This window comes from Rhodococcus sp. B50, assembly GCF_013602415.1.
Lineage (GTDB): Bacteria > Actinomycetota > Actinomycetes > Mycobacteriales > Mycobacteriaceae > Rhodococcus.
In genome coordinates, this window is record NZ_WPAG02000002.1 from 2,243,852 (window position 1) to 2,301,522 (window position 57,671).

The 57,671-nt window shown below is 66.7% G+C and carries 46 protein-coding genes, 1 pseudogene and 1 riboswitch (1 of these 48 cut by a window edge); of the genes and pseudogenes, 21 read left to right on the forward strand and 26 right to left on the reverse strand.

Annotation, left to right across the window (positions count from 1 at the left end; genetic code table 11):
• Window positions 1-16 precede the first annotated feature (16 nt).
• Window positions 17-2,812, reverse strand: coding sequence for an aconitate hydratase (locus GON09_RS10560; protein ID WP_213931752.1), 2,796 nt, complete (start codon window positions 2,810-2,812; stop codon window positions 17-19).
• A 555-nt stretch (window positions 2,813-3,367) separates the two neighbouring features.
• On the opposite strand from GON09_RS10560, the gene GON09_RS10565 reads away from it, so the two are divergent.
• The 5 genes and pseudogenes from GON09_RS10565 (at window position 3,368) to GON09_RS10585 (ending at window position 6,179) form a co-directional block, all read left to right on the forward strand.
• Complete coding sequence (locus GON09_RS10565; protein ID WP_213931753.1) at window positions 3,368-3,799, forward strand: hypothetical protein; 432 nt, start codon at window positions 3,368-3,370, stop codon at window positions 3,797-3,799.
• Between the two features lie 161 nt (window positions 3,800-3,960).
• Window positions 3,961-4,548: a DUF3558 domain-containing protein gene (locus GON09_RS10570; RefSeq protein ID WP_213931754.1), complete on the forward strand. Its 588-nt coding sequence runs from the start codon at window positions 3,961-3,963 to the stop codon at window positions 4,546-4,548.
• A gap of 14 nt (window positions 4,549-4,562) precedes the next feature.
• Window positions 4,563-4,921: pseudogene (locus GON09_RS10575) on the forward strand (hypothetical protein).
• Between the two features lie 283 nt (window positions 4,922-5,204).
• Entirely contained in the window at window positions 5,205-5,792 is a 588-nt protein-coding gene (locus tag GON09_RS10580) for a DUF3558 domain-containing protein (protein ID WP_213931756.1), read from the forward strand.
• Window positions 5,793-5,882: 90 nt separating this feature from the next.
• Window positions 5,883-6,179, forward strand: a complete 297-nt coding sequence (locus GON09_RS10585) for a hypothetical protein (RefSeq protein ID WP_244865481.1) — start codon at window positions 5,883-5,885, stop codon at window positions 6,177-6,179.
• A 68-nt stretch (window positions 6,180-6,247) separates the two neighbouring features.
• Here GON09_RS10585 and GON09_RS10590 read toward each other — a convergent pair whose 3' ends face one another.
• Window positions 6,248-8,101, reverse strand: coding sequence for a TerD family protein (locus GON09_RS10590; RefSeq protein ID WP_213931758.1), 1,854 nt, complete (start codon window positions 8,099-8,101; stop codon window positions 6,248-6,250).
• Between the two features lie 126 nt (window positions 8,102-8,227).
• Between GON09_RS10590 and GON09_RS10595 the strand changes: the two genes are divergently transcribed.
• Window positions 8,228-10,450 (forward strand): glycoside hydrolase family 3 C-terminal domain-containing protein, encoded by a 2,223-nt coding sequence (locus GON09_RS10595; RefSeq protein WP_213931759.1) that lies wholly within the window; start codon window positions 8,228-8,230, stop codon window positions 10,448-10,450.
• A gap of 18 nt (window positions 10,451-10,468) precedes the next feature.
• Here the strand turns inward: GON09_RS10595 and GON09_RS10600 are convergent, their stop codons facing one another.
• Window positions 10,469-11,515, reverse strand: a complete 1,047-nt coding sequence (locus GON09_RS10600) for a zinc-dependent alcohol dehydrogenase family protein (RefSeq protein WP_064063243.1) — start codon at window positions 11,513-11,515, stop codon at window positions 10,469-10,471.
• A gap of 179 nt (window positions 11,516-11,694) precedes the next feature.
• Here GON09_RS10600 and GON09_RS10605 point away from each other — a divergent pair, with 179 nt between their 5' ends.
• Window positions 11,695-12,975 carry a serine hydrolase domain-containing protein gene (locus GON09_RS10605; protein ID WP_213931760.1) on the forward strand — a complete coding sequence of 427 codons (1,281 nt, stop codon included), beginning with the start codon at window positions 11,695-11,697 and terminating at the stop codon, window positions 12,973-12,975.
• A 133-nt stretch (window positions 12,976-13,108) separates the two neighbouring features.
• A complete protein-coding gene (locus GON09_RS10610) occupies window positions 13,109-14,053 on the forward strand; it encodes a type IV toxin-antitoxin system AbiEi family antitoxin domain-containing protein (protein WP_213931761.1) in 945 nt (314 codons plus the stop codon).
• A 20-nt stretch (window positions 14,054-14,073) separates the two neighbouring features.
• Here GON09_RS10610 and GON09_RS10615 read toward each other — a convergent pair whose 3' ends face one another.
• Together GON09_RS10615 and GON09_RS10620 are read right to left on the reverse strand one after the other, a co-directional pair.
• Window positions 14,074-15,378, reverse strand: a complete 1,305-nt coding sequence (locus GON09_RS10615) for an LLM class flavin-dependent oxidoreductase (protein WP_213931762.1) — start codon at window positions 15,376-15,378, stop codon at window positions 14,074-14,076.
• A complete protein-coding gene (locus GON09_RS10620) occupies window positions 15,378-16,142 on the reverse strand; it encodes a 3-oxoacyl-ACP reductase (protein WP_213931763.1) in 765 nt (254 codons plus the stop codon). The genes GON09_RS10615 and GON09_RS10620 overlap by 1 nt, the downstream gene beginning before the upstream one ends.
• Before the next feature lie 53 nt (window positions 16,143-16,195).
• Window positions 16,196-16,287, reverse strand: a riboswitch (TPP riboswitch).
• A 262-nt stretch (window positions 16,288-16,549) separates the two neighbouring features.
• On the opposite strand from GON09_RS10620, the gene GON09_RS10625 reads away from it, so the two are divergent.
• Window positions 16,550-18,031: a stealth family protein gene (locus GON09_RS10625; protein WP_213931764.1), complete on the forward strand. Its 1,482-nt coding sequence runs from the start codon at window positions 16,550-16,552 to the stop codon at window positions 18,029-18,031.
• A 42-nt stretch (window positions 18,032-18,073) separates the two neighbouring features.
• Here the strand turns inward: GON09_RS10625 and GON09_RS10630 are convergent, their stop codons facing one another.
• Both GON09_RS10630 and GON09_RS10635 read right to left on the reverse strand, forming a co-directional pair.
• Window positions 18,074-18,994, reverse strand: a complete 921-nt coding sequence (locus tag GON09_RS10630; RefSeq protein WP_213931765.1) for a phosphodiesterase — start codon at window positions 18,992-18,994, stop codon at window positions 18,074-18,076.
• A 178-nt stretch (window positions 18,995-19,172) separates the two neighbouring features.
• Complete coding sequence (locus GON09_RS10635; RefSeq protein WP_213931766.1) at window positions 19,173-20,075, reverse strand: alpha/beta fold hydrolase; 903 nt, start codon at window positions 20,073-20,075, stop codon at window positions 19,173-19,175.
• Between the two features lie 78 nt (window positions 20,076-20,153).
• Between GON09_RS10635 and GON09_RS10640 the strand changes: the two genes are divergently transcribed.
• From GON09_RS10640 to GON09_RS10655, 4 genes are all read left to right on the forward strand, one after another.
• A complete protein-coding gene (locus GON09_RS10640; protein WP_213931767.1) occupies window positions 20,154-20,621 on the forward strand; it encodes a MarR family winged helix-turn-helix transcriptional regulator in 468 nt (155 codons plus the stop codon).
• Window positions 20,622-20,712: 91 nt separating this feature from the next.
• Complete coding sequence (locus tag GON09_RS10645) at window positions 20,713-21,735, forward strand: esterase/lipase family protein (RefSeq protein WP_307854352.1); 1,023 nt, start codon at window positions 20,713-20,715, stop codon at window positions 21,733-21,735.
• 183 nt (window positions 21,736-21,918) lie between these two features.
• The gene (locus GON09_RS10650; RefSeq protein WP_213931769.1) at window positions 21,919-22,230 is read left to right on the forward strand and encodes an antibiotic biosynthesis monooxygenase family protein; all 312 of its coding nucleotides are present in this window, start codon (window positions 21,919-21,921) and stop codon (window positions 22,228-22,230) included.
• Between the two features lie 188 nt (window positions 22,231-22,418).
• Window positions 22,419-23,315, forward strand: a complete 897-nt coding sequence (locus GON09_RS10655; protein WP_213931770.1) for a type IV toxin-antitoxin system AbiEi family antitoxin domain-containing protein — start codon at window positions 22,419-22,421, stop codon at window positions 23,313-23,315.
• A 52-nt stretch (window positions 23,316-23,367) separates the two neighbouring features.
• On the opposite strand, the gene GON09_RS10660 is transcribed toward GON09_RS10655, so the two are convergent.
• The 6 genes from GON09_RS10660 to GON09_RS10685 are packed head-to-tail and all read right to left on the reverse strand — an operon-like array spanning window position 23,368 to window position 30,136.
• On the reverse strand, window positions 23,368-24,849 hold the full coding sequence (locus GON09_RS10660) for a sodium:solute symporter family protein (RefSeq protein ID WP_213931771.1): 1,482 nt from the start codon (window positions 24,847-24,849) through the stop codon (window positions 23,368-23,370).
• A 21-nt stretch (window positions 24,850-24,870) separates the two neighbouring features.
• Complete coding sequence (locus tag GON09_RS10665; RefSeq protein WP_213931772.1) at window positions 24,871-25,902, reverse strand: isopenicillin N synthase family dioxygenase; 1,032 nt, start codon at window positions 25,900-25,902, stop codon at window positions 24,871-24,873.
• Window positions 25,899-26,666, reverse strand: coding sequence for a hypothetical protein (locus tag GON09_RS10670; protein ID WP_213931773.1), 768 nt, complete (start codon window positions 26,664-26,666; stop codon window positions 25,899-25,901). Before GON09_RS10670 ends, GON09_RS10665 begins: the two co-directional genes overlap by 4 nt.
• The gene (locus tag GON09_RS10675) at window positions 26,663-28,633 is read right to left on the reverse strand and encodes a 5-oxoprolinase/urea amidolyase family protein (RefSeq protein ID WP_213931774.1); all 1,971 of its coding nucleotides are present in this window, start codon (window positions 28,631-28,633) and stop codon (window positions 26,663-26,665) included. The genes GON09_RS10670 and GON09_RS10675 overlap by 4 nt, the downstream gene beginning before the upstream one ends.
• Before the next feature lie 7 nt (window positions 28,634-28,640).
• A complete protein-coding gene (locus tag GON09_RS10680; RefSeq protein ID WP_213931775.1) occupies window positions 28,641-29,291 on the reverse strand; it encodes an urea amidolyase associated protein UAAP2 in 651 nt (216 codons plus the stop codon).
• Window positions 29,288-30,136: an urea amidolyase associated protein UAAP1 gene (locus tag GON09_RS10685; protein WP_213931776.1), complete on the reverse strand. Its 849-nt coding sequence runs from the start codon at window positions 30,134-30,136 to the stop codon at window positions 29,288-29,290. The genes GON09_RS10680 and GON09_RS10685 overlap by 4 nt, the downstream gene beginning before the upstream one ends.
• 174 nt (window positions 30,137-30,310) lie before the next feature.
• Between GON09_RS10685 and GON09_RS10690 the strand changes: the two genes are divergently transcribed.
• The gene (locus GON09_RS10690) at window positions 30,311-30,997 is read left to right on the forward strand and encodes a TetR/AcrR family transcriptional regulator (RefSeq protein WP_213931777.1); all 687 of its coding nucleotides are present in this window, start codon (window positions 30,311-30,313) and stop codon (window positions 30,995-30,997) included.
• Here the strand turns inward: GON09_RS10690 and GON09_RS10695 are convergent.
• Window positions 30,894-32,465, reverse strand: a complete 1,572-nt coding sequence (locus GON09_RS10695) for a flavin-containing monooxygenase (RefSeq protein ID WP_213931778.1) — start codon at window positions 32,463-32,465, stop codon at window positions 30,894-30,896. The genes GON09_RS10690 and GON09_RS10695 overlap by 104 nt on opposite strands.
• A gap of 58 nt (window positions 32,466-32,523) precedes the next feature.
• Window positions 32,524-34,272: an aa3-type cytochrome oxidase subunit I gene (gene ctaD, locus GON09_RS10700; RefSeq protein WP_213931779.1), complete on the reverse strand. Its 1,749-nt coding sequence runs from the start codon at window positions 34,270-34,272 to the stop codon at window positions 32,524-32,526.
• Window positions 34,273-34,550: 278 nt separating this feature from the next.
• Here ctaD and GON09_RS10705 point away from each other — a divergent pair, with 278 nt between their 5' ends.
• Genes GON09_RS10705 through fadD1 form a run of 3 tightly spaced genes read left to right on the forward strand, consistent with a single transcriptional unit; the run spans window position 34,551 to window position 38,483 of the window.
• Window positions 34,551-35,903 carry a flavin-containing monooxygenase gene (locus tag GON09_RS10705; protein ID WP_213931780.1) on the forward strand — a complete coding sequence of 451 codons (1,353 nt, stop codon included), beginning with the start codon at window positions 34,551-34,553 and terminating at the stop codon, window positions 35,901-35,903.
• Window positions 35,885-36,793 (forward strand): alpha/beta hydrolase, encoded by a 909-nt coding sequence (locus GON09_RS10710; RefSeq protein WP_213931781.1) that lies wholly within the window; start codon window positions 35,885-35,887, stop codon window positions 36,791-36,793. The genes GON09_RS10705 and GON09_RS10710 overlap by 19 nt, the downstream gene beginning before the upstream one ends.
• Before the next feature lie 52 nt (window positions 36,794-36,845).
• A complete protein-coding gene (gene fadD1, locus GON09_RS10715) occupies window positions 36,846-38,483 on the forward strand; it encodes a fatty-acid--CoA ligase FadD1 (RefSeq protein ID WP_244865482.1) in 1,638 nt (545 codons plus the stop codon).
• Between the two features lie 20 nt (window positions 38,484-38,503).
• Here the strand turns inward: fadD1 and GON09_RS10720 are convergent, their stop codons facing one another.
• The 6 genes from GON09_RS10720 to GON09_RS10745 form a co-directional block, all read right to left on the reverse strand.
• On the reverse strand, window positions 38,504-39,487 hold the full coding sequence (locus tag GON09_RS10720; protein WP_244865483.1) for a TauD/TfdA dioxygenase family protein: 984 nt from the start codon (window positions 39,485-39,487) through the stop codon (window positions 38,504-38,506).
• 130 nt (window positions 39,488-39,617) lie between these two features.
• Window positions 39,618-40,343, reverse strand: coding sequence for a hypothetical protein (locus GON09_RS10725; protein WP_213931782.1), 726 nt, complete (start codon window positions 40,341-40,343; stop codon window positions 39,618-39,620).
• 145 nt (window positions 40,344-40,488) lie between these two features.
• Window positions 40,489-41,019, reverse strand: a complete 531-nt coding sequence (locus GON09_RS10730; protein WP_213931783.1) for a hypothetical protein — start codon at window positions 41,017-41,019, stop codon at window positions 40,489-40,491.
• The gene (locus GON09_RS10735) at window positions 41,016-41,873 is read right to left on the reverse strand and encodes a ParA family protein (RefSeq protein WP_213931784.1); all 858 of its coding nucleotides are present in this window, start codon (window positions 41,871-41,873) and stop codon (window positions 41,016-41,018) included. Before GON09_RS10735 ends, GON09_RS10730 begins: the two co-directional genes overlap by 4 nt.
• A gap of 96 nt (window positions 41,874-41,969) precedes the next feature.
• Entirely contained in the window at window positions 41,970-42,428 is a 459-nt protein-coding gene (locus GON09_RS10740; RefSeq protein ID WP_307854353.1) for a hypothetical protein, read from the reverse strand.
• A 153-nt stretch (window positions 42,429-42,581) separates the two neighbouring features.
• Window positions 42,582-43,778: a hypothetical protein gene (locus GON09_RS10745; RefSeq protein WP_213931785.1), complete on the reverse strand. Its 1,197-nt coding sequence runs from the start codon at window positions 43,776-43,778 to the stop codon at window positions 42,582-42,584.
• A gap of 817 nt (window positions 43,779-44,595) precedes the next feature.
• On the opposite strand from GON09_RS10745, the gene GON09_RS10750 reads away from it, so the two are divergent.
• Window positions 44,596-50,073, forward strand: a complete 5,478-nt coding sequence (locus GON09_RS10750; protein WP_213934400.1) for an ATP-binding protein — start codon at window positions 44,596-44,598, stop codon at window positions 50,071-50,073.
• Between the two features lie 66 nt (window positions 50,074-50,139).
• Here GON09_RS10750 and GON09_RS10755 read toward each other — a convergent pair whose 3' ends face one another.
• Complete coding sequence (locus GON09_RS10755) at window positions 50,140-50,499, reverse strand: hypothetical protein (protein WP_213931786.1); 360 nt, start codon at window positions 50,497-50,499, stop codon at window positions 50,140-50,142.
• A gap of 98 nt (window positions 50,500-50,597) precedes the next feature.
• On the reverse strand, window positions 50,598-51,377 hold the full coding sequence (locus GON09_RS10760; protein ID WP_213931787.1) for an alpha/beta fold hydrolase: 780 nt from the start codon (window positions 51,375-51,377) through the stop codon (window positions 50,598-50,600).
• A gap of 666 nt (window positions 51,378-52,043) precedes the next feature.
• Between GON09_RS10760 and GON09_RS10765 the strand changes: the two genes are divergently transcribed.
• The 3 genes from GON09_RS10765 (at window position 52,044) to GON09_RS10775 (ending at window position 55,399) form a co-directional block, all read left to right on the forward strand.
• Window positions 52,044-52,877, forward strand: coding sequence for a 3-oxoacyl-ACP reductase family protein (locus GON09_RS10765; RefSeq protein ID WP_213931788.1), 834 nt, complete (start codon window positions 52,044-52,046; stop codon window positions 52,875-52,877).
• 45 nt (window positions 52,878-52,922) lie between these two features.
• Complete coding sequence (locus GON09_RS10770; protein WP_213931789.1) at window positions 52,923-54,806, forward strand: ketoacyl-ACP synthase III; 1,884 nt, start codon at window positions 52,923-52,925, stop codon at window positions 54,804-54,806.
• A gap of 191 nt (window positions 54,807-54,997) precedes the next feature.
• Window positions 54,998-55,399, forward strand: coding sequence for an excalibur calcium-binding domain-containing protein (locus tag GON09_RS10775; RefSeq protein ID WP_213931790.1), 402 nt, complete (start codon window positions 54,998-55,000; stop codon window positions 55,397-55,399).
• 117 nt (window positions 55,400-55,516) lie between these two features.
• Here the strand turns inward: GON09_RS10775 and GON09_RS10780 are convergent, their stop codons facing one another.
• The 3 genes in view from GON09_RS10780 to GON09_RS10790 are tightly spaced (at most 13 nt apart) and all read right to left on the reverse strand, a layout consistent with a single transcriptional unit that may run on beyond the window.
• On the reverse strand, window positions 55,517-56,230 hold the full coding sequence (locus GON09_RS10780) for a maleylpyruvate isomerase family mycothiol-dependent enzyme (protein WP_213931791.1): 714 nt from the start codon (window positions 56,228-56,230) through the stop codon (window positions 55,517-55,519).
• Between the two features lie 13 nt (window positions 56,231-56,243).
• Complete coding sequence (locus GON09_RS10785; protein ID WP_213931792.1) at window positions 56,244-57,065, reverse strand: fumarylacetoacetate hydrolase family protein; 822 nt, start codon at window positions 57,063-57,065, stop codon at window positions 56,244-56,246.
• Between the two features lie 5 nt (window positions 57,066-57,070).
• Window positions 57,071-57,671 carry the 3' portion of a cupin domain-containing protein gene (locus tag GON09_RS10790; protein WP_213931793.1) on the reverse strand. The gene runs 470 nt beyond the window's last position, so the window shows 601 of its 1,071 coding nt (coding positions 471-1,071); the start codon falls outside the window, past its right edge; it ends in the stop codon at window positions 57,071-57,073.

Consider the following 57,671-nt stretch of genomic DNA (forward strand, 5'->3'; position numbering starts at 1 on the left):
GCCCCCGCTTCTGTTGTCACTGCGCGAGCTGACGCAGCACGTACTTCAAGATTCCGCCGTGTCGGAAGTACTCGGCCTCGGCGGGGGTGTCGATGCGCACCGTCGCGTCGAACTCCGTGTCCCCCGCCTTCACGTGCACGGTCTCGGGAATCTCGTTGCCGCCCTCCAGACCGGTGATGGTGAACTCCTCCTCCCCCGTCAGGCCGAGACTCTGCGCCGATTCGCCCTCCGGGAACTGCAGCGGCAGCACGCCCATGCCGATGAGATTGGAGCGGTGGATACGCTCGTACGACTGCGCGATCACCGCGCGCACACCCAGCAGCAGCGTGCCCTTCGCCGCCCAGTCACGCGACGAACCCGACCCGTACTCCGCGCCCGCGAGCACGACCAGCGGAGTGCCGTCCTCCGCGTACTTCTGCGCGGCGTCGTAGATGCTCATCTGCTCGCCGGTCGGCAGATACCGGGTGACACCACCCTCGACGTCCGGCACGAGCTGGTTGCGCAGCCGGATGTTGGCGAAGGTGCCGCGGATCATCACCTCGTGGTTGCCCCGTCGCGAACCGTAGGAGTTGAAGTCGGCCTGGTCGACGCCGTGCTCCTGCAGGTAGCGACCGGCGGGGCTGTCCCGTCGGATCGACCCGGCCGGCGAGATGTGGTCGGTGGTCACCGAATCGCCGAGCAGCGCGAGCACCCGCGCGCCCTCGATGTCGTGCAGCGGGTCGGGCTCCGACGACATGCCCTCGAAATACGGAGGTCGCCGCACGTACGTCGACTCGTCCTTCCACTCGAACACCTCACTGTCGGGCACGTCGAGATTCCGCCACGTCTCGTCGCCCGTGTAGACGTCCTGGTAGCCGGTCTCGAACATCTCCGCACGCACCGCGTCGTCGATGACCTCCTGGATCTCCTGCGTGGTGGGCCAGATGTCGCGCAGGTAGACCTCGTTGCCCTCGGTGTCGGTGCCGAGCGGGTCGTTGAAGAGGTCGACGAGCATCGAGCCGGCCAGCGCATACGCGATCACCAACGGCGGCGACGCGAGGAAATTCATCTTCGTCTGCGGATGGATGCGTCCCTCGAAGTTGCGGTTGCCCGACAGCACGGCCGAGACGTTGACGTCGTGCTCGTCGATCGCGGCGGCAATCTCGTCGGGAAGCGGGCCGGAATTGCCGATGCAGGTCGTGCAGCCGTAGCCGACGAGATTGAAGCCGAGCTTGTCGAGATACGGTGTCAGACCCGAACGTTCGTAGTAGTCGGTGACGATCCGCGACCCCGGAGCCAGCGTGGTCTTCACCCACGGCTTGCTCCGCAGCCCCTTCTCGACGGCCTTCTTCGCGAGCAGCGCCGCGCCGATCATCACCGACGGGTTCGACGTGTTCGTGCACGACGTGATCGCCGCGATCACCACGTGGCCGTTGTCGAGTTCGAACTCGTCGCCGTCGCCGATCCGCACCGGGACCTTCTTCGACGGCGGCGCCGAGGTATCGGCATCGTCGGGTACGGGCTCGCGCGGCTCGTCGCGGGAGTCCTCGCTGCGCACCGACACCGGGTCGCTGGCGGGGAACGATTCGAGCACGCCCTCGTCGACACCCGAATCCTGGACGCGGGAGACGACGTCGGGCACCTCCTCACCGTTGAGCAGCGAGGTCACCGCCTTGGGTGTGAGCGCGACGGGAATGCGGTCCTGCGGTCGCTTCGGGCCGGCGACGGACGGGCGGACCTTCGCCAGATCGAGTTCGACGACCTCGCTGTACTCGGGCTCGCGATCCGGGTCGTGCCACAGACCCTGTTCCTTCGCATACGCCTCGACGAGACGGATCTGCCGGTCGTCGCGGCCGGTGAGGCGCAGGTAGTCGAGGGTGACGTCGTCGATCGGGAAGATCGAGATCGTCGAGCCGTACTCGGGGCTCATGTTGCCGATGGTCGCGCGGTTGGCGAGCGGCACGTTGGCCACGCCGGGACCGAAGAACTCGACGAACTTACCGACCACGCCTGTCTTGCGGAGCATCTCGGCGACGGTGAGCACGAGGTCGGTCGCCGTCGTGCCTTCCGTCAGCTCGCCGGTGAGCTTGAAGCCGACGACCTGCGGGATCAACATCGACGCGGGCTGGCCCAGCATCGCCGCTTCGGCTTCGATACCACCTACACCCCAGCCGACCACGCCGAGGCCGTTGACCATGGGGGTGTGCGAGTCGGTGCCGACGAGCGAATCGGGATAGGCGACGAGCCCGCCGTCCCCGTCCTCCCGCGTGAAGACCACGCGGGCCAGGTACTCGAGGTTCACCTGATGGCAGATGCCGGTGCCGGGCGGAACCACCTTGAAATCGTCGAAGGCACCCTGCGCCCAGCGCAGCAGCTCGTAGCGTTCACGATTGCGCTGGAACTCGAGATCGGTGTTGACCCGGAAGGCGTCCTCGGTGCCGAAGACATCGGCGATCACCGAATGGTCGATGACGAGTTCGGTAGGAATCAGAGGGTTGATGCGCTTCGGGTCGCCGCCCTGCTGCGTCATGGCGTCGCGCATCGCGACGAGGTCCACGACGCACGGCACGCCGGTGAAGTCCTGCATGAGGACGCGCGCCGGGGAGAACTGGATCTCCGGGTTGTGCGTCGACTTCGGATCCCATCCCGCGACCGCTTCGATCTGCTCCCGGGTGACGAGACGCCCGTCCTCGGTGCGCAGCAGATTCTCCAGCAGGACCTTGAGGCTGTACGGCAGTCGCTCCGAGCCCGGGACCTTGTCGATGCGATAGATCCGATAGTCGGTGTCGTCGACCTTCAGGGTGTCGCGTGCGCCGAAACTGTCGTCACTCATGAACGTGCCTCCCGACTGCGATGTTTCCGGTGGTTACCCAGGTGGGTAGCCCATTCCGCCGCGCGGCAATCACGGGGCGGGCTCAGATGGTCGTTCGGACCGGGCGACTCGCTGATGCTGCGGTCGAGTTCCGGCGCAGGACGGGAGCAGGACTGACTCAACGCTACGGCGCCAGCAGCGGCGCGCGAAATGGTCATCAGTGCGCGTTGTTGCGCGCTCCGATGACCATTTCGCGCTCTCGGTCCGGGGTGCTGTGTGTAACGCAGGTGGCGGCAGGCACGACACCCATACGGTCATTCCATACAGAACGGACATCGCATTGAACCTGCCCGCCGACTCGCGGCCGCGTCATCCTCGGCCTGCCCGGAGTCGACGAGGACGGATTTCACTGCGCAGGCCCCTGTGTCGGAATGCGCGATCTGGTGGAGGCGTCGACGACCCGCGGCCATAAGCCGCCGGGTCCCACACTCTCCCGCCCCGTCCTCATACGGACTGCAGCCCACATCCAGGGCGGGGTGCGCTCGACCGACAGCATTCACACAAGGATTGGATTCAATGAAGAAGTTCATCGGAACGCTCGCTGCTGCGGCAACTCTCGCTACGGGCACCGCCGTGCTCACTGCCCCTGCAGCACAGGCAGCGACGGTTTCCGGCAGCGCGGTGAAGTACGTGTTCTGCAGCTCCAACCAGCACAACAACCAGATCTCGTACGACGACCGGTACGGCGAGGTCAGCAAGATCGTCAGCCTGCCCGCCAAGGCGCAGGACGGCAATTACTGCGGCGTCATCGAGGTCGGCATCGAGTCCGATTCGTATGTGTCTGCTCTGATCAAGAACGAGCGTGCGCACTACGTCTACGCCGCCGTCTACTCGGTCTCCTACCCGCTGTTCTCGGGTAGCACCGGTGCGCCGCCGAACTACACCCTGGTTGCACGGGACGAAAGCCATAGCAGCTACGGCGGATACAACTACGCCTTTGCGTACTGACCGTCAGCATTGACCCTCGCGAACCGATAGTCGGGTCGAGGAGGTAACCGAACGCTCTCGGCTTCCTGGAAGCCGAGAGCGTTCGTGTACGACGAATCAGCCCTCATCACCCCTCGCCTGCTTTGTGTTAGCGTCTGCCCGACAATCGATCGGGGGGTCGCATGGGTAAGTGGGGAATCATCGCGCTCGCAGCAGTGGCGGCAGTGATGACGGCGTGCAGTCCGAGCGCCGCGGATGACCTCACAAACGACGAGGCAACCACGTCGACGACCCGCACCCCCCGCATCACCGACGACTCCGGCCGTCCGCCCGTCACCTTCGACCCCTGCTACGACATACCCGACGACGTCATGAACGCGGCCGGGTACGACGCGGCGAAGAAGGAAGTCGCGGACATGCCGATGGGGACGTACACGTTCCTCGGATGCACGTATCGGAAGGATGATCTCGTCCCCGGTGTCAGGCGAGGATATGGGTTGAATATCTTGTCGGGGAACGTCAGCCTCGACGAAGAGTTGAAGAAGAACGGGCATGTAGCAACTCACACGAGCATCAACGGCCGACCTGCGCTCCGGCAATTGGATCCCGACACCAAGGATTCATGTAAGTACACACTCCAGACCGAATTTGGAGTCATATTCCTTATCCGGCTCTACTACAAGGATCGCCCTGGCCCTGTCCCGCAGGAGGAATGGTGCGTAGGGATGGAGGAGTTCGTCGCCTCGATCGAACCATACGTTCGCAACTGATCAGAAGGGAAGCCATGTCGGACTTCAGCAGGCTCGAACCTTATGTCATCAATGAAATTCTGAGGATCTGCGACACCATGCTTGCCGAGTTCGAAAACTCGCGGTTGACAACCACAAGACTGACCGAAGCACGCGGCTTCGGCGACTTCGACTCCGCTCAGCAACTCGCCGCTGGCTACCGTCGCAAAGCCGCAGGAACGCCCGAGTCAGCCAGAGAGCGCGTCGAACAATTCATCGACGCCCTCACCCAACTCCGCGACGCCTTCGCCACCGGCGGAGAAGCCTTCCTCGACACCGAATCCGACTGGGCACGTCAACTCGCCTCCACCGACCCGACAACGGAGCGGGAAACCGTCATCAGAGCGCGCAATAACGCGCACCGATGACCGCTTCGCGCGTCTGAGCGTTTGGGTTGGCGTCCGGCGGACCATCGGCGGGGCCGAATGAACAAGGGGAACAAGGGATGTGACCTCCATCCGCTCGCCGGTTCGCCATCCGCTGCGGCTGCGGCGCGTGCACATAGCAATTTCGCGAGCGGATGCGGGAAGCGGTCGTAGGGAGCGCACAACAACGCGTTCTTGTGACCACTTCGCGCGACGGAGCGCCCGGCCGGACCGCTGTGCTAGCGTCTGCCGACAAATCGAACCGGGGGTCGCATGGGTAAGTGGGGAATCGTCGCGCTCGCAGCACTCGCGGTAGTGGCGCCGGCGTGCAGTCCGGGTTCGGCAGAGCCGACCACGAGCGACGCAGCGTCCCCTCCGACTACCCGCACCCCACGCATCACCGACGACTCGGGCAGACCACCGGTCACCTTCGATCCCTGCTACGACATCCCCGACGACGTCATGAACGCGGCCGGGTACGACGCGGCGAAGAAGAAGTTCGCGGACATACCGATGGGGACGTACACCTACTTGGGGTGCCGATACAAAGGCACTATCAAGATCCCGGGAGTGCTGGCTCGCTACGACCTCACTTTGTTGTCGGGAAACGTTTCTCTCGACGAGCAGCTTGCGGAGAATCCGGCCGGAGCGACGCCGACGACCGTCAATGGTCGTCCTGCTGCGGTGAGGGTCGATCCCGATCGAACCCTCACGTGCAGCTACCTGTTGCAGACGAACTTCGGGGCCGTCATCTTGAACAGGCTTTACCACCCGGATTACCCCGGGGGCCCGCCGATCAAAGAGTGGTGCACCGACTTCGAGGAATTGGTGTCTTCGATCGAGCCATACGTCACTGATTGAACTGTCGAATCGTCAGGAGACATCATGTCGTCGCCATTCGTACGGCTGGAACCGGCTGTGGTCGCGGAGATACTTCGAATCTGCGAGGTGATGCTGGACGAACTCCGAGAATCCAAGACGCTCGCCGACGGCCTCTACGATGTGCGTGGATTCGGAGATTTCGAGTCCGCCAAACAGCTTGCTGCGGGATTTCGCCGCAAGGGTGCTGGAACGCCACAATCAGCGAGCGAACGCATGCAGCAGTTCATCGATGCCCTAACCCAACTCCGCGACGCCTTCGCCACCGGTGGAGAAGCCTTCCTCGACACCGAATCCGACTGGGCCCGCCAACTCGCCACCACCGACCCCGACAACGGAGCGGGAAATGGTCATCAGAGCGCGCAATAACGCGCACCGATGACCATTTCGCGCTCCGCAGCGTTCGGTTGATCTTCGCCCGAACTACGGTTCAGAGATCAGTCATCGACATCCACCCCGTACCGGCGTGCGAGGGCCGCGAGGTCGTCGTCGTACCCCTGCCCCACCGCGCGCAGCCGCCACTTGCCGGCTCGGCGGTAGATCTCGGCGAGCACCATGGTGCGTTCGGTGGTGCCGGCGTCGAGCACGAAGGTCGCGGCGGTGCCGGTCTCACTGTCGACCGCGACCGATACCGCGCCGAGTTCGCCGAAGGTGCGGTTGCCGTCGATGGCCGCCGCGATGGCGATGCGTTCGCATTCGGCGGGAAGTTCCGCGAGGTCGACGCGGATGCAGTGCTCACTCGAACCATCGATGGTCAGTTCGACGACGCCGTCGTCGTAGAGCGGATTGTTGTAGAAGACGAAGTCGTCGTCGGTGTCGACCTTCTCGTCGGCGCCGAGCAGGAAGGCGACGATGTCGAGGTCGAATTCGTCGCCGACAGCTTCGGCCTTCCAGGCGACGTTCACGGCCCAGCGGTGACTGTCGGACGGCAGGTCGATCACTTCACCGCGGGACAGCACCGGCGCGGTGAGCCGTGACTCCACCCGCATATGCGGGGGCACCACTCCGTTCTCCACTGCGGCATCGACGTCGTCGGGTCGCAGGACGGGCAGCTCACGTGCCGCGACCCGTGTCATCCGCTTGTCGGCCTCTCCCCCGTCGAGGACCAGCACGTCCGTGACGGCGGCCGTGAAGTTGAGGGCCGGACGGGCACCGAGCTGGGTGAGGCGCGAGCGCATCATGACGGCCTGCAGATGCGTGCCGCCGAGCAACAGCACCTTGCGTCCGGTCCACAGCTTGGGCTTCCGCCCGGTCGGCGGCCGGACCTGAGGCACCACCGCGACCTGCGGTTCCGGTGGCGGGATGATGTCGACGACGGTCGCGACCTTCGGTTCGCCCGGCCTCACCCGCGTCAACAGCTCCTCGAGCTGTTGTTCGCTGATCACCGGAATGCCTTCGGCCATCGCCTTGCGGACCTTGGCGGTCTGCACGGCCGGGTCGTTGCACACCACGACGCTGGTCTGCCTGCTCGCGTTGTTCATCACGTCGAGTCCGGCGTCGGTCAGCCGGTTCGCGAGTGCGACACGCGGAGTGACGGTGGAGCCGCTGATCACGACCTTCATGCCTTGGACGAGCCCGTCGTCGCCGAGGCGACCCGGGTTCTTCCACTGGCACGCGACCCGCGGAACGGATGCGGGATACACCGATTTGCGGCTGCGGCAGTTGACGACGGGCAACGGCAACTGCAGGTTGTCGGCCATGGCCGCGCTGCGCAGGAAGATCTCGGACAGGACGCGCGCGTCGTCGTACGCGTCGTGCTCTTGGAGTTGCTGGACCTGCCAGTGCTGTGCGAGGGTCGCCAATCGGAAGTCGGGGACGTCGAGTTCGAGCCGGCGCGACAACGCGAGCGTGCACAGACGGTGCTCCGCCGGCAGCGAGGTGCCGGCCCGACGGAACTCGGCGTCGAGGAATCCGTAGTCGAACGACGCGTTGTGGGCGACGATCGTGGCGCCGTCGAGAATCCCGGCGAGTTCACCGGCGATGTCCTCGAAGCGCGGCGACCCGGCGAGGCGCTCCCGCGTGAGGTTGTGGACGTGCACCGGCCCCGGGTTGCAGCCGGGGCCGACGAGGGTCGAGAACTCCTGCTCGACAGAGCCGTCCTCGCGCAACACGAGGGCAGCCACGCTCAGGACCCGATGGGCGTTGGACCGCACACCCGAGGTCTCGACGTCGACCACCACCCATCGATGGTCGCGGGGCAACGTCACGACTCCCTCCGCGGGTGCGTGCACTTCGATCACGTACTCCTCCGATCGCTTCGTCCCCCGACGAGAACCACCACAATCGGACATTCTTAACCCGTCTACCGACAGGATCGAAACCGCCCTCCCGCTGTAACACGACGTCCGGTTCCACCGATATCGTCCGTCTCTCCTACGGGTTATGGTGCAGCGGACCGACCCGGCCGAAGGAGCAGCATGACCGACCGCTCACCCATCGAGATCGTGGCGCGACTGACTGTCGAGGAGAAGGCGTCGCTCATGAGCGGCCTCGACTTCTGGCACACCGAACCTGTTGCGCGCGAGAACATCCCTTCGATCATGCTCACCGACGGGCCGCACGGTGTGCGGAAGCAGACCGCGGAGGGCGACCATCTCGGCCTGCACTCGTCCGTGCCCGCGACCTGTTTCCCGCCGGCCGTCGCGTTGGGGTGTTCCTTCGACCCGGAGTTGCTCGAGCGCGTCGGCGCGGCATTGGGCGCGGAAGCCCACGCGCTGCAGGTCGGTGTCCTGCTCGGACCCGGCATCAACATCAAGCGCTCCCCGCTGTGCGGCCGGAACTTCGAGTACCTGTCGGAGGATCCGCTGCTCTCGGGCGTTCTGGGCGCTGCGCTCGTGCGTGGCATGCAGTCGCAGGGCGTCGGTGCGTCGCTCAAACACTTCGCGGCGAACAATCAGGAGACCGATCGGATGCGGGTTTCCGCCGACGTCGACCCGCGGCCCCTGCGGGAGATCTACCTGCGCGCCTTCGAGCGGGTCGTGCGGGACGCGCAGCCGTGGACGGTGATGTGCTCGTACAACCGCATCAACGGGGTGTACTCGTCCCGCAATCCGTGGCTGCTCACCGACGTCCTGCGCGGTGAGTGGGGTTTCGAGGGTCTGGTCGTGAGCGATTGGGGCGCGGTCGACGACCGCGTGGCGTCCCTCCTCGCAGGTCTGGATCTCGAGATGCCGTCCACGGGAGGTCGTACCGACGCGGAGATCGTCGCGGCGGTGCGAGCGGGCACGGTCGACGAGTCGGTGCTCGATACGGCAGCCACGCGGGTGGTCGAGCTGGTACAGAAGGCCGTCGCTGCGTCCGATCCCGACGCGACGTTGGACACCGATGCCCATCACGCGCTCGCACGCGAGGCGGCCGGACAGAGCATCGTCCTGCTCCGCAACGAGAACGACCTGCTCCCCCTCGCCACCGACGCGAACATCGCGGTGATCGGCGAACTGGCCCGCACGCCGCGCTACCAGGGCGCCGGATCGTCCCGGATCGAACCGACGCGCCTCGACAATGCGCTCGACGAGATCCGGTCACTGTCCGGCCGGGAAGTTCCCTTCGCCGCCGGTTACGCGCTCGACGGATCGGACTCGGCCGAACTCGTCGACGAAGCGGTGACGCTTGCCGCAGCTGCCGATATCGCGATCGTGTTCCTCGGTGTGCCCGCCGAACTCGAATCCGAAGGCTTCGACCGCGACGATCTCGAGCTTCCGCAGAGTCAGACCGCGTTGCTCGATGCGGTGCTGACGACGAACCCGAACGTCGTCGTCGTGTTGTCGAACGGCGGTGTCGTGCGGATGAGCGGCTTCGCCGACCGTGTTCCGGCGCTCGTCGAGGGATGGTTGCTCGGGCAGGCCGGTGGTGGCGCCGTCGCCGACGTGCTCTACGGGCAGGTGAATCCGAGCGGCCGCCTCGCGGAGACCGTCCCGGTACGCCTCGAGGACACCCCGGCCCACACGAACTTCCCGGGCGAGCACGGTCATGTGCGGTACGGCGAAGGACTGTTCGTCGGATACCGCTCGTACGACGCGCGTCGACTCGACGTGTCCTTCCCGTTCGGTCACGGCCTGTCGTACACGACGTTCGAATACGCCGACGCCGCAGTGGAATCCGACGGTGACATCACCGTGCACGTCACCGTCACCAACACCGGTGACCGTGCGGGCGCCGAGGTCGTGCAGGTGTACGTCGGTGTCCCGGGCTCGTCGGTTGCGCGGGCGCCGCGAGAGTTGAAGGGCTTCACCAAGGTCCGTCTGGCTCCCGGCGAATCGCAACGGGTCGCCGTGAGCGTGCGGCGCGACGACCTCGCCTACTGGGACACCCGGGTCGATTCCTGGGTGGTCGAAGGCGGTACGTACAGCATCGGGATCGGCGCATCGAGCCGCGACATCCGGCAGACGCTCACCGTCGACGTGACGGGCGACGCGGTGCGGGTTCCGTTGACGATGGAGTCGTCTCTCGGAGAGCTGTTCCAGAACCCTGCGGCCGCCGAGATCGTCCTGCAGGCGTTCGGTTCGCTCGGCGGCGACGTGGGAGTCGACGAGAGCGTTCTGAAGATGGCGGCGTCGATGCCGCTCGGTCGTCTCGCCGGGTTCGCTCCGGGGGTCGAGCCGGAGCAGATCCAGGAACTCCTCGATGTCGCCAATCAGTAGGAATGAGCGTCGTACAGCTCACGACCCGGCAGTGAGGAGAACTTTCAGCGCGCCGGTCTCGCCGGCACGGGAGAACACGTCGTAGGCCTGTTCGAACTCGTCGAGCGCGAACCGGTGCGTGATCATGGGCGACGTGTCGAGCTGACCGCTGCTCACGAGACCGATCAGGGTGGGCGTCGAGTAGGTGTCGACCAGCCCTGTGGTGATCGTCAGGTTCTTGATCCAGATATCTTCGAGGTGCAGGGTCGCGGGCTTGCCGTGCACGCCGATGTTCGCGACGTGTCCGCACGGCCTGACGAGCGCGACCGCCTGTTCGAACGTTTCGGGATAACCGACGGCCTCCACGGTGACGTCGGCACCGAGACCGCCGGTGAGATCCCGGACGACGGCCGCCGCGTCCTCGCGACCGCTGTTGACCACGACGTTCGCCCCGAACGCCTTCGCCGCGTCGAGGCGACTGTCGGCGAGGTCGACGGCCACGATGCGACTCGGGCTGAACAGTCGGGCGGCAAGGATCGCGGCGAGTCCGATGGGTCCGGCTCCGATGACGACGACGACGTCGGCCGGCCGGAGACAGCCGTTGAGTACGCCGACCTCGTAGGAGGTGGGCAGGATGTCGGCGAGCATGAGCATCTGCTCGTCGCTCACGCCATCGGGAATGCGATGGGTCGAATTGTCGGCGTAAGGAACTCGGACCAGCTCGGCCTGGGTGCCGTCGATCAGGTGCCCGAGAATCCAGCCGCCGCCTCCGAGACACTGCCCGTACCGGCTCTCGCGACAGAACCGGCACGTGCCGCACGCGGTGATACACGAGACGAGCACTCGGTCACCGGGGGCGAGTGTCTGCACTCCGTCCCCCACCTCGACCACGGTGCCCACGGCCTCGTGGCCGAGGATCCGGCCGTCGGTCACCTCGGGTACATCCCCTCCGAGGATGTGCAGGTCGGTGCCGCAGATGGTGACCGCGTCGACCCGCACCACCGCATCGGTACTGTCCTGGATCGTTGCGTCGGGGACGTCCTCCCAGGATCGCTTCCCCGGCCCGTGGAACACCAGTGCCTTCATGATCTGACCTCCGTACACGGATTCGGTCCTGTTCCAGGATGACATGAGGGACACTGCGATCGGAATCGTTCGGAGGGGGTGAAAAATTCACCTCGACAGCGGGAAATGTCCGAATTCGTGACACCATCACAGAGTCCCCTGTTCTTTCGGGGACCACCGATCCCGAAAGCAGACGATTGATGAAGACACTCGCAGCCTCACTCGTGGCGGTGGCCGTACTGGCCGTCTCGGCGTGCAGTTCCGACACCACCGAGCCCGAGTCCGCGCCGTCCCCTACCTCCTCCGAGGAGGCTCAACCCGAGTATGCGGCGGAGGTGGAATCGACCGTCGACCGGTTGATGCGCGACAACGCCATTCCCGGCGCGGTGATACAGATCAGCTCCCCCGACCGCGGCGACTGGACCGGCGTCTTCGGCACGTCCACCATCGACACCGACGACCCGATCTCCGCCGACGACCATTTCCGCATCGGCAGCAACACGAAGACGATGACCGTCACCGCCATCCTGCAATTGGTGCAGGAAGGTCGCCTGTCGCTCGACGACCCGATTTCGAAGTACATCGACGGTGTCCCGAACGGCGACACGATCACGATCGCGCAGCTCGCCGAGATGCGGAGTGGCCTGTACAGCTACACCTTCGACCCGGAGTTCAATTCGACGCTGGACCGCGAACCCGAGAAGGCGTGGACGCAGGAGGAGTTGCTGCAGATCGCGTTCTCCCAGCCGGTGAACTTCCCGCCCGGCGAACAGTTCGAATACAGCAACACGAATACGGTGCTGCTCGGACTCGTCGTGGAAGAACTGACCGGCATGCCCGTCGCCGAAGCGTTCGACGAGCGCATCTTTGCCCCGCTCGGGTTGGCGGAGACCTCGTTCCCGGCAATCGACGACGCCGCGATTCCCGATCCGCACCCACAGGGCTACATGTTCGGCACCAATGTCTCCACCATCGACACCTTCGAACTGCCGGACGACCAGCAGGCCGCAGCGGTCGCAGGGACACTGAAGCCGAACGACGTGACCGACGACAATCCCTCCTGGGCGTGGACTGCGGGCGCTGCGATCTCCACCGTCGACGACATGACCACCTATGTGAAGGCGCTGGTCGGCGGCGGGCTGCTCGACGAACAGATGCAGCAGACCCGGCTCGACAGCGTGCAGTCGGTGGGCGGAGGAACCGCCGGATACGGCCTCGGCATGGCCCAGTTCGGTCCGCTGCTCGGTCACGACGGTCAGCTTCCCGGCTTCATGACCTTCATGGGCCACGACCCGAAGACAGATCTGACGATCGTCATCGCGACGAATCTGTCGACGGTGCCGTCCGGTGAAGGTTCGGCGCTGACCCTCGTCAAGGGCATCCTGCCGATCTTCTACGGCTCCGACTACCAGGCACCGGGCGACCCGGCGCGAGCCCCCGGAGCTGAAGAGAGCACACCGGCACCGACACCGGGCGGCTGATCGTACCGGCAGCCGGTGAGCGAGCACGGCCGGATCCCGTGGCTGTCCACAGGGATTCGTGTTCTCCACAGATCGAGACGATCGGAGTGCGACTGCCCTGGAACGGGTCCGGCCGTGCCCGATGATCGGTTCCATGACACGACAGGTGTGGACGAGGGCGATGCTCGCCGAAGCCGGCATATCGGATCGTGCGGTGCGCACACGGCTCAGGCACGGCGAGCTCGTCAGGATCGCTCGCGGCACGTACATGACACGAGAGGACGTCGGCGCCCTCGGCCCCGTCGGAGTTCACCGCGCCCGGGCACGCCTCGTCGGCTCGCGTCTCGACGCCGACGAGGTGCTCAGTCATGTGACGGCCGCGGTCGTCCACGGCCTCGACGTCTGGGACGCGCCGTTGGGACGGATCCACTTCACGCGCCCGTCGACGCGCAGCTGCCGGGTGAGCGACGACCTGCACATCCATACCGCCGACCTGGACGGCGACGTCGTCGACGTGGACGGTCTGCGCGTCACGTCGCTCGCTCGTACCGTCGTCGATGTCGCGCGCACGCTGTCGCGTCCGCGCGCTCTCGTCATCGGCGATTCGGCGTTGCGAGCGGATCCGACAGCGCGCCTCGACCTGCCCCGAATCGTTGCTGCGTGTCGCGGCAGAACCGGGATCGTGGCGGCGGAGTCGGTGGCGCGCCTCGTCGACGGCCGGAGCGAGAGTGTCGGCGAGTCGCTGTCGCGGCTGCACATGATCGAGGCGGGACTGCCGAGGCCCGACCTGCAGCACGAGATCGTGGTCCGCGACGGGCGCCGCTACCGGGTGGACTTCCTGTGGCGTGAACTCGGCATCGTCGGTGAATTCGATGGCACCGGAAAGTACACCGAACGCCACCACCTGCTCGCAGAGAAGGCGCGCGAGGATGCGTTGCGGGATCTCGGGCTGGAGGTGATCCGCTGGAACTGGGCGGAGCTGTCGCGATTCCACGTCGTCGTCGATCGGTTCGAGCGTGCACGCCACCGGCAGCAGGCACGTCGGGAAGCTCAGCAGCGCGAAACGGTCATCGGCGCGCGCTACAACCCGCTCCGATGACCGTTTTGCGCTCTTCTCCGCTACAGCGCCTTCAGACCGAGCGAGTCGCGCAGGGTCGACCCGGGGTATTCGGTCCGGAACAGGCCGCGGCGCTGCAGTTCCGGCACCACGAGGTCGACGAAGTCGTCGAGGGAATCCGGATAGGCGGGGCACATCAGGTTGAAACCGTCGCAGGCGCCTGCGGTGAACCATTCCTCGATGCTGTCGGCGACGGACTCGGGGGTGCCGATCATCGTCGCGTGACCACCACCCGCTGCGAGGTAACCGAGCAGCTCGCGCAGCGTGGGACGACGGGTCTCGATGATGCGCTGCACCGTCGCATAGCGGCCCTGCGGACCGGTGAACTCCTCGATGGGCGGCAGGTCGTCGACGGGAGCGTCGAGATCGTGGCTCGTGTAGTCCTGACCGGTGAAGACTCCGAGTTGGGCGAGGGCGGCGTCGATGTCGAGCAGAGCGTCGAGTTCCGCTTTCTTCGCCCATGCCTCGTTCTCGGTGCGACCGACATAGGTCACGAGCCCCGGCAGGATGGCGACCGAACCGGCGTCCCTGCCGACGGAGGCGATGCGTGCACGCAGGTCGGTGGCGTAGTCGAGCGCCGCCGTCATGTCCCACGCGACGGAGTAGACGGCCTCGGCGTGGCGGGCCGCGAGGTTGCGTCCGGTCTCCGAGGCGCCCGCCTGGAACAGCACGGGACGGCCCTGCGGGCACCGCGGCACGGTCAGGGGACCGTCGACGCGGAAGTGCTTGCCCCGGTGATGGATCGGACGGATCGCGTCGGAGTCCAGGAATGCGCCGCCGGCCCGGTCGACGAGGACACCGCCGTCGTCCCACGAATCCCACAGTGCGCACAGCACGTCGATGAACTCCTCCGCCCGCGCATACCGCTCCGCGTGCGGCGGGAGCGCGTCGAATCCGTGGTTGCGCGCTTCGTCGTCGAACATCGAGGTGACGATATTGGCTCCCACGCGGCCACCACTGATGTGGTCGAGCGAGGCCAGCATCCGCGCAGCGTGGAACGGCGTGAAGAAGCTCGCCGAGACGGTGGTGACCAGACCGATGTGCTCGGTCGCGCGCGCCATCGCCGCCAGCGCGGTGAGCGGTTCGAGGAACCAGGTGGTGCCCGCCGTGTACTTCGGGTTGACGCTGTGACCGTCCGCGAAGAACACGGCGTCGAGGCGTCCTCGTTCGGCGGTGCGGGCCAGTTCCTCGAAATACGTGATGTCGCCGATGCGTTCGGCGGCGGAGTCGGGATGCCGCCATGCCGACGAGTGGTGCCCGACGCCGTAGAGGAAGGCGTTGAGGTGGAGGGTGCGCGGTCCGGGCATCAGTTCATCACCAGTCCCCCGTCGACCACCAGGTTCTGCCCCGTAACCGCCCGCGACCAGTCGGATGCGAAGAACAGCACCGCGGCCGCGAAATCCTCGGGGGTGGTGACCTTCCGCAGTGGCGTCGACGACGCGATGAGGTCGAACACCGCCTCCGGTGTCGCCGACGATGCGTCGGTCGTGCGCAGCAGACCGCCGGAGACCATGTTGACGCGGATCCCGTCGGGGCCGAGGTCGGCGGCGAAGGTGCGGGTCAGCGACAGCAGCGCGGCCTTGGCTGCGGTGTAGTCGTGGTACGGGACCACCGGATGCTGGAACAGATTGGTGCCGATGTTGACGACGCTGCCGCGCCCGGCTTCCCGCATGCCCGGCAGCGCGGCCTGGATGACGTTGACGGCACCGCCGACGACTCCGTCGAACTGCGCACCGAAGGCGGCATATCCGATCTCGTCTGCCTTGGCGCGGGCGTCGCCGTTGAACGAGAAGTCGGGCAGTGCGTTGTTGACGACCGTGGTGACGGGACGTCCGAAGTGCTCGCGAGCTTGTGCGAACAGCGACTCGACCTCGCCGCGGTCGGTGACGTCGGCCTTCAGTGCGACGGCCCGCCCGGATCCGATCTTGTCGGCCAGTTCGTGGGCGCTCTCACCGCTGCGTCGGTAGTCGAGAACGACTGCGGCTCCTTCGTCGGCGAACGCCTGCGCGATGCTCTGGCCGAGACCGCGACCGGCACCGGTGATAAGGACGACCTGGTTCTGCAATGACATTTCTGTGCCTTCCCTGTGTGGGGAAGGGTGCGTGAGGGCAACAGACCTCAGGCCTGTCGCCGGCTCGGCATCCCTTCGCTCGCATAATCGAGATCAGGTTCGACGGGTGTTCTCTCAGCCGTTTCCGGCACCCCGTGTCGAGTCCTGCGCACAGGTTACACCTCGGGATCTCGACCCCTCCGAGACCGTCGGCGCCGGCATTCATCAGATCGTCACACCACCGACGCGGGAACTTAGCTCAGATCGGCGTTAAAATGGGCCTTTCCTGTCCCGACCCGTGAAAGGAGATTCCGACGCACTCGCCGGCCCCCTACAACGCTCCCTATGTCTCCCTTTCTCAGCAGGTCGGAGACGCCCCGCCACTCGACCGCACCCCGGTTCCCGGACCCTCGAGACACGAGGACGTCGTGTGGTTCGAGGATCGCTACGCGATCCCCATCACCACGACCACGCCCGACGAGGCGCAGATCGAGGACGTGCTGTTCCTGCGCCGCGTGCTCGACCGGGCACGCATCGACTACCTCCTCGTGCGCGACGACAGCGAACGTCCGATCCTGGCGATCGATCGGTCCGACCGTACGAGGCTGCGTGCCGCCCTGGCCGAGGGGTGCGCCGGCGAGCCCTTCTACTCGAAGGCCGTCGGTTCGAAGCGACGCTCGGTCCTCGTCGCGGACGGACGCCTGTCGCGTGACAAGAAGGACCGGGTGTTCCGGCTGTTCCGACCGCGGGTCGAGCTCACCAGCGGGTTGCGCTACGGTGCGTCGAACGGCGTGGAGATCGAACTGTGGACCTACACCGACGACGAGGTGATCATGCCTCGCCCGAACGCTCTCACCCGCACGACCGCACTGCGCGACGAGATGCGTCGGACGACCGTGGAACGGTACGGGCAATTGTGGCCGACCATCGAAGGGATGTTCGACCGGCATCCCGGCGATATCCCGTTCGAGATCGACCTCGTGTTCTCGTGGGTCGACGGGTCGTCGAAGTCGTTCCAGGCCAAGCGCGCGAAGCTCATGCAGAACTATGTCGTCGGCGAAGGTGACGACTCGCCGGCGCGCTATCGGCAGATCGACGAACTCAAGTACGCCCTGCGTTCGGTCCACATGTATGCGCCCTGGGTGCGGCGGATCTTCGTCGCTACCGACTCGCCGCGACCGGCTTGGCTCGCCGACGATCCGCGCGTGACGTTCGTGCGCAGCGAGGAGTTCTTCACCGATCCGTCCGCGCTGCCCACCTACAACTCGATGGCGGTCGAGGCGCAGCTGCACCACATCCCGGGACTGTCCGAGCATTTCCTGTACTCCAACGACGACATGTTCTTCGGTCGACGGGTGAGCCCGAGCCTGTTCTTCTCCGGCGGCGGTGTCGGCAAGTTCATAGAGTGCGACGTGCGGATCGGCCTCGGCCGAAACAACGCGTCGCGCAGCGGGTTCGAGAACTCCGCCCGAATGAACCGCAAACTCCTGCAGGACCGCTTCGGGGTCACCATCACTCGGCACCTCGAACACACACCGGTCCCGCTGCGCAGGTCGATCATGGCGGAGATGGAGCGCGAGTTCGCGGACGAGTTCGCGGCGACGGCGGCGAGCCCGTTCCGGGCGGCCGACAACATCTCGGTGACGAATTCCTTCTACCACTACTACACACTGTTGACCGGCCGTGCGGTGCAGCAGACGACGGCGAAGGTGGAGTACGTCGACACCACGGTGAAGACCGGGCTGCGCCGCCTGGACACGATCCTGGCGCGCCGTAATCTCGACCTGTTCTGCCTCAACGACGGCAGCACGCCCGAGGTCGACCTGGAGCTGCGCACCGCGAAGGTCACGCAGTTCCTCGAGCGGTACTACCCGATTCCGGCGCCCTGGGAAGCCGACTATCCCGGCTGACGCGAGAACTCGGCGGGACTGCTCCGGTCCCGCCGAGTCCGATCAGACGCGAACGATGAGGTCGGGGTTCTCCGGTATGCGGATGCCGGCTTCGGCGAGTCGCCGCACGGTGTCCTCCGCGGAATGGGGTCGACCGGTGGTGGCGTAGCTTCCGCTGGGCACCACCGAGTGAACGATGGTCTCCGGGTAGACGTGCACCAGGTTGAACCCCTGAGCGCCGTCGTGTCCGCGCTGCGACCCCACCGGAACGTTCAGATCCTGCGTGTAGCAGGTCGACGAGGCGACGGACACCGGGATGCCCGCGAACGTGGCCGAGGTCGAGTAGTGCAGGTGGCCGCCGAGGATGGCGCGCACATCGGTGCCGCGCAGCACTTCGGCGAGGCCCGCTTGGTCGCGGAGCTCGACGAGCACGGCCATGTCGAAGACGCTCGGCACCGGCGGATGATGCAGTGCGAGAACGGTACCGAACGGGGCGGGTGTCGAGAGCTCGTCGGCCAGCCAGGCGAGCTGCTCGGCAGAGACTTCGCCGTGGTGGTGACCCGGAACCGAAGTGTCGAGCGTGATGATCCGCAGCCCGCCGATCATGCGGACTTCGTCGATGGGCGTGCCGGCGGGCGCTTCGTCCAGGAGTTCTTCTCGGAAAACGGCCCGGTCGTCATGGTTACCCATGGCCCAGACGATCTCGGCGCCGAGCGCCGCTGCCAGCGGCTCGACGAGACCGCGGAGCTTGCGGTAGGCGTCGGGTTGACCGCGATCGGCGAGGTCGCCGGTGAACACCAGAGCGTCGGGACGGACCTGCGAGGCACGGATGTCCTCGAGGATCAGTCCGAGGCGAGTGTCGGCGTCGACGGTGCCGTAGAGGAGTTCGTCTCCACCGACGAGGTGTGTATCGGTGAGATGAAGGAGGGTGTGCGAAGGTCTGGGATATTCGGCTGTTCGCTCAGGGGCTGGAGAGCTGCCCATGATCTCTCACTTCCATTCGCCCGTTTCGGGGCACTCGATCGCCATCAACGGTAGCGATTGTGTTTCTACGACTCCATGGCTTCTGGATCACATCGAGACCCTGAACCCGCGGCGAACACCCCGTTACCGCGCGGTGAGCTGCGGAAATGGACACCCGGACACCGGATGGTGATCTGGCTCACAACCCGGGATCGATACGCACCTCTGCATCCAGTGCGTCCCGCAGCACGGCATCGATCTCGTCGCTCGGGTGCATGGGCAGAGTGTGGTGGGTACCGACGGTCAGCGTGACGGCCCGGCAGGACGGTAGGGCCTTCCGTACAGTACGTGCCACCTTGTCCGGGTCGTGCACTCGTCCGAACGGCGCGAGCACCACCGTGACGTCGGCAGTGCACCGCCCCAGCGCTTCCGCTGACGGCCGCCGGGGCACGATCGTCTTCGAAGTCGGGAAGTGCGCCGCGCCGAGCGCCATCAGGGTGATCCAGTCGGGATCGAGTTGTGCCCCTCGGGTTTCCCACTCGAGGAATGCCCGTTCGCGGGCGGCGGTGGGCCGGACGAGAACAGGAAGTGCCCGCAGGAGATATCCGGGCCGCATCCCGGCAAAGCACGAGTTGGGGTCGAGCAGCACGAGCCGGTCAATCCGTTCGGGAGTCCGCACGGCTGCCGCGAGTGCGATCATCGCGCCGTACGAGTGACCGACGAGTGCGCACCGCGTCGCCCCGACGGTATCGGCGACGGATCCGAGCCATTCGAGCAGATCGTCGACGTTGCGAACGGGATCGCCGGAGGCGACGCTGCGTCCGACATCCCCGATGAGGTCGACGGCCAGCACGCGATGACGCTCCCCCAACGCGGCGGCGTTGGCGAACCAGACGATGGAGGTCGCTCCGGCGCCGGGGAGGAGCAGGACCGGTGGAGCTTCGGGTGAACCGTACTCGGTGACGCGGGTGGTGCCGAAGCGCGAAGGAAGGTCGTGAATCTTGGTGCCGCGCGGCCACTTCGCGAGAAGTGTGTCGTACGCGTCGTAGAACGCGCGGCCGTCGGCCGTGTCGACGAAGGGCGTACGTGGTGACCGGATCATCGGAACCTCCACCGTCGAATATCTCGATGATCGAGATACTAGGTGGGCGAGTAGAGTCTGTCGAGAGGCGGAGGTGACGTGACGGACGACGGCAGACTCGACATGATCCACCGGTTGCGCGCGCTCACCGTGCAACTCGATCTGCTAGGCGCCGAATTCGCACAGAAACACGCGCTGCATCCCACCGATCTGCGAGCGCTGATCGGACTTCTCGACCGGGAACGGGCCGGGGAGATCGCGACACCCGGCTGGCTCGCCGAGCACCTGCGGCTCAACACCGCCTCGGTCACCGCACTCGTCGACAGGCTCGAACGGGCCGGTCACGTGCGGCGGGATCGCGACAGCGACGACCGGAGGCGCGTGATCCTGCGCGTAACCCCGGCGGCCGAGAAACTCGGATGGGATTTCTTCGGTCCGCTCTTCGCCCGGGCATCCGCCGCGCTCGAGTCCTTCTCCGAGCCGCAACTGGAGGTCGTGCGGGAATTTCTCGGCTCCATGACCGACGCCGTGGAGTCCGCGCGCTCCTCGGAGGACACCGAGGCCTGAGGCAGCACCGACCCGCATGGGAACCGCACTGCCCGACAGGGAGAATTTCTGTTAACTTCCATGCCCATCCACATACTTCGGGGGGATGGGAATGCAGATACGCTCTTGGGTCGCCGCGGCACTCGCGGTCGCCTTCACCGTGGTTGGGGCAGGAACGGCAGCCGCCGAGGAGCCCGTTCCTCCCCTACCCGTCGGAAAAACGTTCCTGGACGGGTTCGCTCACGAGTTCGGCGATCCGAACGGCAGCGCGCTCGGCACGAACGACTGGGACTGCGTCCCGTCGGAGGAACATCCGGATCCCGTCGTGCTCGTCCATGGCACGGTGCTCAACCGGCACAACAACTGGTCGTACCTCGGGCCCCTCCTCGCGAACGAGGGCTACTGCGTCTTCGCCCTCACTTACGGCAACCACGCCGACCTCCCCTGGCCGTTGAATTCCGTCGGCGGATTGCTGCCGATGGAGGACAGCGCACAGCAACTCTCGGGGTTCGTCGACGAGGTCCTCGCCGCGACCGGCGCGGAGAAGGTCGACCTCGTCGGACATTCGCAGGGCACCCTGATGCCCGTCTGGTACGTGAAGTTCCTCGGCGGCAACGAGAAGGTCGACGACTACATCTCGCTCGGGCCGGTCTACGAGGGCAGCCACGCCTTTCTGCTCGCGGCGTCGTTCGAGCTGTTCGAGCACGTCGGCGTGCGGCAGGATGTGGAGAATCTCGTCCACTTCCTCGGGTGCGGTGCATGCCCGCAGGTCCTCGCCGGATCGGACTGGATCCACATGATCCAGGAGGCCGGCATCTACGCCGACGAAGTGACGTACACGAACATCATGACCCGCTACGAGGAGATCGTCCTCCCGTACACCAGCGGCTACCGCGAAGCACCCAACGCGACGAACATCGTGCTGCAGGACCACTGCACGAACGACTTCGTCGAACATGCCAGCATCGTCAACGATCCGAACGCGGCGTGGTTCGTTCTCGAGGCGCTCGATCCGGGCTCGGCAGGGCCGCTCGAGTGCGTCTTCGTCCCGCCGATCCTCGGGTGGAGTCCCGATCCGACGATCAGCAATCCCGCTGTACAGGAGAGCGTCGCCGCCGGTCGGTCCGGCGCCTGAGCCGTTCGACCACCGTCACGCTGCGACACGGTGGCCGTTACGCGCAGTTCTGGGAGATGTCGGTCGGGGTGGCCCCACCGATCCGCGCGTCGTGGGCGGGCACGGACCGCAGGTTATCGACAGGGTGTCGTTATAATTCCTGAGGGCTCCCGGGTCTGCCACGACTTCTCAGAAAGGGTCACCGTGTACGTCATCACCAACCGCATCGACGTCCCCGCCGATACCACCGAGGCATTCGAAAAGGTCTTCGTCGAGAGCATGCGTTCGACGCTCGACGGAGTGCCGGGCCTCAACCGAACGACGTTGATGCGCCCCGCGGCCGACGGCCTCCCCTACGTGTCCACCATGGAATTCGACTCCAAGGACGACTTCCTGGCGTGGTTGCGTTCGGACTCGTTCAAGGCGTCGCACTCGGACGATCAGGCCCCGGGCATGCAGGCACCTTCCGCGGTGGAGCAGCACATGCTCATCGAGGACATCGTCTTCGAGAAGTAGCGCGATACTCGGCAAAACCTCGCCCGCCGAACCGTACTTCACCCCGCCTATAGCACGGGCGAAGTACGGTTCGGCGGGCAAACTGCTGTAGGGCACGGGTTCTCCACAACAGATGCATTCATTCACAGAATGCACCCGTGAGCTTTCTGCGGAACTGTGGCACTCGCGCGGGCTGCGACGATCACCTCATGAGCGATCCACCGATACTCACGACCGCGACACTGACGGCATCCGGGATGTCCGACAACGACATCCGCAGAGCAACCAGGGCCGGAGATCTCGTCCGCCTCGGACGCGGCATGTTCTTGCGCCGGTCGGACGTCGAGGAACTCGGCAAGGTCGGAGTGCACCGTGTCCGGGCACGCCATTTCGGTCGACAGCTCTCAGCGGGAACGGTCCTGAGCCACGTTTCTGCGGCGTCCCTTCATGGGCTGGACCTGTGGAGGGTCTCGCTCGAACACGTACATGTCTCCAGGCCACCGCACCGGCACGGGCGGATGACGTCGCAGATCCATGTGCACCCGACCGAACTCCGTGACGACGTCGTTCTCCTCGACGGCCTGCCGGTGACATCGGTCGCTCGGACGGTTGTCGACCTCGCCCGGACGTTGCCGAGAGATCAGGCCGTCGTCGTGGGTGACTCGGCTCTGCGGTTGTATCCGGACACCGCGGCGGATCTGCTCCGGGTGCTCGCCGGATCCGGACAGAGGCACGGTCTCGCGAAGGCCCGCGCCGCCGTTCCGTTCCTGGACGGTCGCAGTGAGAGTGCCGGAGAGTCGTTGTCTCGAATACGCATCGCAGAAGCCGGACTACCGCGGCCGATCCTTCAGCACGAGATCGTCGGCGGGAACGGGCGACGCTATCGCGTCGACTTCATGTGGGAGAACGGCGTCGTCGGAGAATTCGACGGGAGGATCAAGTATTCCGATCCACGGGACGTGTTCGACGAGAAGCTCCGTCAGGACGCGATCCGCGACGCAGGCTTCGAGGTGGTGCGCTGGACGTGGTCGGAGCTGGAACGGTTCGACGTCGTTGCAGAACGACTGCGACAGGCGGCACGTCGCGCGGCGAGGTTGACGCGGTGAACCGGGGCTCGCCCCGCGTGTTGCGGTGGCGAGCCCCGGTTCGGCGTGCAAACTACACCGCGACCGGCTGCTTCGCGGGGACGACGGCGGGTTCCGGCACCGTGATCGCAGGAACCGGACGTCGCACCAGCGCGACCGTCACGTAGGCGACCAGCGACACCAGGAATCCGATGAAGGTGGTCCAGCCGTCAACGGACGAGGTGACCAGCGAATTCGGGATGTACAGCAGGGTGTTGTCGACGCCGTAGATGGTCGGGGTGAGGACGAAGAAGCCGGCGCGCACCGTGATCCCGGCGATCGCCGCGGCAGCCACGGCGCGACCGTCGCCACGCGACCAGAACAGTCCGAGGATGAACGGGACGACGAGCGAGGCGAGCAGCAGGTCGAAGGTGAGGGTCAGCAGGATGCCGGTCTGCGGGACGCGCAGGGCGACGAGCGCGCCGAACGCCGCCATGGGCAGCATGAGCAGGCGCGTGGCCTTCATGACGTCCGAGGACATCGCCGCATTCTCGCCACCGACGCGGAAGACGTTGCGCACCAGCACCGTCGCCGTGGACAGCAGTACTCCGCTGATCGTGGTCAGCGAGGCCGTCACCAGACCGGAGAGCACCAGGATCGACAGCCACTGTGGCGTGTACTCGCCCAGCAGGACGTAGAGAATCGGCGCGTCGGCGGCGCTGTCACCGACGATCGACACCGCCGCGAGCGCGACGAACGAGAGCGGCACGCACAGCAGGAGAATGCCGGTCGCCGCGGAGAAGCAGGCGCGCTGGGCCGCGTGCGGCGACTTGGCGGAGAACACACGCTGCATCAGGTCGATCGCGACCAGGTTGCCGAGCCCGAGCGCGACGATCGTGGCCCAGTTGATCGCGGCGCCCTGCGCCGGATCGGTGAGCTGGCCGAGATCACCGATGCCGAGGCCGTCCCCGTGGGTGAAGCCGGGACCGAGAGCCACCCACGCGAGGAGGGAGACGATACCGACGGCCATGACGGCGAACTGGACCATGCCGGTGTAGACGCTGGCGAACATGCCGCCGGCCATCGTGTAGGCGAGCACGAACGGGATGATCACCAGTACCGCGGCGGTGTAGTTCAGGCCGAGGAAGTACTGCAGGAGGTAGGCGAGGGCGACGAGGTTGCCGGCGAGGAGGATGCCGAAGCTGCCCACGGTGAGGACGGAGGCGGTGATCTCGGTGCCGCGCCCGAAGCGGCGGGCGAAGAACTCCGGCAGGGTCACCACGCCGGTCGCCCGCAGACGCTTCGCGAAGAAGATTCCGACGAGCAGGACACTGAGCGCGACACCGAGCGGCATCGCGGCCCCGGCCCAGAAGCCGAATCCGGCGGCGAGGTCGGCGGAACCGAGGGTCGCGTTGGAATCGATGACCTGGGACATGAGCAGGACCGCCAACACGGGGGCACCGAGCGAGCGACCTGCGAGCAGGAAGTTCCCGGCCTGTCCGCGGACCTTGCGGGTGGAGTAGAAGCCGGCCCCGAGAAGTACGACGAGGCACACGGCGACACCGGTGATGATCATGGCAGCTCCGTATGGAGAGGGTCAGACGGCAGGAGCGCTGCGTTGGGCTTCGCGTCCGAGCGAATAGAGGGGACGTGCATTGTCGGGAAGAGCGATCTCGCCGGCGGCGAGGCGGTGACGGAGATAGGTGAAACTCTGCGCGGTCTGCGCGAACAGATGTTCGCCGGCAGTCACTCCGCTGTATCGCGGTCCGTCGGCTTCGACGAACCTCTCCAGCGGTTCGACCCGGGTGCCGTAGTCGACATTGAAGAACAGCGGGAACGAGTAACGCTCCTGGGCAACCTTACGCACTCGATGTGACGTCGCTGTAAACACTCCGTTGGTCCAGATCTCCAGCAGGTCACCGATATTCAGAACGAAGGCGTCGTCGCGGTAGGGGACGTCGATCCAGTCGCCGTCGGCGTTGACCACTTCGAGCCCCGGTGCGGTGGGCAGGAGCAGGGTGAACACCTCGTAGTCGGTGTGAGCGCCGATGCCGGGGCGGTCCGAAGCCGTGGGATCGAAGGGATAGTGGATCATGCGGAGCTGTGCCGGCGGCGTCGTCACGTACCGGTCGAACAGGTCGGCGGGTTCGCCGAGCGTTTCGGCGAATGCCCGCAGAAGTACACGCCCCAAGGCGAATACGGCCTCGTAGTACGCGCCGACCGGCTTCTCGAAGTCCGGCAGGTCGGGCCACTGGTTCGGGCCGAGGAGTGGGTTGCCTGCCAGGTACTCGGGATGATCGGCGGGGAGATCGATCGACAGGTCGAACGCTTCCTTGTGATCGGGAGTGGCACCGGCGAACACCTCCTCACCGGGCGGCACGTAGCCGCGGTGGTTCGAGGAATTCCCGATGTACACCGACATCTTCGCGTCTTCCGGCAGTGCGAAGAAGCGTTCCGCGGCATCATTCAATCCGCCGACGAGCGTGGGATCGACACCGTGGCCGACGATCTGTGCGAAGCCGACTTCCCGTGCGGCGCGCCCGAGTTCCGCCACGACTGCGTCCCGTCCGGTCTCGTCACCGGAGACCAATGCGTGCACATCGATGACGGGGATGCTTGTGAACGTCATGTAGTACTCCTCTGGGTCGGGTCGACGGAACACCACCGTCTCGTGGCGGGCGTTCCGTCGAATGCCGTGTCGCGGATGCGGATCTCGTCGCCGATGGTCGGGTCGAGCGCATCTCCGACACGGTACGGAAGGGTCGACGCGGTGATGATCCACCGACTGTCGCGCACGTGCCCGACGGAGATCTCGCAGTCGACCAGTGCACGAGCCTCGGACAGCGTTGCCACCCCGTGGATCTGCTCGATGAGGGGCTCGGACCCGATCGTACGATCGCGCCCGCGTGCGAACGCGAAGGTGTCCCCCACGCGCACGAGCACTGCGGTTGTTCCGGTGTCGGGGTCCTCGAGCAGATGCTCCTCGACGTCCGGCGAGACGTCCACGATGCTCCAGTGTTCCGTGTAGTCCTCGAACACACCGTGTTCGACGAGCGTATCGGCATCGAGGACCGCGAGGCTGCCGGCGTCGGGCGTCGGCCCGAGCGGGTGGAACGACACGACGCGCTCCCACTCGACGTGGTCACCGCGGTCGAGCAACCGGCCCGCGAATCCGTCCTGCGTCGCGAGTGCCACGAGATCGTCGATGCCCATGTCCGTGAGGGTCGGTGCCGTGATCGTGGGCAGCGACGCAGGTCGCCTCAGGTCGCAGTACAGCCGCTCGCCCTGCAGCCAGGTGACGCGGGTGGTGGTGTCCGGTTCGGCGTCCGGCCGAGCCAACAGGGTTCGTTCGAACCGGGTTCCCGTCACGCGGACACGTTCGGCGACCGTCATGCGCCGTTCGCCTTCCAGCGTGCGCGCTCCTGGCCGAAGGCGACGGACTGCGTCGCCTGGAAGTCGGCGATCGACGTCGCATTGTCGGCGAGGAACTTCCGGTGATCGGCCAGCGAGAAGGTGCCGTCGGTGATCTCCACTCCCCCACCGCGACCCGCAGCGAGATCCGCTCGCAGGTCGAGCAGTTCGTCGGGGTCGACGGGGTACCACGAGATGCGGTCGAAGAAGCGCAGCAGCCAGGGGGTGCCGTCCTCGAACGGGCCGGCCGACTGCGGGTGCCGGTGGTTCCACACCTGCGTGGTGCGGCCGACGAACTGGTAACCGCCGGGGCCCTCCATGCCGTAGATGCACAGGTAGGCACCACCGATGCCCACGGCGTTCTCAGGGGTCCAGGTACGGGCCGGGTTGTACTTGGTGGTGACGAGGCGGTGCCGCGGATCGAGCGGCGTCGCGACCGGCGCGCCGAGGTAGACGTCGCCGAGTCCGAGGACCATGTAGTCGGCGGCGAAGACCGTGTCGAACACGTCGGCGACGGTGCCGAGGCCGTTCATGCGGCGGATGAACTCGATGTTCCACGGGCACCACGGGGCGTCGGAACGCACGCCGTGCACGTAGCGCTGGATCGCCTCGCGGGTCGCCGGATCGTCCCAGGACAGCGGGAGTCGCACCTGACGGCTCGGAACCTCGAGTTCGTCGCTGTCGCCGATAGTGTCCTCGACCTCGCCGAGCAGACTCAGCAGACCCGGCACGGGCAGGACGTCCGGATCGACCTTGACCTGCAACGACCGGATGCCCGGTGTGAGTTCGAGCAGACCCGTGGGACGCTCCGCTTCGAGGCGCTGGTGCAGCGCGTGCACGCGGGCCCGCAGCGCCAGATCGAGGGTCATATCGCCGTATTCGACGAGGACGTTGTCGTCGCCGCTGCGCCGGTAGGTGACGGCGGTGTGGCCGTCGCGGCGGGCCAGGACGCCGTCGTCTCCGTCGCCACCACCCGAGACGACGAGCGACAGTCCGGCACGGCGGCCGGGGCCGAGTTCGCGACGGGACGCACTGTGCTGCGAGCGCACAGGAACGAAGCGGACGGTGTTGCCGGGGGCGAGTTGGCCGAGTTTCCAGCGGTCGGCGGCCACGACGGTCACCGGGCACACGAACCCGCCCAGACTGGGTCCGTCGGGACCGAGCAGGATCGGGGTGTCGCCGGTGAAGTCGAGTGCGCCGACGGAGTAGGCGTTGTCGTGGATGTTCGACGGGTGCAGACCCGCTTCGCCGCCGTCGGTGCGCGCCCATTCGGGCTTGGGGCCGATGAGCCGCACGCCCGTGCGGTCGGAGTTGAAGTGCACCTCGTAGTCGGTGGCATAGAGGGTGTCGATGTCGGCGCGGGTGAAGAATTCCGGTGCGCCGTGCGGTCCTTCGGTGACCGCGATCTCCCAGTGCGTGCTCAGTGCGGGCACGTGCTCGGACGGGACCGGCACGCTGACGGCGGAGGCGTTCTCCCCGACGACGAGGACGTCACCCTCGCGCAGCGTGCGACCTTCGTGGCCACCGAACGTTCCGAGGGTGAAGGTGGATGCGCTGCCGAGGAATTCGGGGACGTCGAGGCCGCCGCGGACGAGAATGTAGACGCGCAGTCCGGGGCCGGGGACGGCTCCGATGTCGAGCAGACCGCCGGCGGGAATGGTGACGGGTCGCCACTGCGGAACGGCGACTCCGTCGACGCGCACGGTGACAGGTGCACCCGTCACACACACCTCGGTCTCCTCCGTGAACCGCAGAGCGGGGCCGGCCATCGTGGTCTCGAGGCCCGGCGCGCCCTCGTCGTTGCCGAGGGCGGCGTTGCCGAGGCGGAACGACAGGTCGTCCATCGGACCGGAGGGCGGCACACCGATCTGCCAGTATCCGGTGCGTCCGGGATAGTCCTGGACGGTGGTGAGCATTCCGGGACGTTCGACGGCGATCTTGGTGGTCATGGCTACCTCATTCCCCGCGAGTGACGATCATGCGGACCGGCGTGGGGTCGAAGCCGTTGCACGGATTGTTGATCTGGGGGCAGTTCGAGACGAGGACGAGCACGTCGCGCTCGGCGCGGATCGCGAGTCGCTTGCCGGGAGCAGACAGGCCGTCGACGATGCCGAGGGTGCCGTCGGCCTCGACCGGCACATTCATGAAGAAATTGATGTTGGAGACCAGGTCGCGCTTGCCGAGTCCCCACTTGGCGCCTTCGATGAGGAAGTTCTCGACGCAGGCGTGCTGGTGCTTGGTGTGGTGGCCGTAGCGGAGGGTGTTGGACTCCTGCGAGCAGGCTCCGCCGACGGTGTCGTGGTTGCCCACTTCGTCGGCGACGAGCGTCATCAGCGGCACACCGTCGGCGTCGCGCAGGACCGATCCGGTGGACAGGAAGAGGTTCTGCTGGGCCGCGACGGTGGCGGCGGCGCTGTAGCGGCGGGTGTGGTCGGCGGCGTCGTAGACGAGGGTGTCGACGGCCTGGTTGCCGTGCAGGTCGATGATGGTGAGGACGTCGCCCGCGGCGACGACAGCGGACCACGGGCCGCGGAGTCCGACGATCTCGTCGAGGACGACGTCGCCGGGGACGAGAGCGAGTTCTGCGGTGTCTGCGGTGATGGTCATCGGCGGATCTCCGTTTCGGACGTGGCGGCGGCCCAGGCGTCGTCGGTGTTGAGCACGGCGCGCTGGTACTCGGGGTCGGTGTTCGGCAGCGAGTTCAGTTCTCCGGGTGCTCGCCAGGCGAGGACTTCGAGGCTGCCGGTGATGAACTCGGAGTTCGGGTCGAGCGGATGTGCGGTGTTGGCGATCAATGCGATGACCGGCAGGTGGATCAGCAGGTCGACAGCGGCACCGGGGCCGGCGTTGCCGGTACTGACGAGGCCTCCGTCCTCCTCGACGCGGACACCGTGGAAGAAGGACAGCGAGGGCGGCAGGTCGCGCGGTTGCAGGTCGTGTTTGGCGGCGGCAACCGTGAACAGTTCGCGACCGGCAGGGGAACTCGAATGTAGCGATCCCTCACCGTATTTCGCGGTGTTCCCTGTGAGGTGCGTCGTGCCGCACAGCGCGTCGTGACGACCGGACGTGTCGGCGACGATCGTGGCGAGGACGCGACCCTGATCGGAGAGCAGGGGGTGCCCGACACCGAGATAGGCCTGCCACGGGACCTTCACCGTGTCGGCGACGTTGAGTCGCTCGTGCGGGGCGTCGGCACGGAACAGCAGGATGTGGGCGCAGGCCGTGCCGTGGACGTCCCGCAGGCGAAGCCGGGTGCCGCGGGCGAGGACCTTGCTGGTGTAGCGGCCACCGGGAACGGTCTCGGCCCAGGTCATCGACGCCGCGCGACCACTGGGCGGAGCCGGCCACGAGGATGCCGGGACGATCGGCATCGCGTCGGTGACGGTTCCTGCCTGCGCTCGGGCATGGGCACGAGCAGCGTGCGTGGTGGCGGTCGCGAGGGTCTCGGTCATGGCGCTCCGATCGGCGGTCCGGGGAAACTGTCGATCGACAGTTTTCCGATCGCGCATCTTCGGGGAATGTCCACGGCGTAACGAGTCCGTGACGTGTGTTTCATCCGTGTGACGAAATCTTCACGAGCGAAGACCGTCGTGCTGCACCGACTTTCGTCGTGTCAGAGTGGAGAGGTGACCCATGCAGGACCAGGACGTCCCCGCCTTCACGCGCCGCGCCGACCCGGACCGACCGCGCGTGCCGAGATCCTCGACGCCGCAGCAGAACTGTTCACCACCCGCGGGTTCTCCCCCACCTCGACACGGTCGATCGCCGAGGCCGTCGGGATCCGGCAGGCGTCGCTGTACAACCACTTCGCGACGAAGAACGACATCCTCGTCGCCTTGCTCGAAGACACCGTCGAACCGACCCTGGACTTCGACGACGACCTCGACGACACACTGCCGCCCGAGGTGCGCCTGTGCGCACTCGCCTGGTTCGACACTGCCCAATTGTCCGCCGGCAGATGGAATCTCGGCGCCCTGTACCACCTTCCGGAGATTCGCACCGAGCCGTTCGATCGTTTCCGGGACGAGCGCCGGCAATTGATGGAGCGTTACCGGTCTCTCGCGGCGCGGATCGTCGGCGACGGCGATCCCCGCACCCACCTGCCGTTCCGGATCGTCGAATCGGTCATCGGGATCCGCGCCGACAACGGCGATATCGACGCCGGACTACCCGAAGCGCTGGCGACGGCGTCGCTGACCGTTCTCGGGATCAGCGACGTTGCGGCAGTGACGAGCGCTGCTCGGGCACTCGTGGTGGGGGTTCCCGACGGTCTCCTGGGATCGATGAATCCACCGTCTCCGCCACACTCGTGAAGCGCAGTGCGGGTTCGTCCACCGGATCGCGGCGCAGGCGTTTACGGTCGAGATAATAGTTCTGCTCCATCGACCACGGGCCGTCCGCTCCGGAGGTGGGGAACACATCGGCCGATCGCCGCAGATAGTTCGAGGTGAGGTCCCAGAACGGTCCTCCGCCGACGGTCGGGTCGTCGCAGACCGGGGTGACGACGTCGTAACCGCGGCTGTCCATGTGGTCGAGCAGCCGGCACAGGTAGTGGCCGGTGAGGTCGACCTTCAGCGTCCACGAGTAGTTGGCGTAGCCGAACGCGAAAACGAAGTTGGGTATGCCGGTGAGCATCGACGCCTTGTAGGTGATGCACTCGTGCCAGTCGACGGGAACGCCGTCGACGTCGAGTGCGACCCGACCGAACGGCACCATGTTGAGGCCGGTCGCGGTGACGATGATGTCGGCCTCGAGTTCGCGACCGGACTCGAGGGCGATCCCCGTCGGCGTGAACCGGACGATCCGGTCGGTGACCACCGATGCATCTCCGTCGGCGATCGCATGGAAGAGATCGCTGTCGGTCGCGACGCACAGGCGTTGGTCCCACGGGTCGTAGGACGGGTTGAAGTGCACGTCGACGGGATAGTCGTCGGGCAGCACGCTCGTCATCCTGTGACGCAGAAGCCGGCGGAAGACGTTCGGTGCCCGCCGGCTCGTCCGGTACATCTCATGCAGCAGACGGATACTCAGGGAGCGGATCACGCGGTCGGCCGCCGGTGTCGGGAGTGCACGTCGCAGTGCGTTGGCGACCTTGTTCTCCTTCGGCCACCCCAGGACGTAGGACGGAGAGCGCTGCAGCATCGTCACGTGCTCGGCGACACCGGCCAGCCCCGGGATGAGCGTCACTGCGGTGGCACCGCTGCCGATGACGACGACCCGTTTCCCGGAACAGTCGAGATCCTCGGGCCAGTGCTGGGGGTGGACGATCGTGCCGCGGAAGTCGTCGCTGCCGTCGAACTCGGGGCTGTACCCCTCGTCGTAGTCGTAGTAACCGGTCGCGGAAAAGAAGAACCTGCAGGTCACCGAAAACGTGGTGTCGTCACTCACGCGTAGCAGGGTGACCGTCCACCTTCCGGTCTCGGACGAGAACGACGCGTCGACGACGCGGTGCCCGAAATGCAGGTACGGGGCGAGTCTGTGTTCGTCCACCGTCTCGTGCAGGTAACCGAGGATCTCGCTGCCCCCGGCGTACGCGTGCTTCTTCCGCCACGGCTTGAACTCGTACCCGAGGGTGTGCAGATCGGAATCGGATCGAACGCCCGGATATCGGAACAGATCCCACGTGCCGCCGAGCGCGTCGCGCGCCTCGACGATCGCGAAGGTCGTCGAAGGTCGTTTCGTCTTCAGGTGGTAGGCCGTGCCGATACCGGAGATACCGGCGCCGACGATCAGGACATCCACCTCGGCGGGCACGCTCCCGCCGGGTTCGATTCCGGTCATGTTCGTTCGGCTCCGTCCCTCGGCGGGTGCGTTCGATCGGCGGTTCTACACGTGTCGATCACTCACGCGGAAGGTCGCCCGGCGTGCGGTCGGCGCCCTCGAGCACATTCACCTCGTGCTTGTCGCTGCCCGGGCCCACGTGGGCCTCGGCGCGCATCCGCTCGACCATGTCGGGATAGTGCAGCTCGAAGGCCGGACGCTCCGACCTGATCCGCGGCAACTCGTAGAAGTTGTGCCGCGGCGGCGGACAGGTCGTCGCCCACTCGAGCGAGTTGCCGTAACCCCACGGGTCGTCGACCGTGACGACCTGGCCGTAGCGGTAGCTCTTGAAGACGTTCCACACGAACGGCAACGTCGACGCCCCCACGATGAAGGCACCGATGGTGGAGATCGTGTTCAGCGTGGTGAACCCGTCGGACGGCAGATAGTCGGCGTAGCGACGCGGCATGCCCTCGTTACCGAGCCAGTGCTGCACCAGGAAGGTGGTGTGGAAGCCGATGAAGGTCAGCCAGAAGTGCCAACGACCCAGGCGTTCGTCCATCAACCTGCCGGTCATCTTCGGGAACCAGAAGTAGATGCCGGCGTAGGTCGCGAACACGATGGTGCCGAAGAGCACGTAGTGGAAGTGCGCCACCACGAAGTACGAGTCGTGCAGGTGGAAGTCGAGCGGCGGGCTCGCGAGGATGACACCGGTCAGACCACCGAAGAGGAAGGTGACGATGAAGCCGACGGCGAAGAGCATCGGTGTCTCGAAGGTGATCTGGCCCTTCCACATCGTGCCGATCCAGTTGAAGAACTTCACACCGGTCGGCACGGCGATCAGGAAGGTCATGAACGAGAAGTAGGGCAGCAGCACCGCGCCGGTGGCGTACATGTGGTGCGCCCACACCGCGATCGACAACGCCGCGATCGCGATGGTCGCGTAGACCAGGCCGCTGTATCCGAAGATCGGCTTGCGGGAGAAGACCGGGAAGATCTCCGAGACGATGCCGAAGAACGGCAGCGCGACGACGTACACCTCGGGGTGACCGAAGAACCAGAACAAATGTTGGTAGAGGAGCACGCCGCCGGTGGCGGGATCGTAGATGTTGCCACCGATCACGCGGTCGACGAAAGCCCCCATGAACGCCGCGGCGAGGAGGGGGAAGACGAGGAGTACGAGGATCATCGTGATGAAGATGTTCCACGTGAAGATGGGCATCCGGAACATGGTCATGCCCGGTGCGCGCATACAGACCACGGTGGTGATCATGTTGACGCCACCGAGGATGGTGCCCAGACCCATCACCGCCAGACCCAGGAACCACAGGTTTCCACCGATACCGGGGGCATGGATCTCGTCGGCGAGCGGCATGTAGGACGTCCAACCGAAGTCGGCGGCACCGCCCGGGGTGATGAATCCGAACGCCACGGTGAGCGCGCCGAAGAGGAACAGCCAGTAGCTGAAGGCGTTCAGTCGCGGGAAGGCGACGTCGGGAGCGCCGATCTGCAGCGGCAGGATGTAGTTCGCGAAACCGAAGACGACCGGCGTCGCGTACATCAGCAGCATGATGCCGCCGTGGTTGGTGAACAGCTGGTTGTACTGCTCGTTGGACAGGAACTGCAAACCGGGCACCGCGAGCTCCGCGCGCATCAGCAGGGCGAGCAGACCACCGAACAGGAAGAACGCGAACGAGGTGAAGATGTACATCAGCCCGAGCGTCTTCGGGTCCGTGGTGGTGATCAGGTCATGGATGACCGCCCCCTTGGACTTCGCTCGCGGCGGATAGGGCCGCGTGGGCTTGACGGGAGCGACAACCGCGTTCATCGGGCCTCCTCGAGCCGCCGTGCGGCGGCAACGGTGCGGCGCGGACGGGATCGACGCGCGCGACGATCACCACCCGCGATGCTGCAGGTGCACCCAGAGTATGCGTTCCGTCACACCCACGCACCGGGTTCGCGGACCGAATTGCGACTCGACATCGACATGGGAAAAGACCATCGGAATCCCTCGTGTACACGGAAGGGAACGTGTTCTACATTGTGACCGTCGTCACTGCCGGTGCGTGCTGGACCGCACCGGCGCCACAGCGTCGAAGGGACACCATGTCGGCACCTACCACCGCGATCATCGGCGCCGGTATCAGCGGCGTGACGGCCGGAAAGATGATGTGCGACTACGGGGTGCCGTACACCTGCTTCGAGAGTTCCGACCGGGTGGGCGGGAACTGGGCATTCGGCAATCCCAACGGCCACAGCAGCGCGTACCGCTCGCTGCACATCGACACGTCGAAGCATCAGCTGTCGTTCAAGGACTACCCGATGCCGGAGTCCTATCCCGACTTCCCGCACCACACCCAGATCAAGGAGTACCTCGACGGCTACACCGACGCCTTCGGCCTCCGGGAGAACATCGAGTTCCGCAACGGTGTCCGGCACGCGCGCCGCCGCCCCGAGGGTGGTTGGGAACTCGACCTCGAGGACGGGAGCACGCGCGAGTTCGAGTTCCTCGTCGTCGCGAACGGTCACCACTGGGATCCCCGGGTGCCCGAGTTTCCTGGGCACTTCGCCGGTGAATCGCTCCACTCCCACCACTACATCGATCCCCGCACCCCGATCGATTTCGCGGGCAAGCGCATCCTCGTGGTGGGGCTCGGGAACAGCGCGGCCGACATCGCCGTGGAACTGTCGTCGAAGGCGCTGCAGACCGAGGTGACGCTGTCGACGCGGTCGAGCGCGTGGATCGTCCCGAAGTACATCGCGGGCCGCCCGGCCGACAAGTTCTACCGCACCGTCCCTTACATACCGATGGCGTGGCAACGGAAGGTCGCGCAGTGGGGGCAGCCCCTGTTGTCGGGACGTCCCGAGCGGTACGGGCTGCCCACTCCGAACCACAAGTTCTTCGAGGCGCACCCCACCCAGTCGGTCGAACTGCCGCTCCGCCTCGGATCGGGCGACATCGTGCCGAAACCCGACATCGAGCGGCTCGACGATCACCGGATCCACTTCGTGGACGGGACGTCGGCCGAGTTCGACGTCGTCATCTACGCGACCGGCTACAACATCACCTTCCCGTTCTTCGATCCGGCGTTCATCAGCGCTCCCGACAACCACATCGCGCTCTATAAACGGATCTTCGCGCCGGGGGTCCCCGACCTCGCGTTCGCCGGGTTCGCGCAGGCCACCCCCACGTTGTTCCCGTTCGTCGAATGCCAGGCACGGCTCATCGCGGCCTTTGCGATCGGCCGCTACGCACTGCCCTCCGAGGACGAGATGCGCCGCGTCATCGTCGAGGATCAGCGCAAGTTCACCGGGCACATGCTCGACCGGCCCCGGCACACGCAGCAGCTCGACTATTTCGCCTACGAGTTCGACATCCGGACGCGCGAGCTGCCCGCCGGCATCGCCCGCGCCGGCCAGGCATCGAAGGAGGCGGCATCATGCCCCCGCGTCCCATGACCTTCCGATCGGACAGCGAGACCGTCCACGCCTGGCATTTCACGCCCGGCTCCGACGTGTTCGACAGCGACGACGGCGTGCCCGTCGTGATCATGGCCCACGGACTGGGCGGGACGAAGGACTCCGGACTCGCCCCGTTCGCCGAGCGTCTCGCCGCAGCAGGCATGCACGTGCTCGCGTTCGACTACCGAGGATTCGGTGAGTCCGGAGGCACCGACCGTCAGCGGGTCGATGTCGCGGGGCAGATCGCCGACTACCGCGCCGCTCTGGAGACGGCGCGTCGACTCGACGGGACCGACCCCCGTCGCGCCGTGCTGTGGGGAGTGTCGTTGTCGGGCGGGCACGTCCTGTCCGTCGCGGCACAGGACCGGGACGTCGCGGCCGTCGTGTCCCTGACCCCGCTCGTCGACGGACCGGCCGCGGGTGTCCTCGCCGCACGACACCACGCGCCCTCCACGCTGGTCCGTTCGACGGCAGCAGGCATCCGCAGCCGCGTCGGGTCGGTCGCGCGACGCTCGTCCACCACCATCCCGATCGTGGGGCCACCCGGCACGGTCGCCGCCCTGTCTCTGGACGGCTACCACGAGGATTATCTGTCCCTGGCCGGCCCGACCTGGCGCAACGAGATCGACGCCGACGTCGTGCTGTCGCTCGGCACCTACCGTCCCACGCGACACGCGTCGTCCGTCGCGTGCCCCGTCCTCGTGCAGATCGCGGACTTCGATCGCAGCGCACCGCCGCATGCCGCGGCACGGGCGGCCTTCCGCGCTCGCGCGGAGGTGCGTCACTATCCGTGCGACCACTTCGACGTCTGGCCCGGCAAGGACTGGTTCGACCGGGCCGTACAGCATCAGATCCACTTCCTGACCCGACATCTCGCTGCGCCGTAGCCCCCGAGGGATCCTTATCCGGTTCCCGTCCCTTCGCACATTCGAGGCAGACATGGCAGACACCGTCCAGCAGGCCCTACGCGAACTGCTCGAGAACGACACCGCAGCCGTCGTCCACGACACCGGTACGTGGACGTGGCGCGAGCACCTGCAGGAGGCGTCCGCTCAGGCGTCGGCACTGCTGTCGCTGATGGAGCGCGACCGGCCGGTCCACGTGGGCGCGCTCCTCGGCAACACTCCCGCCTTCCTCCACGCGATCGCCGGAGCGGGGCTGGCGGGCTTTCCGCTCGTCGGCATCAACAACACGCGTCGCGGTGAGGGACTGGCACGCGACATCGTGCGGGCCGACTGCCAGATCCTGCTGACGGACGCCGAACATGCCCCACTGCTCGACGGCCTGGACCTCGGCGGGGTCACCGTCTTCGACGTCGCGAGCCCCGAGTGGCGGGCACTCGTCGACGGCGCCGGCCCGCTGGAGCCGTACCGCGAGGTGGGACCGACCGATCCGTTCATGTTGATCTTCACATCGGGTACGAGCGGCGACCCGAAGCCGGTGTTGCTCGCCCACATGATGGTGCTGTTCTCGGGCGGCACTCTCGTCCCTCGGTTCTCGATCACGAGCGACGACGTGGTCTACCTGTCGATGCCGTTGTTCCACTCCAACGCGATCCTCGCCGGGTGGTGCGTGTCGCTGTGCAGCGGCGCCGCGATGGCACCGGCGACGTTCTCCGCCTCGCACTTCGTCGACGACGTGCGCCGCTACGGTGCGACCTACATGAACTACGTCGGCAAACCCCTCGCGTACATCCTCGCGACCGTCGAGCAGCCCGACGACGCCGACAACCCGCTGCGGGTGGCGTTCGGCAACGAGGCAACCGACCGGGACATCGAGGAGTTCGGCCGGCGCTTCGGCTGCACCGTCTGGGACGGTTTCGGGTCGACCGAGGCCGCAGTGATCATCACCCGCGACGAGGGCACCCCACCCGGATCGATCGGGCGGGGACTGCCGGGCGTGGACGTCTACGATCCGGAGACCGTCACCCCCTGTGCCCACGCGGAATTCGACGACGACGGCGCGCTGATCAACGCCGACGAGGCCGTCGGTCAGCTCGTGAACACGCAAGGTGCCGGGTTCTTCACCGGCTACTACAACGACGAGGCCGCCACGAACGAATGTCTGCGGAACGGCATGTTCTGGTCCGGCGATCTCGCCTACAAGGACGCGGACGGGTGGATCTACCTCGCCGGTCGCACCGCCGACTGGATGCGGGTGGACGGTGAGAATCTCGCCGCCGCTCCCATCGAACGTATCCTGCAGCGGCTTCCGCAACTGAGCCGCGTCGCCGTATACGGCGTGCCCGACGAGCACGTGGGCGACCAGATCATGAGCGCCATGGTTCTGCGCGACGAGACATCGCTCACCCCTGTGGAGTTCGAGAAGTTCCTCGCGCAACAGGCGGATCTCTCCCCGAAGGCGTGGCCGAGGTACGTGCGGATCGCGGCGGATCTGCCCACCACCGCCACCAACAAGATCCTCAAGCGCGCACTCGAGACGGAAGGCCCCACAGCCGGTGACGGTGTGCTGTGGGTGCGCAAGAACGAGAGGTACGTCGCGGTCTCAACCGGTCGCGACACTGCCGGAGAGGAGCGCGAAACCGTCTCCGGCGCGGAAGGTTTCGCGTTCCGATGACCGTTTCGCGCTCCGACATCTCAGCGCTCGTCGAAGCCGGGCAGCCGGGACGGCTGCTCCACCACGGAGTACTCGCTCGCGTCGCCCTGGACGACCCGGCTGCGCGTTCCGTCGACGCCGACGGGGATGTCGCCGGCGAGGGTGATGCGCTGCAACCGGCGGGCGTGGTCGCCGAAATCGGCGATGCCGTAGTGCTGCGTGGCGCGGTTGTCCCAGATCGCGACGTCGCCGTCCTCCCACGCCCATCGGAAGGTGTTCTCCAGCTTCGTGATCCGGCTCTGAAGGAGCTGGAACAGCGCCGCAGTCTCCGACGACTTGAGGCCGACGAATTCCTTCACGAAGTGACCGAGCAGCAGGGTGCGCTCACCCGTCTCCGGATGGACCCGCACGACCGGGTGGATCGTCTCGTAGGTGTTGCGGCGAAACTCGTCCTGGTAGAGCCGACGTTCTGCGGTCAGGGCCGGATCCGAGCTGCCCGCGTCGAGCTTCTCGGCATAGTCGTAGAGGTTGGTGTGCAGGGCCCACAGGTTGTCGACGAGCGCCTTCAACGCGTCCGGCAACTGCTCGTAGGCGGCGGTCGTGGACGCCCACGTCGTCGCACCGCCGTACGGCGGCAGCGTCACCGCACGCAGGATCGACGCCTTCGGAATGCGGTCGACGAAGCTGACATCGGTGTGCCAGCTGTTGGCGGCACCCTCGATGGGCAACAGCCGCTTGCCTTTCGAGTGGACGGTGGGGTGCGACTGGGTCTGCGTGCCGAGCAGACCCGCGAAGGCCCACTGCTCCTCGTCGTCGAGATGATGCTGGCCGCGGAAGACGATCGCTTTGTGCACGGCGAGCGCATAGCGGATCGCCTCGACAGTCTCGGGCGACAACGACCCGGACAAGCGCACCCCGTCGATGCGAGCACCGATGCGCTCCCCCAGCCTGGTGACCGCGATCCCTCCGGCGGCATAGACGGATTCGGCGGTGGTCGTATCGCGATCGAGTTCGGTGATGGTCATGCGATCTCCCCTTCGATGATCTGAACCGGGCATTGTTGACTGCGCCCGTTCAGTTCACCGCCATCCGTCGTCCGAGTCGACGGTTGTGGTCACCGAGATCGAAACGAACCGCTCCCGGAAGCACGCAATCTCACCTGAGGACCTCGCTCCGCCAGAAGGCGTCGCCGTCGGGCCTCGTCTCGTGGTCGTCGAAGAAGGCGACGAGCGCCCGGGCCGCTGCCGTGGCATCGGGGAAGCGGCGTCCCTCCATCGGTCCGCGGATGACCTCGAGCGTCCCGGAGACCGGATCGACGCGCCCCTGCACGCGGTATCCCCCGATATCGGCCACGACCGCGAGCCGCCCGTCGTCGGCGTCGGGTTCCGCGACCGTCGGTGCGGCCGGACGTTCCACGCGGGCGGTCGCGGCAGGCACGGGCGCCGGGCCGCGCCCGGGATCCTTGATCTTCGCGAGACCGAGCAGATCCCAGTGATCGTGACCGTGAACAACGTTGCTGCGCTGGATCGGGTGGCTGCCGGTGGGTGTCCGGCCGGGGCGATCGGCGAGCCAGAGGGCGACCTCCTCCTCGATTCCCGCTTCGATGTCGTCCGCGTCCACCACGTAGAACTCCGGTGTCGAGGGTGCGAGATCGACGAACACCCAGTGCGACACACCTGCGCCGTCGGTGGCGGGAACTCCGTCGCGACGTCGCGCGAGCCACGGATCGCTCGCCGTCGAACACACCCGCACCACTCGTTCGGAGCCGTCCGCCCCGCGTACGCGGACGTCCCGCTGCCCGGAAATCGGCTCGGCCCGGCCGCCGCGCGCCAGCACTTCGGCAACGAAGGCCGTGACTCCCTGTCGAACGATGTCCCCCATGTCGGCTCCTCTTCTCGGTGCGTACATCGGCCGGTCGAGTGGGATCTGCGACTCGATGCACCCACGTCCTGCGGTCTCTGTCGAGACCGGAGGTCTCGAGCGACCATACGTGGCTACGAGCAGAAGAAGAACCGACTGTGACCTATCACCGGAACGCATCACCTTTCGTGGTGAGCGCCTTGACCCGTTCGACGACGCGGTCCTGCAGTTTGGACGGGGTGCGCCAGCGCATCGCGAGCTTGTCGTAGTCCATGGCGTGCTCGGCGATGATGTCCTTGAGCTGCTCGACTCCGAGGGACGACAGTCTCTCCCGCAGAGTCGCCTCTCCGCTCTCGCGGTACACCGCGAACGGATCGAATGCGCCGGGTGCACGCCGGCTGCGACGTGCGGGCGTCCTGGCCACAGTAGGAGGAGCAGCAGCGACGGGAGGAGCAGCACGGCCGGGAACGGTCGTGCGGACCGGCGCGTCCGCGGTCACCGAGAGCGCGGTTGCCAGCGCCTTCGCGAAGCGCGGCGTACGTGCCGCCTCGTCGGCGATCACCTGCACGAGGGCGACGAGTGCGCCGGCAGTTCCTGGGGCTGCCTCGTCGAGGCGGAACAGCGCCGAACTCGCCTCGCCGATACGCACCCGCAGACGCGCCTGTGCCATGTCGGTGTCGGTACCGGAATTCGTCACAGGTACACCTGCGCATTCATCATGATCGTCTCGGTGAGGATCCGCAGCGCGTCGTACTGGCCGGTGTTGCCGTACTTGCGCTTGAGCGTGCCGTAGGGCACGTACTCGGCGGACGCCGCGATCTGGTTGGCTTCGGGCACCCAGGCGGGAACGACGTTCGCGATCCGGTCGTCGCGCTGGAGTTGTTCGATGATGGCGCGGTGCAGATTCGATGCACTGCGATATTTCGTGATGACGAGACCGATCTCGCGCACCGGATGGCGGGTCCGTTCCGCGAATTCCCGAATCTTCGTCTGCAGCGGCGGGATTCCGTAGGTCGAGAGGATGTCGGGGATCGTGGGGATCAGATACCCGTCGGCGAGACGCAATCCGTTGAGGGTGAGGATGCCGAGATTCGGCGGGCAGTCGACGAGAATGTAATCGTATCGGTCGGCGATGGGCCGCACGGCCGAGAGGAGGACCTCGACCGGACGATGCGAGCCGGGATCGGCGTACTGCTGGTGGGTGAGGCCTTCCTGGATGTCCATGAGGTCCAGGGACGACGCGAGCAGGTCGAGATCACGCACCGTACGCACGGGCGAGACACCACGCTGGACAGCCTTCTCGATGTCGAACTCGTCGGCATCGGGGTCGATCGCCTTCCGGAAGAGCGTCGCGAGAGTCCTCCCGAGTTCGTTCAGTTCCTGCCAACGCTCCTCCCCCACCATCATCGTGGTGAGGTTGGTCTGCGGGTCGAGGTCGATCAGGAGGACTCGCTGCCCGAACTCCGCCGCCATGAACTCGCCGAGTGCGGCCGTCGTCGTGGTCTTGCCGACGCCACCTTTCAGGTTGATCGTCGCGATTACCCGTGCCACCCCACACCTCTTCGGGAAAGAAATTCTTCACTCGTTGTTGCGAGCAAAACTACCCGAGGACCGACATACGGGGCAGCCGGGTGGCGGGCTACCGGATCAGCGCCCTCTGGACTCGACGGCGAGGCGCGGAATACCGGCGAGCTCATCGGGTGTGACACTCGAGTCGGAGGTCGCGAAGCCGCTCAGGTACAGCGGCGGCTCGCGGTCGGCGACCGCGCGCACGATCTGCTCCTGCGAGACGAAGACGATCAACCCTTCGGCATCGGACCCCGGCAGGCTGCGCCAGGTCACGCCCGGCGTGTGCATCATCCGGTTGAGCTCGCTCATCAGCACCGGCACCCGGAAGTAGTACATCCGGTCCCACGACTCGATGCCCGCAGCGGCCGTGATCTCCCCGAGCGTGCGGGCCTGTCCCGAGACGAGGACCGATTCGAACTCCGCCTCGAGCCTCGGGTCGTCGACGACCGACACACTCGTCGACCCGGAACATCCCGAGACACCCAGCGCCACAGCGACAGCCAGCGCAAAACCTGTACGCACGAACCGCGACGCCACCGCGCCCCCCTTGTGGATCGACCCCCGACCGGACGCGAGGAAGCTACCACCGGTTCGGACAAATGCACCAGTGAGGCCGGTCACGTCTCCCGAGTTCGGGTATCCACTCCGAATCGCAGCCGAATCGGTGTGATCGGTGACAGCGACTCCGGGTCACTCCTTCGCCGTGAGCTCCGCGATGTCCGTCCACAAAGCACTGCGGAGCGCGACCATCGGCTCGGCCGCCGCACCGAGCTGGTCGCCCACGAAATCGGTGTTCTCCGCTGACAACTCGCGCACACCCGACCTGCCGATCAGATCGTCGATCCGCTCGTCGAGATTCGCGGTGCGCTGCGCGATGCGAGCGAGGTGCAGGTGGTCCTCGGCCCGCGTGAGGAGGTCTCCGATGCGCGCAAGGGCTGTGACGCGCGCGAGGATCTGATCCCATACCGGTTCGAGCGCGGCCACCCGCGATTCGAGTCCGGAACGCGCCTCCGGCGCCGATCGGATGGCAGCCTTCAGCTCGTCGAGCAGATCGCGCAGAGCGACGGTGTCCACCGCGATCTGGGTGAGCTCCTCGGCGAGATCGAGCTGGGCTCGTTGAACCTCGAAATATCCCGAACGCCACGCCGCCGACGCCTCGATGCGGTCGTACAGGGACCCGGCGAGGAACAGCAGGGTGTCGTAGCGGTCGACGAAGCGATCGTCACCGGTGGGCATCTCCTGCCCGAGCCGTTCGGCCACGCGGCGTCCGGCCTCGGCCAGCGGAGTGCGCTCGGACCAGCGGCTCACGCGGTCGACGGCGACACCGAGCACCATTCCCCGCGCCTGCTCCACCGGCGCGACCGGCACGGGCGCGGGAGTGCGTTGCAGCGCGGCGAACAGCGCTTCGCGCTGCTCGATCTCGAGGTGCAGTCCGTCGCGCCGATCGCGGCGGACGGCGCGGACCCCCTGGGCGTAATGCAACGGCGAGTACACGACAGCCTGATGCGCCGACCGGATGCGCTTGCCGAGCTCGTTGGCCCGGTACTCGAGCGCGAGTCGCGCGGCACCGGGCCGCTGACCGGCGATGCGCGCGCGGATGCGTGCGTGGTCGTCGGAGAGAAGGCGCAGCTCACCGAAGCCGTCGAGCGCCGGCAGCCGGCGTCCGGCTCCCCGGCGGTTCGCCAGTACCGCGCGTGCGGAGTCGTCGAGGTAGCCGGCGGCCAGCGCGACAGCTGCGGCATCCGACAGCGGCGCGTGCCGGCCCTCGATGCTGCTGCTCTCGCACCATCGACGGACCTGCCCGGCGATTCGGGTGCGCCGGTCCACCGGCGAGCTGTCGTGTCCGGGCGCGTCGTCGCGGTCCGGGACGTGGGGTCGATCGGGCACGGATCCTCCTCGCGGGCTCGTCCGCCGTACACGCTCCCGCGGCTCGGCCGTAGGCGCGCACTGTCCACTGTTCCAGATTCCGCGAGCACTCGGAGGAATGCCCGGAACCGGCCCGGATCCCGGACCGTCCGCGCTCACCGTTCGGGGCATCGACACGCGCGTCCCGGTTCGGTTGTGACCTTCGCGTTTTCGCGCGTCGTGACGGATGTCACAGGACTGCCGGGCGGGCTCGGCGCGATTCGCCCGATTCTGGGTCGGGGCCGGTTCCGGGTGCGCGAAAATCGGTGCGTACCAGCGGAAACGGGGGGTCATCCGAGGTGGGCCGTGAAGGGCCCCGAAAGTTACCGATGGGTGTTACTGCGCAGTACCTGGCGCGCCCACCTCCGCCGCGCCCCCTTTCGCAGCCCGTGCCCGTCCGAAAGTTCCTGTGCCCGAATGCCGGTGAGGGGAGAAGGTCGATGAGCAACGACGAACCCCTCCGTCCGGGAGCAAAACGTGACAAACCCTCATGTTTCCTCCATGCTGTTATCCGAACGGAGCCTTCGCCCTGGGGGACGTGACCGCTACAACCGGCGGCCGTAGCTGCGGAGACCTGTTCGAAACGGTCCTTCGGACACCGCGGATGTTGCCCGCTGGATCGACGACGAACACGCATGCCCATGCCAACCACGAGGAGCCGACCGCTACATGTTCCCGCTCGCGTCGCCAACACGAGACGTGGGACGTAGGACCGGTTAGTTTGTCCTCCTCATTGGGGTGGAGCTTCGAGACGCGCGCCCGATGCGTGCACAAACCATGGAGAACGGTGGCAACGAGTATGTTCAAGCGGATCGCAGTGGTCAATCGCGGTGAGGCGGCCGTACGCCTCATCCGGGCAGTCCGGGAGCTCAACTCCGAGCACGGCTACGACATCAAGACGATCGCTCTGCACACCGACGCCGAACGACGGGCGATGTTCGTCCGTCAGGCCGACGAAGGAGTGACCCTCCGCCCGTCGACCACGGCGGCGACCCCCTACCTCGATCACGCCGAACTCGAGCGCGCACTCCTCGAGGCGAAGGCCGACGCGGTGTGGGTCGGCTGGGGCTTCGTCGCCGAGGACCCCGCCTTCGCCGAGCTGTGCGCCCGCCTCGGTATCACCTTCATCGGCCCCTCGGCCGACGCCATGCGTCTGCTCGGCGACAAGGTCGAGGCGAAGATCCTCGCCGAGAAGGTCGGCGTTCCCGTCGCACCGTGGTCCGGTGGACCGGTCGATTCCCGGGCCGACGCCCGCCGCCACGCGCAGGCCATCGGCTACCCGCTGATCATCAAGGCCCGCTCCGGCGGCGGCGGCCGCGGCATCCGCAAGGTCTACGCCGAGGACGAGCTCGAACTCGCCCTCGAACGCACCCAGGGTGAGGCCGAGCGTTCCTTCGGCGACCCCGTCGTGTTCATCGAGCGTCTCGTCACCGACGCGCGCCACGTCGAGGTCCAGGTCATCGCCGACAAGCACGGCAACGTGTGGGCGCCGGGCGTGCGCGACTGCTCGATCCAGCGCAAGAACCAGAAGGTCATCGAGGAGTCGGCTTCTCCCCTGCTCACCAAGGAGCAGTCCGACCACCTGCGCGCGGTCTCCGCGGATCTCGTCCGCGCGGCCGGATACGCCGGTGCCGGCACCGTCGAGTACCTCTACCAGCCCGACCTGAAGATCTTCACCTTCCTCGAGGTCAACACCCGCCTCCAGGTCGAGCACCCCATCACCGAGGCCACGACCGGCATCGACCTCGTCAAGCTGCAGATCCTCGTCGCCTCCGGCGAGAAGCTGCCCGGCGAGTGCCCCGGCGAGTTCGGGCACGCCGTCGAGGCCCGCCTGAACGCCGAGGACGCCGCCAACGGCTTCGCACCCGCCCCCGGCACCGTGCAGCTGCTGAAGTTCCCGCTCGGGTCCGGCCTGCGCGTCGACACCGGCATCGCGCAGGGCGACGTCATCCCGCCCGACTACGACTCGATGGTCGCCAAGATCATCGCGTGGGGCCGCGACCGCGACGAAGCACTCGCCCGCCTGCGCACCGCTCTGCGCGAGACCACCGTCGTCCTCGACGGCGGCACGACGACCAAGTCGTTCCTGCTCGACCTGCTCGATCGCCCCGAGGTTATCGACGCCTCCGCCGACACCGGCTGGCTCGACCGCACCGGCGCCGGCACCGAGACCGGACCGTCCAAGGTCGCCGACGTCGCACTCATCGCGACTGCTGTCGACGTCTACGACACCGACGAGGCCCGCGAGCGCGCCGCCTTCCTCGCATCGGCCCGCGGTGGTCGCCCGCGCGCCGGCCACGCCGTCGGCCGCAAGGTCGAACTGAGCTACCAGGGGCAGGCCTACGAACTCGTCGTCGGACAGGTCGGTCCGCACCGCTACCGGGTCGACACCGGCACCGCCGAGTTCGACGTCGACGTCGAGCGGCTCGGCGACTACGAGTCGCGCCTGACCCTCGGCGGCCACCGCCACAACGTGGTGTCGATCGCCGGTCCCGCCCACTTCCTCGTCGAGGTCGACGGCATCAGCCACCAGATCAGCCAGGACGAGGCCGGTGTGGTGCGCACACCCGCCCCGGCGGTGGTGGTCGCGGTCCCCGTCGCCGTCGGTGACGAGGTCGAGGCCGGACAGACGCTCGTCGTGCTCGAGTCGATGAAGATGGAGACCGCGGTCCGCGCTCCGTTCGCCGGCAAGGTCCGCGAGATTCTCGCCGTCGTCAATGCACAGGTCGACGCAGGTGCCCCCCTCCTGCGGGTCGACCAGATCGTCGAGGAGGTCGTCACCGAGACCGTCGAGCGCGTGGCGTTCGCCGCACCGGCGCCCTCGCTGAGCGACGACGTCGCCGCCGACGCCCTTGCCCGTCTCGACTCACTGGCCGCGCTGGTCACCGGATACGACGTGTCCGCCAAGCGCACCGCGGCCCTGCTCGCCGAGTACGAGCGGCTCTCCGGGGCCGTCGACTCGTGCGAGATCGTCCGCGCCGAGCTGGCGCTGCTCACGACGTTCGCCGACGTGTGCGAACTGTCGCGCAACCGCCCCACCGAGGACGAGAAGAACAGCGACGACCGGGTGCACAGTCCCCGCGAGTTCTTCCACGGTTACCTGCAGTCGCTGGACGTGGAGGTCGGGGGTCTGCCGGACAGCTTCCGTGCGCGTCTCGCCCGTGCGCTGCGGCACTACGACGTCGTCGAACTCGATCGCACCCCGGATCTCGAGGAGGCCGTCTACCGGTTGTTCCTCGCGCTCGAGCGCATCGAGGCCCACGTTCCCGTGGTCACCTCGCTGCTCGACCGCTGGGTCGAGCGCGACGACACCGAGGTGGGCATCTCCCACGAGCTCAACGAGGTCCTCGACCGTCTGATCGTCGCGACCCAGGTCCGCTTCCCCCTCATCGGTGACGCCGCCCGTAACCTGCGGTACCGCTACTTCGAGGAGCCGGTGATCCGCAAGGCCCGCGAGCAGGTCTACGACGGCGTCCGCGGTTCGCTCGCATACCTCGCCGAGCATCCGCAGGCCGCGGACTACGCACAGCGCATCGAGTCGCTGGTCGCCACCCCCGAACCGCTGATCGATCTTCTCGCACAGCAGATCACGCGCCCCGAGACCGTTCCGGGCCCGCTGCTCGAGGTCATCACCCGACGCGCCTACAAGATCCGCACCCTCGAGGACGTCCGTTCGTGCACGGTCGGCGGACACCAGTTCGTCACCGGCAACTTCGATCTGCGCGGCACGCGTCTGTACCTGATCTCCGCGGAGGCACCGCAGGCCGAGTTCGCCTCGCTTCTCGACGCCGTCGAGGAGTCCGCAGCCTCGGTTCCGGACACGAAGAACCTCGTGATCGACCTCTACCTCGCGTGGGACGATGCTCCGGCCGATGCCGACGCCCAGGCCGACGCGCTGCGCACCGAACTCGCTGCCCGCACGGTGACGGGTGGGGCCCGTCGCGTGACCGTGACGGTCTGCCACACCGACACGGCCGAAGAGCACGTGTTCACCTTCCGCCCTTACGAGACCGGATACGCGGAGGAGACCAACATCCGCGACATCCATCCGCTCACGGGTCAGCGTCTGGATCTGTGGCGCCTGAAGAACTTCGACGGCACCCGCCTGCCTGCCAACCCCGACACCTACCTGTATCACCTGGTGTCGCAGGACAACCCGTCCGACGAGCGGTTCATCGCGCTCGCCGAGGTGCGCGACCTGACCCCGCAGCGCGACGAGTCCGGCAGGATCGTCGGACTGCCGGCCTTCGAACGCGCTCTCGCCGGCTCGCTCGACGGCATGCGGCGCGCCCAGGCGAACCGCGGCGGGCGACGTCTCGACGCGAACCGCGTGGTGCTCTACGTGTGGCCCACCGTCGATCTCGACATGGAGGACCTGCGTCGCATCGGCCGCAATGCGGCCCCGCTGACCGTGGGTGCCGGCCTCGAGGAGATCACGGTCATCGGCTCGTGGCGTGATCGGCACGACGAGCCGGCACGCGAGGTCGCCCTGCGCTTCTCGTACCGGTCCGGTGCCGGCGTCATCGTGCGGGTCACCGAACCGCCGAAGGAGCCGCTGAAGCCGCTCGACGAGTACACCCAGAAGGTCCAGCGGTCGCGTGCCCGCGGCACCGTCTACCCGTACGAGCTGATCCCGCTGCTCACCGGCGGCCAGGGCACCTTCGTCGAGTACGACTTCGACGAGCAGGGCACCCTCGTGCCCGTCGACCGTCCCTACGGCCGCAACACCGCCGGTCTGATCGTCGGCGTCGTCGACACCCCGACCCCGCGTTACCCCGAGGGCATGAAGCGCGTCGCGCTGTTCGGCGATCCCACCAAGGCGCTGGGCACCGTCGCGGAGGCGGAATGCTCCCGCGTGGTCGCCGCGATCGATCTCGCCGAGAGCCTCGGCGCCCCCGTCGAGTGGTTCGCGCTGTCGTCGGGCGCGACGATCTCGATGGGCTCGGGTACCGAGAACATGGACTGGGTGTCGCGCGGGCTGCGTCGCATCATCACGTTCACGCAGAACGGCGGCGAGATCAACGTCGTGGTCACCGGCATCAACGTCGGCGCGCAGCCGTACTGGAACGCCGAGGCGACGATGCTCATGCATACCAAGGGCATCCTCGTGATGACGCCGGACAGTGCCATGGTGCTCACCGGTAAGCAGTCGCTCGACTACTCGGGTGGCGTCTCCGCCGAGGACAACTTCGGTATCGGTGGATACGACCGCGTCATGGGCCCCAACGGCCAGGCGCAGTACTGGGCTCCCAACCTCAGCGCTGCCATCGAGACACTGTTCGCGCACTACGCCCACGCCTATGTCGCGCCGGGCGAGCGCTTCCCGCGCAAGGCCGTGTCCGCCGACCCGGTGGACCGGAACGTGTGCGTGTACCCGCACGTGCATCCGTCCAGCGATTTCACCACCGTCGGTGACATCTTCTCGTCCGAGACCAACCCGGATCGCAAGAAGCCGTTCGACATCCGCACGGTGATGCGCTCCGTGGTCGACCAGGACCATGCCGTGCTCGAGCGGTGGGCCGACATGGCCGACGCCGACACCTCGGTCGTGTTCGACGCGCATCTCGGCGGTATCCCCGTCAGCGTCATCGGTATCGAGTCCCGTGCGATCCCGCGCAAGGGCTGGTTCCCCGCCGACGGACCGGACCAGTGGACGTCCGGCACGCTGTTCCCGAAGTCGTCGAAGAAGACGGCGCGGGCGATCAACGCGGCGAGCGGCAACCGCCCGCTCGTGGTGCTCGCCAACCTGTCGGGCTTCGACGGTTCCCCCGAGTCGCTGCGCAACCTGCAGCTCGAGTACGGCGCCGAGATCGGCCGGGCCATCGTCAACTTCGACGGTCCGATCGTGTTCGTGGTGGTCTCCCGGTACCACGGTGGTGCCTTCGTGGTGTTCTCGGGCGCACTGAACGAGAACATGGAAGTCCTCGCCGTGGAGGGTTCGTTCGCGTCGGTGCTCGGTGGCGCTCCGGCGGCAGCAGTCGTCTTCACCCGCGACGTCAACAAGCGCACCGCGAGCGATCCGCGGGTCGTGGAACTCGAGGCCCAGCTGCGGGCCGCGGAGGACGGCGACAAGGCACGTCTGGGTGTCGAACTCACGGCGCTGCGCACCGCGGTGCGGTCCGAGAAGCTGGGTGAGGTGGCAGCGGAGTTCGAGGCGATCCACAACATCCAGCGCGCGCAGCAGGTCGGCTCGGTGGATGCGATCGTGCCCGCTGTCGAGCTGCGTCCCCAGATCATCGCGGCCGTCGAGCGAGGCATGGCGCGCACGCTCGCGTAACGACCGCACAGACGAGGCGACCCCCATCGGAGAACATCCGGTGGGGGTCGTTTTCTGTCGTGCCGGTCAGTCGTCGTAATCGTCGTTGTGCAGATCGTCGCAACGGTCGTCCCAGTCGTCGTAGAAGTCCTCGACGTGGTCCGGCACCGTGTCGTCCCAGTCCTCGAACCACGCGTCGCACGTCGTGACGTCGATATAGGGGACGTCACTGGGCAGGTCCCCCGGTCCTGCAGCCCGGGCGGTGTCGATGCCCGCCCGAACGGTTCCTTCCGGGCTGCCGGTCGTCATCTCGTCCGCCACGCGGGCGACCGTGAACGACGACGGTTCGGAGGGAGCGGACTCACCCCGGTTCGCCGACAGGAAACCGACGGTGCCGGCCGTCATTGCGACCGCCACAGCGGTCACGGTCCATGCGGTACGACTCATCGCCATGATCGTTCTCCTCGACTCGGTGTTCCGTCCTGATCACCGGCAACTCTGATGCACGACGATGAGGGGGCGATGAGCAGAAGATGACGAAACCTTCATCCGAGGCGCGTACGGATCCACTCGACCAGGGTCCGGGCCACCTCGTGAGGGGATTCCGGGACGAGGGCGTGCCCGCAACCCGGCACGAGGGCCGTGGAGACGAGTTCGCTTCCGAACTCCTCGACGAGCTCACCGCGGGTCTCCGCGGGCCGGAAGACGTCCTCACCGGCCTGCACGTCGAGCAGAGGTGACGGCGCGACCGTCCACCACGATTCCTTGTCGGTCGCGGCCATCGCGGCCCGTTGCGACACGATCGCCTCGGGCCACCAGCCGTCGAGCCACACCGCCGGGTCGTGCCCCTCGGCGAAAAAGACGTCGCGCAGATGCACGAGGCGCTCGTCGTCGGGAAGGGACAGATCGGAACACTTGGCGACACGCTCGGTCAGCGAGGCCGGGAAGCGGCGGGCACCGGCGGCCAGCACGGCGACCCCCCGGACGAGATCGGGCCGGTCGGCGGCCAGCACACGGGCCACGTAGTGCCCGAATGCATGACCGGCCACCACCGCGGGAGCGGCATCGAAGTGCTCGATGACGGCGGCGACATCGCCGGCGAGGTCGTGCAGGTCGAGGTCGGTCATGGGCCCGCGGCTGCGGCCGATACCTCGGGGTTGCGGTCGCAGAGCGGTGAATCCCGCTGCCGCGAGGTCGCTCGCGATCGGATCGAATTCGTAGGAGTCGCGCCCCAGGGAGGGAAGCAGTACTACTGCCGGCCCCTCCCCGTCGACGCCGACCTCGAGGTGCGCTACCGACGTTTCGACAAGATGGATTCGGCTCACGGCGCCATCCTCCCATCCCGCCCCGAGGCGCTTGCACCACAGCGCGGGGCGTATGTGTCAAAAGTCACACACGACTCGAGTGTGAACCGACTTCGGGTCGGGAATACCGGTCGGTTGGTCCCTGAAGCCCCGCGAGGTGACACCGAGTGCCGCCACAGTGCCACACCGGATGTTTACTCAGATCCGACGCCGCCAACTCTATTATGTTGCACACCAACATATTCCGGTGATACATGAACATTTCTTGAACATACACAGTGCATTTCGACGGCATCTGACCCTGCGGTAACACGCTGCGCCAACCATGACATCCTTCGGCAAGCGAGGCGGCCCCCGACACCCGATCGAGCGAACAAGCAGTATGTCGGTACTCGCCAGTAGCACGAAAATATCTCCGAATTCATTTGAGCTCAAACACTTTTCATTACCATCGGCCAGAAACGCATGGTCGGACCCATCGAAATGTTCCAGCTGACAACACAACCACGGTGCTGCATTATTGGTGTCGCAGGGAATCGCGGACATCGAGTCCGCGAGGAGGACACGCCACGGCTCGGGGGAGCCGAACGTGTTCCTCCCGAGAAATCAGGGGAGCAGGGGAACAAGCACGTCGATCCGGCATCGTCGCCGGGTCCGTCGCTGTCCCCTCACAGCGAGGAGATCAGCATGACCAGCACCATCGAACCCACTCCGCAGACCGACGCCGGCGGAAACAAGCTCCGCGGACGCGTCGCCTTCGTCACCGGCGGCACGCGCGGCATCGGTGCGGCGATCAGCCGCAGCCTCGCGAGTCAGGGTGCCACCGTCGCCGCAGGTTACGGACGCAACACCTCGCAGGCCGATCAGTTCCTCGCAGACCTGAACGAGAACGGCCGCAAGGAGGTCCGTTACTCGGTGCACCGTGGTGATGTCGCGAACGCAGACGACTGCCGCCGCACCATCGACGAGGTCATCGACACGCACGGTCGCCTCGACATCCTGGTGAACAACGCCGGCATCACCATCGACCGCACGGTACTGAAGATGCAGGACGAGGACTGGGACACCGTCCTCGGCGTGAACCTCTCGGGCGCGTTCTACCTGGCGCAGGCAGCACTGCGACACATGCTCGAGCGCGGCACCGGGCGCATCGTCAACGTCTCCTCTGTCATCGGCGAGACCGGAAACATCGGCCAGGCCAACTACGCGGCATCGAAGGCCGGTCTGTTCGGCCTCACCAAGACCCTCGCCAAGGAAGCAGCCTTCTATCTGGCCAAGAACGACAAGCTGGATTCGAACGGCATCGGCGTCACCGTCAACACCGTCACCCCGGGCTTCGTCGCCACCGAGATGGTCGAAGCCATCCCCGAGAAGGTGCTCGCGCGCATCACGGACACCATCCCCGTGAAGCGACTCGCCGACCCCCAGGAGATCGCCCGGGTCGTGCACTTCCTCGCTGCAGACGCCTCCTCGTACATCACCGGTCAGGTGTGGGGTGTCAACGGCGGCCTGGACATGTGATCCGGCCTTCCCACCACAACTTCGAATCGAACGGTCCCCTCGCACATGCAGCCCTTCGAGCTCAATCGGCACGGCCGAATCGTCTTTCCCTCCAATTTCATTCCCGAACTCGACTTCTCCACGCTGAGCAGCGTCGAGCATCTCGACGCCGTCATCCGCCGCGACTTCGACACCAAGGCACCCACGGTCTCGGAGATCCTCGCCCGGCACGAACTGGGTAACTACGGTTCGAAGTTCGAGATCATGCGGGACATGGCCCTCAACGTGTTCTGGGCCGATCGTTTCGCCCTGATGATGTTCGAGCGGCGGGTCACCCGCTGGGGCGACGTGCCCCGTAATCGTGACGACGTCTACATGCCCCGCCTGACTCCCTGGCCCGAGGCCGAGGAGCGGCTGGGAGCCGTCGAGGAGGCCTACCGCTCGCTTCCCCGCGCATGGGACAGCACCGCAGAGGATCACATCTTCGATCGGCTCTTCGCGGTCTTCGGCTCTCGTCGTCACTTCGCCGGCGATCTTCCGACCGTCAAACCCACTGTCGCGCAGCTGCTCTCCGATCCGGAGAACATCACCCTCCGTGTCCGGCACTTCGATCCGAACCACCCCGTCTTCGGATACGACGAGATCCTCGACTGCCACGAGGACGTCGCCGAACTCGAGGCACTGAGCCGGTGGTCGATGGTGCTGCACAACCAGCAGCCCTGGGACGGAAACGAACTCGAACTCGTGCGGGTCGCGGACCTGAAGGACGACGACTACGTCGTGGTCTCGCACCCGCGCAATCGCGAGGTGCAGCGGTTCATCAACCGGGCCACCTCCGGGAAGACCCGCAAGGCCACCTCGTTCACGCGGCACGAACCGGTCGCCCCGTCGACGCCCTACCCGGCCGTCGACGTGCGGTCGGAGTTCGCGGTCGCACCGCGCATCGACGCGATCGCGGTGGCTCACGGCGATCAGGTGTGCACCAACGAGGACCTGATCCGCAACACCGCCTACAACTGGTCGCCGATGTCGGCCGACGAGATCACGGCGAAGACCGGGATCGAACAGCGCCGGTACACCTCGGGCACCTTCGAGGAACTTGCCCTGATCGCGGCGAAGCAGGCGGTCGCCCACGCCGGCATCGGCCCGCAGGACATCGGCGCGGTCATCACCTGCACGTGCACGAGCGGCCGGCTGATCCCGTCCCTCGCCACGTGGATCTCGGGTGAACTCGGCATCGGTCAGACCCATGCCTCGTTCGACCTGATCGCGGCGTGCGCGGGTATGCCCTACGGCCTGGCCGAGGCGACCCGCATCCTGCAGCAGGTGAAGCGTCCCGTCCTCGTGGTGTGCGTCGAGAAGTTCTCGGACAAGATCGGCAACGTCCGGCCGTCCCGCATGATCTTCGGTGACGGTGCCGCGGCGATGGTCGTCTCGCCCGCCGCCGAGGGCGAGGCACCCGATCTCGAGTTCTTCAACAGCTACGCGAGCGGTCCGACGAGCGAGGTCAACTCGATCATCTGGCCGAATCCGGACTTCGACAACTTCATCACGGTCTACGGACCCGAGGTGAAGACGCTCGCCGGTCGCTATCTGGCGCAGATGCTCGACGAGATCAAGGCCCTCCCCTCCCCCGACGACGCCGAGCGGTCGCTGCTCGACGACATCGATCTCATCGTTCCCCATCAGGCGAACAAGACGATGGTCATCGAGCTCGCTGCGAACGCAGGACTCTCGGCCGACCGGTTGTACTTCAATATCGAGAAGGTCGGCAACACGTCGTCGGCGAGCATCCCGCTCGCGATCCACGACGCCGTCCGCGACGGAGTGATCACCGAACCGGTGCGCATCTTCGCCCCCGGCTTCGGTGCGGGAGCGGTGGCGGGTTACACCGTCATGCGGATCGACCCGAAGGTGGTCGTGCCGTTCGAGACGACGTACGCCGGCTGACCCGGCGTACGACAAGACATCCGGACCGTCCCCCGGCAGGTCCGGAGAACATCGGTCCGCTCGCGACATCCGGTCGCGAGCGGACCGATCGTCGTCTGTCACACGGCGACGTAACACACGCGACGCGCAATCCGACATTTCGTTCGGATCCGGCACATCGGATCCTGACGAAGTACAGAAAGGCCTCGCGCATGAAGTTCCGCCGCATTGTCGCTGCGACGCTGGGGTGTGTTGCCCTGACGGTCGCCGCACCCTCGACCGCAGGCGCCTTCCCTCTCGTGGACCTGCTCCCGAAGGGCATCGCCGAGCTCGTCCCGAGCGGGTCGTTCAACCCGTTCGCGCCGCCTCCGGCACCTGCCCCGGCTCCCCCCGCCGCGCCCACGCCCCAGGCCGCTCCGGCTCCCCAGGCGGCTCCGGCTCCTCAGGCGGCTCCGGCTCCCCGTCCGGCTCCGGCCGCGCCGAGCGGTGGGTTCAAGAACTGCACCGAGGCGTGGAATGCCGGTGCGGCTCCGGTCCACCGCAACGACCCCGGCTACGCGCCGCGTCTCGACCGCGACAACGACGGGATCGGGTGCGAGCGGGATCCGCGCTGACCACTCCGCGGAACCGCTGACATCGCTTCCTCGCAGACGGGCGAAGGCCCTTCCATCGCTGGGATGGAAGGGCCTTCGTCGTATCGGTGCGAACGTAGGGGACGTTCAGGGTCACATCTAGAGCCACCGTGGCGGAGCGAGTTGGCCTCCGGCAACGCCGACGGCTCCGCGACCGGCCGCCCAGCGGACGATGCCGGCGAGATCCCCCCGCACGGTGTGGGTGGTCTCGGCGTCGTCCTGCACCCGGACGGGTTCGCGTCCGTCGACCTCGAGGGCGATGCCCGCACCGAGGTCCTTCTTGCGCCACATGCCGACGATGTCGTCGAGGAGCGAGTCGAGCACGACGGGCGGGAAATCGCCGAAGCGGCCACCGTTGTCGAGATCGACTGCGTGGATCCACACTTCGCGGGTGCGCATCCAGGCGACCTCCTCGGCCGGGACGAGCCGTCCCTGCGCGGTGCGGACCTCGGACTTCCATGCGGCTTCCGGAAGATGCCGCCACTTCTCGTCGAGACGGGCAACAGTGTGGGAGAACAGGTTCCGCAGAGCGGCGGGATTCAGCGTCGCGCCGTCGGCGATCTCCTGTGCCCGCTGCTCGGTGGACGCGTACATCGGCGTCTCGACCCCGGTCGCCGCCCAGTCCATGAGCCGGCACAGCGCCGCGGCGTTGTATCCGATGTGCGCGACGAGATGTCGGCGCGTCCACCCTTCGAGCAGGGTGGGACCGTCGAGTTCGTCGTCGGTCAGCTCGGCCAGGCGCTGCGACAGGTACGCGGTGCCCCGCCGGGCGATGAGAAGCCGCTCGGAGAGGTCGAGATCGTTGAATCCCACGGTTCGGCTTCTCCTACTTGACGATCGTCTTGTTCCGGACGGTGCCGAGGCCCTCGATGGTGACCTCGCAGACCTCACCGTTCTGGATGTAACGCGCGGGCTTGCGGGCGTGGCCGACACCGCCGGTGGTGCCGGTGATGATGACGTCGCCGGGCTGCAGGGTGACGATGTGCGAGATGTAGTCGACGAGCTTGGCCGGGGTGAACACCAGGTCGTTGGTGTTCGACGACTGCATGACCTCGCCCTCGAGACGGGTCTCGATGCCGGTGCCGAGCTGGTAGTCGGTGTCGAGGACCGGACCGAAACCACTGGTCTTCTCGAAGGTCTTGCCCTGATCCCACTGCAGCGTGCGGTACTGGTAGTCGCGCATCGTGTAGTCGTTGATCACCGAGTAACCGGCGATGTACTCGGCGGCGTCGGCCTCGGAGACCTGGTAGGCCTGCTTGCCGATGACGACGGCGAGTTCGGCTTCCCAGTCCAGCTGAGCTGCTGCGTAGGCAGGCACGACGACGTCGTCGTACGGGCCGGTGAGGGCTTCCTTGAACTTCGAGAACAGGGTCGGGTACTCCGGCAGGTCGCGGCCCATCTCCTTGATGTGGGTCCCGTAGTTCAGGCCGACGCACACGATCTTGCCCGGCGCGGGAACGACAGGTGCGTAATCGGCGTCGGCGAGGTCGACGGTCTTGCCCGAGGCCTGCTCGGCGACCGACTTCCACTCCGGGTTGTCGAGGAGTGCGGACAGGTCGGCGTAACCGTCGATGACGGTGGCGCTGGAGTCGTTGTCGACGCGGACGGCGGCGGTGCCGCCGTCGAGGCGGAGGGTGGCGAGACGCATGAGGTTCAGGCTCCTTCGGAGATGATGGTGCGGTTGAAATGCAGACGTTCGACGATCGGTGCGTCGGAGAAAGCGAAGAGATCGACGCCCTTGTCGGTCTCGAGCGACCACTCGACCCAGGACGGGACGACGATCATGTCGCCCTTGGTGACGTCGTGGCTCTTGTCTGCGAGATGGAAGCGGCCCTCACCGTCGAAGACCTGGAAGACGACGGAACCGACGTCGCGACGGGCGCGGGTGTGCGCTCCGGGGCGCAGGCGGTGGAACTCGGCGCGGATCGTCGGCATGACGTCGCCACCGGTGGTGGGGTTGGTGTAGCGGACGGCGGCGTGACCGGGCTCGGGCGTGGCGGCGTAACCCTCGTCCTCGAGGGCGAGCTGCTCGTTCAGTGCGCGATCGGTGTGCTCCCAGCGGTAGCACGCGATCGGCGAGCTGGTCTTGCGGTCGAGGCCCACGAGCGGGCGCAGACCGGGGTGGACCCACAGCCGCTCGGACCGGGAGATGTCCGGGGTGCCCTCGTCGGTGACACCGTCCGAGCCGAACTCGAAGAAACCGGTGTCGGTGTAGTGCACGAACGGGATGTCGAGGCCGTCGATCCACGCCATC

Excerpts from the sequence above, each read along its gene's own strand:
- GON09_RS10560 (WP_213931752.1), bottom strand. The coding sequence starts at position 2,812 with ATGAGTGACGACAGTTTCGGCGCACGCGACACCCTGAAGGTCGACGAC.
- GON09_RS10565 (WP_213931753.1), top strand. The coding sequence starts at position 3,368 with ATGAAGAAGTTCATCGGAACGCTCGCTGCTGCGGCAACTCTCGCTACG.
- GON09_RS10570 (WP_213931754.1), top strand. The coding sequence starts at position 3,961 with ATGGGTAAGTGGGGAATCATCGCGCTCGCAGCAGTGGCGGCAGTGATG.
- GON09_RS10580 (WP_213931756.1), top strand. The coding sequence starts at position 5,205 with ATGGGTAAGTGGGGAATCGTCGCGCTCGCAGCACTCGCGGTAGTGGCG.
- GON09_RS10585 (WP_244865481.1), top strand. The coding sequence starts at position 5,883 with ATGCTGGACGAACTCCGAGAATCCAAGACGCTCGCCGACGGCCTCTAC.
- GON09_RS10590 (WP_213931758.1), bottom strand. The coding sequence starts at position 8,101 with ATGTCCGATTGTGGTGGTTCTCGTCGGGGGACGAAGCGATCGGAGGAG.
- GON09_RS10595 (WP_213931759.1), top strand. The coding sequence starts at position 8,228 with ATGACCGACCGCTCACCCATCGAGATCGTGGCGCGACTGACTGTCGAG.
- GON09_RS10600 (WP_064063243.1), bottom strand. The coding sequence starts at position 11,515 with ATGAAGGCACTGGTGTTCCACGGGCCGGGGAAGCGATCCTGGGAGGAC.
- GON09_RS10605 (WP_213931760.1), top strand. The coding sequence starts at position 11,695 with ATGAAGACACTCGCAGCCTCACTCGTGGCGGTGGCCGTACTGGCCGTC.
- GON09_RS10610 (WP_213931761.1), top strand. The coding sequence starts at position 13,109 with ATGACACGACAGGTGTGGACGAGGGCGATGCTCGCCGAAGCCGGCATA.
- GON09_RS10615 (WP_213931762.1), bottom strand. The coding sequence starts at position 15,378 with ATGCCCGGACCGCGCACCCTCCACCTCAACGCCTTCCTCTACGGCGTC.
- GON09_RS10620 (WP_213931763.1), bottom strand. The coding sequence starts at position 16,142 with ATGTCATTGCAGAACCAGGTCGTCCTTATCACCGGTGCCGGTCGCGGT.
- GON09_RS10630 (WP_213931765.1), bottom strand. The coding sequence starts at position 18,994 with ATGGGCAGCTCTCCAGCCCCTGAGCGAACAGCCGAATATCCCAGACCT.
- GON09_RS10635 (WP_213931766.1), bottom strand. The coding sequence starts at position 20,075 with ATGATCCGGTCACCACGTACGCCCTTCGTCGACACGGCCGACGGCCGC.
- GON09_RS10645 (WP_307854352.1), top strand. The coding sequence starts at position 20,713 with ATGCAGATACGCTCTTGGGTCGCCGCGGCACTCGCGGTCGCCTTCACC.
- GON09_RS10655 (WP_213931770.1), top strand. The coding sequence starts at position 22,419 with ATGAGCGATCCACCGATACTCACGACCGCGACACTGACGGCATCCGGG.
- GON09_RS10660 (WP_213931771.1), bottom strand. The coding sequence starts at position 24,849 with ATGATCATCACCGGTGTCGCCGTGTGCCTCGTCGTACTTCTCGGGGCC.
- GON09_RS10665 (WP_213931772.1), bottom strand. The coding sequence starts at position 25,902 with ATGACGTTCACAAGCATCCCCGTCATCGATGTGCACGCATTGGTCTCC.
- GON09_RS10670 (WP_213931773.1), bottom strand. The coding sequence starts at position 26,666 with ATGACGGTCGCCGAACGTGTCCGCGTGACGGGAACCCGGTTCGAACGA.
- GON09_RS10675 (WP_213931774.1), bottom strand. The coding sequence starts at position 28,633 with ATGACCACCAAGATCGCCGTCGAACGTCCCGGAATGCTCACCACCGTC.
- GON09_RS10680 (WP_213931775.1), bottom strand. The coding sequence starts at position 29,291 with ATGACCATCACCGCAGACACCGCAGAACTCGCTCTCGTCCCCGGCGAC.
- GON09_RS10685 (WP_213931776.1), bottom strand. The coding sequence starts at position 30,136 with ATGACCGAGACCCTCGCGACCGCCACCACGCACGCTGCTCGTGCCCAT.
- GON09_RS10695 (WP_213931778.1), bottom strand. The coding sequence starts at position 32,465 with ATGACCGGAATCGAACCCGGCGGGAGCGTGCCCGCCGAGGTGGATGTC.
- ctaD (WP_213931779.1), bottom strand. The coding sequence starts at position 34,272 with ATGAACGCGGTTGTCGCTCCCGTCAAGCCCACGCGGCCCTATCCGCCG.
- GON09_RS10705 (WP_213931780.1), top strand. The coding sequence starts at position 34,551 with ATGTCGGCACCTACCACCGCGATCATCGGCGCCGGTATCAGCGGCGTG.
- GON09_RS10710 (WP_213931781.1), top strand. The coding sequence starts at position 35,885 with ATGCCCCCGCGTCCCATGACCTTCCGATCGGACAGCGAGACCGTCCAC.
- fadD1 (WP_244865482.1), top strand. The coding sequence starts at position 36,846 with ATGGCAGACACCGTCCAGCAGGCCCTACGCGAACTGCTCGAGAACGAC.
- GON09_RS10720 (WP_244865483.1), bottom strand. The coding sequence starts at position 39,487 with ATGACCATCACCGAACTCGATCGCGATACGACCACCGCCGAATCCGTC.
- GON09_RS10725 (WP_213931782.1), bottom strand. The coding sequence starts at position 40,343 with ATGGGGGACATCGTTCGACAGGGAGTCACGGCCTTCGTTGCCGAAGTG.
- GON09_RS10750 (WP_213934400.1), top strand. The coding sequence starts at position 44,596 with ATGTTCAAGCGGATCGCAGTGGTCAATCGCGGTGAGGCGGCCGTACGC.
- GON09_RS10755 (WP_213931786.1), bottom strand. The coding sequence starts at position 50,499 with ATGAGTCGTACCGCATGGACCGTGACCGCTGTGGCGGTCGCAATGACG.
- GON09_RS10765 (WP_213931788.1), top strand. The coding sequence starts at position 52,044 with ATGACCAGCACCATCGAACCCACTCCGCAGACCGACGCCGGCGGAAAC.
- GON09_RS10770 (WP_213931789.1), top strand. The coding sequence starts at position 52,923 with ATGCAGCCCTTCGAGCTCAATCGGCACGGCCGAATCGTCTTTCCCTCC.
- GON09_RS10775 (WP_213931790.1), top strand. The coding sequence starts at position 54,998 with ATGAAGTTCCGCCGCATTGTCGCTGCGACGCTGGGGTGTGTTGCCCTG.
- GON09_RS10785 (WP_213931792.1), bottom strand. The coding sequence starts at position 57,065 with ATGCGTCTCGCCACCCTCCGCCTCGACGGCGGCACCGCCGCCGTCCGC.